Annotated in this window: 52 protein-coding genes (1 of these 52 running past the window's edge); 19 read left to right on the top strand and 33 right to left on the bottom strand. The window is 62.3% G+C overall.

Features of this window, described 5'->3' with window-relative positions:
- Window positions 1–931 carry the 3' portion of an ABC transporter ATP-binding protein gene (locus AC0L2V_RS26015; protein WP_473512486.1) on the top strand. It extends 149 nt beyond the left edge of the window, so only the last 931 of its 1,080 coding nucleotides appear in the window; its start codon lies off the left edge, out of view; its stop codon occupies window positions 929–931.
- A 28-nt stretch (window positions 932–959) separates the two neighbouring features.
- Here AC0L2V_RS26015 and AC0L2V_RS26010 read toward each other — a convergent pair whose 3' ends face one another.
- Together AC0L2V_RS26010 and AC0L2V_RS26005 are read right to left on the bottom strand one after the other, a co-directional pair.
- Window positions 960–1,439: a cupin domain-containing protein gene (locus AC0L2V_RS26010; protein WP_473512484.1), complete on the bottom strand. Its 480-nt coding sequence runs from the start codon at window positions 1,437–1,439 to the stop codon at window positions 960–962.
- The gene (locus AC0L2V_RS26005; RefSeq protein WP_473512482.1) at window positions 1,436–1,618 is read right to left on the bottom strand and encodes a hypothetical protein; all 183 of its coding nucleotides are present in this window, start codon (window positions 1,616–1,618) and stop codon (window positions 1,436–1,438) included. Before AC0L2V_RS26005 ends, AC0L2V_RS26010 begins: the two co-directional genes overlap by 4 nt.
- Window positions 1,619–1,676: 58 nt before the next feature.
- On the opposite strand from AC0L2V_RS26005, the gene AC0L2V_RS26000 reads away from it, so the two are divergent.
- A complete protein-coding gene (locus AC0L2V_RS26000; protein WP_473512480.1) occupies window positions 1,677–2,573 on the top strand; it encodes an arginase family protein in 897 nt (298 codons plus the stop codon).
- Between the two features lie 81 nt (window positions 2,574–2,654).
- On the opposite strand, the gene AC0L2V_RS25995 is transcribed toward AC0L2V_RS26000, so the two are convergent.
- From AC0L2V_RS25995 to AC0L2V_RS25975, 5 genes are all read right to left on the bottom strand, one after another.
- On the bottom strand, window positions 2,655–3,647 hold the full coding sequence (locus AC0L2V_RS25995; RefSeq protein WP_473521567.1) for an ABC transporter ATP-binding protein: 993 nt from the start codon (window positions 3,645–3,647) through the stop codon (window positions 2,655–2,657).
- Window positions 3,644–4,663, bottom strand: coding sequence for an ABC transporter ATP-binding protein (locus AC0L2V_RS25990; protein ID WP_473512476.1), 1,020 nt, complete (start codon window positions 4,661–4,663; stop codon window positions 3,644–3,646). Before AC0L2V_RS25990 ends, AC0L2V_RS25995 begins: the two co-directional genes overlap by 4 nt.
- Window positions 4,653–5,627, bottom strand: coding sequence for an ABC transporter permease (locus tag AC0L2V_RS25985; protein WP_473521566.1), 975 nt, complete (start codon window positions 5,625–5,627; stop codon window positions 4,653–4,655). The genes AC0L2V_RS25990 and AC0L2V_RS25985 overlap by 11 nt, the downstream gene beginning before the upstream one ends.
- Window positions 5,627–6,655: an ABC transporter permease gene (locus AC0L2V_RS25980; protein ID WP_287226308.1), complete on the bottom strand. Its 1,029-nt coding sequence runs from the start codon at window positions 6,653–6,655 to the stop codon at window positions 5,627–5,629. The genes AC0L2V_RS25985 and AC0L2V_RS25980 overlap by 1 nt, the downstream gene beginning before the upstream one ends.
- Before the next feature lie 121 nt (window positions 6,656–6,776).
- Window positions 6,777–8,468: an ABC transporter substrate-binding protein gene (locus AC0L2V_RS25975; RefSeq protein ID WP_473521565.1), complete on the bottom strand. Its 1,692-nt coding sequence runs from the start codon at window positions 8,466–8,468 to the stop codon at window positions 6,777–6,779.
- A 300-nt stretch (window positions 8,469–8,768) separates the two neighbouring features.
- Here AC0L2V_RS25975 and AC0L2V_RS25970 point away from each other — a divergent pair, with 300 nt between their 5' ends.
- Both AC0L2V_RS25970 and AC0L2V_RS25965 read left to right on the top strand, forming a co-directional pair.
- Window positions 8,769–9,494 carry a LuxR family transcriptional regulator gene (locus tag AC0L2V_RS25970; RefSeq protein WP_287171679.1) on the top strand — a complete coding sequence of 242 codons (726 nt, stop codon included), beginning with the start codon at window positions 8,769–8,771 and terminating at the stop codon, window positions 9,492–9,494.
- A gap of 154 nt (window positions 9,495–9,648) precedes the next feature.
- Window positions 9,649–10,548, top strand: coding sequence for a proline iminopeptidase-family hydrolase (locus AC0L2V_RS25965; protein ID WP_473512471.1), 900 nt, complete (start codon window positions 9,649–9,651; stop codon window positions 10,546–10,548).
- Between the two features lie 70 nt (window positions 10,549–10,618).
- On the opposite strand, the gene AC0L2V_RS25960 is transcribed toward AC0L2V_RS25965, so the two are convergent.
- From AC0L2V_RS25960 to AC0L2V_RS25925, 8 genes are read right to left on the bottom strand one after another with little or no spacing between them, the layout of a single operon-like run.
- Window positions 10,619–12,490 carry a CocE/NonD family hydrolase gene (locus AC0L2V_RS25960; RefSeq protein ID WP_473521564.1) on the bottom strand — a complete coding sequence of 624 codons (1,872 nt, stop codon included), beginning with the start codon at window positions 12,488–12,490 and terminating at the stop codon, window positions 10,619–10,621.
- A gap of 20 nt (window positions 12,491–12,510) precedes the next feature.
- Entirely contained in the window at window positions 12,511–13,506 is a 996-nt protein-coding gene (locus tag AC0L2V_RS25955) for an ABC transporter ATP-binding protein (RefSeq protein ID WP_473512571.1), read from the bottom strand.
- 56 nt (window positions 13,507–13,562) lie between these two features.
- The gene (locus tag AC0L2V_RS25950) at window positions 13,563–14,525 is read right to left on the bottom strand and encodes an ABC transporter ATP-binding protein (protein WP_091597382.1); all 963 of its coding nucleotides are present in this window, start codon (window positions 14,523–14,525) and stop codon (window positions 13,563–13,565) included.
- Window positions 14,522–15,445 (bottom strand): ABC transporter permease, encoded by a 924-nt coding sequence (locus AC0L2V_RS25945; protein ID WP_413468470.1) that lies wholly within the window; start codon window positions 15,443–15,445, stop codon window positions 14,522–14,524. The genes AC0L2V_RS25950 and AC0L2V_RS25945 overlap by 4 nt, the downstream gene beginning before the upstream one ends.
- A 1-nt stretch (window position 15,446) precedes the next feature.
- Window positions 15,447–16,424 (bottom strand): ABC transporter permease, encoded by a 978-nt coding sequence (locus tag AC0L2V_RS25940; RefSeq protein WP_091597385.1) that lies wholly within the window; start codon window positions 16,422–16,424, stop codon window positions 15,447–15,449.
- A gap of 58 nt (window positions 16,425–16,482) precedes the next feature.
- Window positions 16,483–18,093 carry a gamma-glutamyltransferase gene (gene ggt, locus AC0L2V_RS25935; protein WP_473521563.1) on the bottom strand — a complete coding sequence of 537 codons (1,611 nt, stop codon included), beginning with the start codon at window positions 18,091–18,093 and terminating at the stop codon, window positions 16,483–16,485.
- The gene (locus tag AC0L2V_RS25930) at window positions 18,090–18,950 is read right to left on the bottom strand and encodes an alpha/beta hydrolase (protein ID WP_128179654.1); all 861 of its coding nucleotides are present in this window, start codon (window positions 18,948–18,950) and stop codon (window positions 18,090–18,092) included. The genes ggt and AC0L2V_RS25930 overlap by 4 nt, the downstream gene beginning before the upstream one ends.
- A gap of 12 nt (window positions 18,951–18,962) precedes the next feature.
- Window positions 18,963–20,564: an ABC transporter substrate-binding protein gene (locus AC0L2V_RS25925; protein WP_473521562.1), complete on the bottom strand. Its 1,602-nt coding sequence runs from the start codon at window positions 20,562–20,564 to the stop codon at window positions 18,963–18,965.
- A gap of 230 nt (window positions 20,565–20,794) precedes the next feature.
- On the opposite strand from AC0L2V_RS25925, the gene AC0L2V_RS25920 reads away from it, so the two are divergent.
- Window positions 20,795–21,589 carry an IclR family transcriptional regulator gene (locus AC0L2V_RS25920; protein ID WP_091597394.1) on the top strand — a complete coding sequence of 265 codons (795 nt, stop codon included), beginning with the start codon at window positions 20,795–20,797 and terminating at the stop codon, window positions 21,587–21,589.
- Window positions 21,590–21,603: 14 nt separating this feature from the next.
- Here the strand turns inward: AC0L2V_RS25920 and AC0L2V_RS25915 are convergent, their stop codons facing one another.
- The 12 genes from AC0L2V_RS25915 to AC0L2V_RS25860 all read right to left on the bottom strand — a co-directional run bounded on the left by AC0L2V_RS25915 (window position 21,604) and on the right by AC0L2V_RS25860 (window position 34,561).
- Window positions 21,604–23,457: a CHASE2 domain-containing protein gene (locus tag AC0L2V_RS25915; RefSeq protein WP_473521561.1), complete on the bottom strand. Its 1,854-nt coding sequence runs from the start codon at window positions 23,455–23,457 to the stop codon at window positions 21,604–21,606.
- Window positions 23,458–23,538: 81 nt separating this feature from the next.
- A complete protein-coding gene (locus AC0L2V_RS25910; RefSeq protein ID WP_027152473.1) occupies window positions 23,539–24,255 on the bottom strand; it encodes a FecR domain-containing protein in 717 nt (238 codons plus the stop codon).
- A 95-nt stretch (window positions 24,256–24,350) separates the two neighbouring features.
- On the bottom strand, window positions 24,351–25,607 hold the full coding sequence (locus AC0L2V_RS25905) for a tetratricopeptide repeat protein (protein ID WP_473512463.1): 1,257 nt from the start codon (window positions 25,605–25,607) through the stop codon (window positions 24,351–24,353).
- 329 nt (window positions 25,608–25,936) lie between these two features.
- Window positions 25,937–26,104, bottom strand: a complete 168-nt coding sequence (locus tag AC0L2V_RS25900; RefSeq protein ID WP_473512461.1) for a hypothetical protein — start codon at window positions 26,102–26,104, stop codon at window positions 25,937–25,939.
- Between the two features lie 15 nt (window positions 26,105–26,119).
- Complete coding sequence (locus tag AC0L2V_RS25895) at window positions 26,120–27,307, bottom strand: magnesium transporter (protein WP_473512460.1); 1,188 nt, start codon at window positions 27,305–27,307, stop codon at window positions 26,120–26,122.
- A 344-nt stretch (window positions 27,308–27,651) separates the two neighbouring features.
- On the bottom strand, window positions 27,652–28,464 hold the full coding sequence (locus tag AC0L2V_RS25890; RefSeq protein WP_473521560.1) for an SDR family NAD(P)-dependent oxidoreductase: 813 nt from the start codon (window positions 28,462–28,464) through the stop codon (window positions 27,652–27,654).
- Window positions 28,461–29,462 carry a sugar phosphate isomerase/epimerase family protein gene (locus AC0L2V_RS25885; protein ID WP_473512458.1) on the bottom strand — a complete coding sequence of 334 codons (1,002 nt, stop codon included), beginning with the start codon at window positions 29,460–29,462 and terminating at the stop codon, window positions 28,461–28,463. The genes AC0L2V_RS25890 and AC0L2V_RS25885 overlap by 4 nt, the downstream gene beginning before the upstream one ends.
- 40 nt (window positions 29,463–29,502) lie before the next feature.
- On the bottom strand, window positions 29,503–30,270 hold the full coding sequence (locus tag AC0L2V_RS25880; RefSeq protein ID WP_473512456.1) for an SDR family NAD(P)-dependent oxidoreductase: 768 nt from the start codon (window positions 30,268–30,270) through the stop codon (window positions 29,503–29,505).
- Between the two features lie 10 nt (window positions 30,271–30,280).
- Window positions 30,281–31,384, bottom strand: coding sequence for an ABC transporter ATP-binding protein (locus AC0L2V_RS25875; RefSeq protein ID WP_473512455.1), 1,104 nt, complete (start codon window positions 31,382–31,384; stop codon window positions 30,281–30,283).
- A gap of 25 nt (window positions 31,385–31,409) precedes the next feature.
- On the bottom strand, window positions 31,410–32,312 hold the full coding sequence (locus AC0L2V_RS25870) for a carbohydrate ABC transporter permease (RefSeq protein ID WP_128179643.1): 903 nt from the start codon (window positions 32,310–32,312) through the stop codon (window positions 31,410–31,412).
- A complete protein-coding gene (locus AC0L2V_RS25865; protein WP_473512454.1) occupies window positions 32,305–33,240 on the bottom strand; it encodes a carbohydrate ABC transporter permease in 936 nt (311 codons plus the stop codon). The genes AC0L2V_RS25870 and AC0L2V_RS25865 overlap by 8 nt, the downstream gene beginning before the upstream one ends.
- A 55-nt stretch (window positions 33,241–33,295) precedes the next feature.
- A complete protein-coding gene (locus AC0L2V_RS25860) occupies window positions 33,296–34,561 on the bottom strand; it encodes an ABC transporter substrate-binding protein (RefSeq protein ID WP_473512453.1) in 1,266 nt (421 codons plus the stop codon).
- Between the two features lie 121 nt (window positions 34,562–34,682).
- On the opposite strand from AC0L2V_RS25860, the gene AC0L2V_RS25855 reads away from it, so the two are divergent.
- Window positions 34,683–35,921: an ROK family transcriptional regulator gene (locus tag AC0L2V_RS25855; RefSeq protein WP_473512451.1), complete on the top strand. Its 1,239-nt coding sequence runs from the start codon at window positions 34,683–34,685 to the stop codon at window positions 35,919–35,921.
- Between the two features lie 325 nt (window positions 35,922–36,246).
- On the opposite strand, the gene AC0L2V_RS25850 is transcribed toward AC0L2V_RS25855, so the two are convergent.
- The 3 genes from AC0L2V_RS25850 to AC0L2V_RS25840 form a co-directional block, all read right to left on the bottom strand.
- Window positions 36,247–37,356, bottom strand: a complete 1,110-nt coding sequence (locus AC0L2V_RS25850; RefSeq protein WP_473521559.1) for an epoxide hydrolase family protein — start codon at window positions 37,354–37,356, stop codon at window positions 36,247–36,249.
- Between the two features lie 140 nt (window positions 37,357–37,496).
- Complete coding sequence (locus tag AC0L2V_RS25845; RefSeq protein ID WP_287218194.1) at window positions 37,497–38,117, bottom strand: NADPH-dependent F420 reductase; 621 nt, start codon at window positions 38,115–38,117, stop codon at window positions 37,497–37,499.
- A 72-nt stretch (window positions 38,118–38,189) separates the two neighbouring features.
- The gene (locus AC0L2V_RS25840; RefSeq protein WP_473512448.1) at window positions 38,190–39,824 is read right to left on the bottom strand and encodes an NAD(P)-binding domain-containing protein; all 1,635 of its coding nucleotides are present in this window, start codon (window positions 39,822–39,824) and stop codon (window positions 38,190–38,192) included.
- Between the two features lie 117 nt (window positions 39,825–39,941).
- On the opposite strand from AC0L2V_RS25840, the gene AC0L2V_RS25835 reads away from it, so the two are divergent.
- Entirely contained in the window at window positions 39,942–40,499 is a 558-nt protein-coding gene (locus tag AC0L2V_RS25835) for a TetR/AcrR family transcriptional regulator (protein ID WP_473512446.1), read from the top strand.
- A gap of 162 nt (window positions 40,500–40,661) precedes the next feature.
- Here the strand turns inward: AC0L2V_RS25835 and AC0L2V_RS25830 are convergent, their stop codons facing one another.
- Together AC0L2V_RS25830 and AC0L2V_RS25825 are read right to left on the bottom strand one after the other, a co-directional pair.
- Complete coding sequence (locus tag AC0L2V_RS25830; RefSeq protein WP_473512444.1) at window positions 40,662–41,261, bottom strand: NADPH-dependent F420 reductase; 600 nt, start codon at window positions 41,259–41,261, stop codon at window positions 40,662–40,664.
- Window positions 41,262–41,334: 73 nt separating this feature from the next.
- Window positions 41,335–42,069 carry an SDR family NAD(P)-dependent oxidoreductase gene (locus AC0L2V_RS25825; RefSeq protein WP_473512443.1) on the bottom strand — a complete coding sequence of 245 codons (735 nt, stop codon included), beginning with the start codon at window positions 42,067–42,069 and terminating at the stop codon, window positions 41,335–41,337.
- Window positions 42,070–42,296: 227 nt separating this feature from the next.
- On the opposite strand from AC0L2V_RS25825, the gene AC0L2V_RS25820 reads away from it, so the two are divergent.
- Window positions 42,297–43,253, top strand: coding sequence for a LysR family transcriptional regulator (locus AC0L2V_RS25820; RefSeq protein WP_473512441.1), 957 nt, complete (start codon window positions 42,297–42,299; stop codon window positions 43,251–43,253).
- A gap of 227 nt (window positions 43,254–43,480) precedes the next feature.
- Here AC0L2V_RS25820 and AC0L2V_RS25815 read toward each other — a convergent pair whose 3' ends face one another.
- Window positions 43,481–44,461 carry a GlxA family transcriptional regulator gene (locus AC0L2V_RS25815; protein ID WP_473512439.1) on the bottom strand — a complete coding sequence of 327 codons (981 nt, stop codon included), beginning with the start codon at window positions 44,459–44,461 and terminating at the stop codon, window positions 43,481–43,483.
- A gap of 202 nt (window positions 44,462–44,663) precedes the next feature.
- Here AC0L2V_RS25815 and AC0L2V_RS25810 point away from each other — a divergent pair, with 202 nt between their 5' ends.
- The 11 genes from AC0L2V_RS25810 to AC0L2V_RS25760 all read left to right on the top strand — a co-directional run.
- Window positions 44,664–45,350, top strand: a complete 687-nt coding sequence (locus AC0L2V_RS25810; protein WP_473512437.1) for a GntR family transcriptional regulator — start codon at window positions 44,664–44,666, stop codon at window positions 45,348–45,350.
- Between the two features lie 467 nt (window positions 45,351–45,817).
- Complete coding sequence (locus AC0L2V_RS25805) at window positions 45,818–46,729, top strand: dihydrodipicolinate synthase family protein (RefSeq protein ID WP_473521558.1); 912 nt, start codon at window positions 45,818–45,820, stop codon at window positions 46,727–46,729.
- A complete protein-coding gene (locus tag AC0L2V_RS25800; protein WP_473512433.1) occupies window positions 46,722–48,239 on the top strand; it encodes an aldehyde dehydrogenase in 1,518 nt (505 codons plus the stop codon). Before AC0L2V_RS25805 ends, AC0L2V_RS25800 begins: the two co-directional genes overlap by 8 nt.
- Window positions 48,236–49,567, top strand: a complete 1,332-nt coding sequence (locus tag AC0L2V_RS25795) for an NAD(P)/FAD-dependent oxidoreductase (RefSeq protein ID WP_473512432.1) — start codon at window positions 48,236–48,238, stop codon at window positions 49,565–49,567. Before AC0L2V_RS25800 ends, AC0L2V_RS25795 begins: the two co-directional genes overlap by 4 nt.
- Before the next feature lie 84 nt (window positions 49,568–49,651).
- On the top strand, window positions 49,652–50,503 hold the full coding sequence (locus AC0L2V_RS25790; RefSeq protein ID WP_473512430.1) for a glycine betaine ABC transporter substrate-binding protein: 852 nt from the start codon (window positions 49,652–49,654) through the stop codon (window positions 50,501–50,503).
- A 92-nt stretch (window positions 50,504–50,595) separates the two neighbouring features.
- Window positions 50,596–51,687 (top strand): quaternary amine ABC transporter ATP-binding protein, encoded by a 1,092-nt coding sequence (locus AC0L2V_RS25785; RefSeq protein WP_473512429.1) that lies wholly within the window; start codon window positions 50,596–50,598, stop codon window positions 51,685–51,687.
- Window positions 51,688–51,701: 14 nt separating this feature from the next.
- Window positions 51,702–52,550, top strand: coding sequence for an ABC transporter permease (locus tag AC0L2V_RS25780; protein ID WP_473512428.1), 849 nt, complete (start codon window positions 51,702–51,704; stop codon window positions 52,548–52,550).
- A complete protein-coding gene (locus AC0L2V_RS25775; RefSeq protein WP_473512427.1) occupies window positions 52,547–53,407 on the top strand; it encodes an ABC transporter permease in 861 nt (286 codons plus the stop codon). Before AC0L2V_RS25780 ends, AC0L2V_RS25775 begins: the two co-directional genes overlap by 4 nt.
- An 18-nt stretch (window positions 53,408–53,425) precedes the next feature.
- Window positions 53,426–54,424 carry a 4-hydroxyproline epimerase gene (locus AC0L2V_RS25770; protein WP_473512425.1) on the top strand — a complete coding sequence of 333 codons (999 nt, stop codon included), beginning with the start codon at window positions 53,426–53,428 and terminating at the stop codon, window positions 54,422–54,424.
- A gap of 2,607 nt (window positions 54,425–57,031) precedes the next feature.
- Window positions 57,032–57,328 (top strand): co-chaperone GroES, encoded by a 297-nt coding sequence (gene groES, locus AC0L2V_RS25765; protein ID WP_473521557.1) that lies wholly within the window; start codon window positions 57,032–57,034, stop codon window positions 57,326–57,328.
- 62 nt (window positions 57,329–57,390) lie between these two features.
- Window positions 57,391–57,671: TCP-1/cpn60 chaperonin family protein (locus AC0L2V_RS25760; protein WP_473521556.1), on the top strand; the 281-nt coding region annotated here is incomplete at its 3' end.

Below are 57,671 nucleotides of genomic sequence, written 5' to 3'. Positions count from 1 at the left end.
AATCGCCGGCTTTCAGCAGCCGACATCCGGCGACGTTCTTCTCAAGGGCAGGTCGCTGCTGTCGGTGCCGTCGCACAAGCGCAACATCGGCATGGTGTTCCAGCGCTACACGCTGTTCCAGCATCTCACCGTCGCCGAGAACATTGCCTTTCCGTTGCGCGTGCGCCGCCGGCCGGACGCCGAGGTGAAACGAAAAGTCGCCGAAATGCTGTCGCTGGTGCGGCTCGAGAGTTTCGGCGGCCGATATCCCGGCGCGCTTTCCGGCGGACAGCAGCAGCGCGTGGCGCTTGCCAGGGCGCTCGCCTACGATCCGCCGATCCTTCTGATGGACGAGCCGCTTTCGGCGCTCGACAAGAAGCTGCGCGAGGAAATCCAGGCCGAGATACGGCGTATCCACCGCGAAACCGGCGTAACGATCCTTTACGTCACCCACGATCAGGACGAGGCGCTGCATCTTTCGGATCGCATCGCGCTGTTTCGGGACGGGCGCATCGAGCAGATCGGCACCGGTGAGGACCTCTATCTGAGACCTGCGAGCGAATTCGTGGCCAGTTTCATCGGAAATTCCAATTTCCTGCCGGCCGAGCATCTTGAAACCGTCAACGGCGCCGCCACGATCCGCCTGGCCGATGGCTCGGTTGTCTCCGGCGTGAGGATCGATCAGGACTTCAGCCAAGGCCAGAAGACCCGGCTGATGGTGCGGCCGGAAGCGTTTCGACTGAGACCCGGCCCTGCCACTGCCGGGCTTGCGGTCGAATTCATCGACACCGCCTTCTTCGGCGAGCGGCGGCGCGTCATCGCGCGCACGGCCGCCGGCCAGGAGATCGACGTCAGGCCGACATCCGACATGGCGCAACCAAAGGACGGCGTCGCCTCGCGCGGACAGCAGATTTTTTTCGATCCCGCCGCCGCATTTCTGTTTCCGGCCTGACAGGCGCGCTGGCGGTCTGGAACGGATCTCAGGCAGCCGGTGCCTCGATGGTGACGCCGTATTTGGCGGCGATGGCCACGACCTTTGCCATCTCTGGCGTGCCGGCGGCGGTCGCGGCGTCCATTTCCGCGAACATCTGATCAAGGCCGCAACTCGGCGCGCAGAAGACGAGCACGCGAGCTGGCTTGTCGGCGTCATTGCGGATGGCGTGGCGCCGGCCGCGTGCGCCGAAGAAGAAACCGCCGGGCGCAACGCGACGGGGCGCGGACTCGCCCTCGAATTCGATGACGAGTTCGCCGCTCAGCACATAGAAGCCTTCATCCTCTCGGGCATGGATGTGCGGTGGCGTTGCCGCGCCCGGCGGAACCATGGACTCCCAGAGCGAGAAGGACCCGGCGGTCTCGGCACCGGTGGCTTTGTAGATATGGGTGATACCCAAAACGTTGAGCGTCGAGCCGGCCGCCGGCTCGCGCACGAACGCTTCGGCCGCTGCAGCTTTTGCATTCATCGTCGATCTCCTTCGTGGTTCGGGTCGCTCACCAGAAGATAGGCCTTGCCGGCAAAATCGGCGAGGTACGAGTGGCCGTGGGCAGCAATTTTCGCAGCAACAATGCGGAGATGCTGCGCGTTGCCGCGCCCGACGGCATCGGCTGGGCGGCGGCTTGAAATTTCCTCGGTCTCGCCCACGTACTGAAGCTACGCTGGCGTTACGCCGGCTTTCACCCGCGATACCTGGGAGCACCTGATGCCGACCCGCCGCTATGCCATCCTTGAAGCGCCGTCCTCGCTGGGTCTGGCGACCGACGGCGTTGAAGCCTTGCCCGGTCGGCTGCTGGAACAGGGCCTCGCCGAACGCATCCATGCGCGCCGCGCCGGGCGGCTGGCCGTCCCGCCGAAAGACCCGAAGCCCGACCCGGCCACCCTGACGCTGAATGCCAAGGCGATCGCGGCGTGGTCACCCAAGCTCGCCGACGCCGTGGAGGAGGTGCTGCACGCCCGCGAATTCCCGGTGGTGCTGGGCGGCGACTGTACGATCCTGCTGGGTCCGATGCTCGCGCTGCGCCGGCGCGGCCGCTACGGCCTGTTCTTCATCGACGGCCACGCCGATTTCTTCCAGCCGGAAGCGGAGCCCAACAGCGAAGGCGCGTCGATGGAGCTGGCCTTCGTCACCGGCTACGGGCCGGCGCTGCTGACCGACCTGGAGGGCCGCCGCCCGTTGGTTCGCTCCGAGGACACTGTCGCCTTCGCGTATCGCGACCACGAGGACCAGGCCGAATACGGCAGCCAGCCTTTGCCAGCAGAGCTCATGGCTTACGATCTGCACGCCATCCGCCGCCTGGGCGTCGAATCCGCCGCCCAAGCGGCGGTTGGCCACCTGACGCGGGCGGAACTCGACGGCTTCTTCATCCATCTCGACGCCGATTGTCTCGACGATGCGATCATGCCGGCGGTCGATTTCCGCGTACCGGGCGGGCTGTCGTGGGACGAGCTGTCGGCGGCGCTCCGCATCATCCTGGCGAGCGGCAAGGCGGTCGGGATCGAGGTCACCATCTACAATCCGCGCCTCGACGAGGACGGCAGCGCCGGCCGTGGCCTCGCCGATGTCGTGGCCGCCGCGCTCGGCACAGCCGCGCCCGATTGAGCGGACGGGAGCACTCTTGACCGTTGGGGCTTCGACTTCGCTGCCACACGCAACCACCTCTCCGAGCGAGAATCCCGCGCCTTATCCGCCCCCTGGATGATGGCAGGCAACCAGGCGACCGTCTCCCGTGCTCTGCAGCAGCGGACGCTCGTTGCGGCACGTGGAAGTGACGGCCGGGCAGCGGGTGTGAAACCGGCAGCCGGAGGGTGGGTTCATCGGGCTCGGCAAGTCACCCTTCAGGACAAGCCGCTCGCGTCGCGCCCGATCGATACTGGGTATCGGCACCGCGGAACGGAGTGCCGTGGTGTAGTGGTGCCTGGGCGCCGCAAAGACCAGATCGGTCGGCCCGCTCTCCACGACCGATCCCAGATACATGACGGCCACGCGCGTCGAAATCTGGCGCACCACGGATAGATCATGGGCGATGAATACATAGGTCAGGTTGAACTCCTCGCGCAGATCGGCCAGCAGATTGACGATCTGGGCCTGGATCGAAACGTCGAGCGCCGAGACCGGCTCGTCGGCCACGATCAGCCTTGGCCGGAGCGCCAGCGCGCGAGCAATGCCGATCCGCTGCCGCTGGCCGCCCGAGAATTCGTGGGGATAGCGCGACGCGTGTTCGGGGGACAATTCGACCCGGCGCAGAAGCTCGGCGACGCGGTCCGTCATTTCCGATGCCGAGAGGCGCTCATGGATGCGGAACGGATCGGCCAGCAGATCGCCGACCCGCCGACGTGGATTGAGCGAGGCGCTCGGATCCTGAAAGACCATCTGCATCTGTCGCCGCAACGGACGGAGCTGACGCTGGGACGCGTCGGTAATGTCGCGGCCCTCGAACTCCAGAGAACCGGAGGTGATATCGGTCAGGCGCACCAGGCAGCGGCCAAGGGTGGATTTGCCGCAACCTGACTCCCCGACAATGCCAAGCGTTTCCCCGGGCCAGATGTCGAGCGATACCGTGTCGACCGCCTGGACCCTCCGGCGCTGCGCCGGCAAGATCGAGCGGCCGACGTGATAATGTTTCGACAGGTCGCTGGTCCGGAGCAGCGGGCGCTCCCGCAGCACGCCGCTCATATTGGCGTCTCGATGCTGGCAACCTCGCGGATATGAAACTTGCGGCTGGTTTCCGGCAATGCGCAAGCAGCACGATGGCCGTTCCCGCCGACAAGCGGGGGCTGGACAATGCAGGCATCGTGGCGGAACGCACAGCGCGGACCGAACGCGCAGCCTTTCGGCAGGTTGGAGAGGGACGGCGGAGCTCCCGGAATCGCGGCGAGCCGTGCCGGACGCTCACCATCCATCGGCGGGATCGAGCCGAACAGGCCCCAGGTGTAAGGATGCAGCGGCGTTCGGAACACGCTGCTCTTGCGGCCCTCCTCGACGAAGCGTCCGCCATACATGACCAAGACCCGATCCGCGACCTGGGCGACGACGCCAAGATCGTGTGTGACCAGGATCACCGCCGAGCCGAACTGATCGCGCAGCCGTCCGATCAGTTCGAGGATCTGCGCCTGCACGGTCACGTCCAGGGCCGTGGTCGGTTCATCCGCGACAAGCAGCGCCGGGTTGCACGAGAGCGCCATCGCAATCACCGCACGCTGGCGCATGCCACCGGAGAGCTGGTGCGGATAGCCGTCGACGACCCGATCAGGATTGGCAATGCCGACCGCATCCAGCAACTGCACCGCCCTCGCCCGCGCCGCCCGCGCCGACACTTTCTCATGCGCACGCACCTGCTCGCCGATCTGGTTGCCGATCGTATGCACCGGGGTGAGCGCCGACATCGGATCCTGGAAGATCATCGCGATCTGGCGGCCGCGAATGGCATCGAGCGCACGCCGGTTGAGCCCGACGAGCTCCTGCCCCATGAAGCGGATTGAACCGGAGACGACGGCATTGGGGCTGTCGATCAGCCCCATGATGGCCAGCAAGGTCTGGCTTTTGCCGGAACCGGACTCACCGACGACACCGACGATCTCCCGCTGCTCGACGGCAAACGAGACGCCTGCCACAGCCCGCACCAGCCCCGCGTCGCTGCGGAAGGATACGGTGAGACCCTCGACGACGAGAAGGGGAGCGTTAACGGACATCGCGAGCCCTCGGGTCGATAAAGACGAAGACGACATCGACGACGAAGTTTGCCATCACCACGAAAAACGAGGCGTAGATCACCGTGGCAAGGATCATCGGCAGGTCGAGGGTCTGCAGTGCCTCATAGGTCAATTTCCCGACGCCCTGCAGCCCGAAGACCACTTCGGTCAACAGCGCGCCGCCGCCGACCAAGGCACCGAAATCGAGACCGAACATGGTGACGAATGCCACCAGTGACGTCCTGAGGCCGTGATGCAGCAAAACCCGCCGCTCGCCGATCCCCTTGGCCCGCGCGGTGCGGATAAAATCCTCCTGCATCATCTCGATCAGACTTGCCCTCAGCACCCGTCCGTAAAGGCCGACATAAAGCGTCGCCAGCGTGAACCACGGAATGACGAGCGCCTTGAACCAGCCCCAGGGGTCCTGTGTCAGGGGGATGTAGCCGAGCGGAGGAACCCAAGAAAACAGCCAGGTGTCATGCCAGCGGCTCTGTGTCAGCAGATTGGCGACCTCGCCGAGCCAGAAGACCGGAACGGACACTCCAATCAGGCTCAGGATCATCAGCGCCCGGTCGATGAATGTGCCGCGCGTCGCGCCGGCGATCACCCCGACGATCAGTCCGCCGAGCACCCACAGCACCGCCGCGCCGCCGACCAGCGACAGCGTAACCGGAATGGCCCCTGTCACCGCAGGAATCACGCGCTGCCCGCGATTGACGAAGGAGGTGAGGTCGCGGCTGACGAAAAGCCGATTCATCATCAGCCCGTATTGCACCGGCAATGGCCGATCGAGACCGAAATCGTGGCGGACCTGGACCAATGTCTCCTGGGAGGCGTTGCGGCCGGCAATGCGCGCCGAGGGATCGGCACCGGGCGTGGCGAAGAAGATCAGGAAAGCGACGATGCTGATGCCGAACATGACCAGCACCATCTGGCCGAGCCGAAAACTCATGGCGGCAAGCACTAGATGCCCCTCGGCGAGGATTTCGGATCGAGCGCATCGCGCACGCCGTCGCCGAGAATGTTGAGAGCCAGCACAGTGATGACAATGGCAAGCCCGGGCGCCAGCGCCACGATCGGCCTGGAATAGAGCAGGCCCTGACCGTCCTGGATGATCGTGCCCCAGCTGGCGTCCGGCGGTTGCACGCCGATCGACAGAAACGACAGCGAGGATTCGGTCATCATGTTGAGTGCCAGGATCAACGGCACGAAAACGATGATGCGCGTCACCACATTTGGCATGATGTCGCGCAGCAGGATGCGCCAGGGCGACGCGCCAAGCCCGATCGCCGCGGTGACGAATTCGGCCTGCATCAAGGTCAGGACATGGCCACGGATCGGCCGTGCCACATAGGGCACATAGACGATGCCGATGATGAAGATCGGCAGCCACAGGCTGCCGGAGCGGATTTCGAACGGACCGATCTGGATGCTCTGCGCGATCAGCACGATCGACAGCGAAATCGCCAGCAGGAAAACCGGGAACGCCCAGAGCACGTCGAGAATACGCGACAGGCCGACGTCGACAATGCCGCCGAAGAACCCGGAAACAACCCCCAGAAAGGTCGCCAGGACGAGGCACAGCACAGCCGCAGCGCCAGAGATCAACAGCGAATCCCGCCCGCCATAAAGCAGCCGCGCCGCGACGTCTCGGCCCTGATTGTCGGCGCCGAGCAGATACGGGCCGATCCGCCAGGTCGGCCCAATCGGCGTCATGCCGAGGCCAAGGCCTTCGGTGGAAGCCTGCAGTACCGGCTGGGTCACCCCATCGATGACGATCTCGCCGTTGAGATTGGTTACGAAAGGATCCGTGTGGGCGATGTATTGCGCATAAAGCGGCGCCGCCAGCGAAGCGATGACGATGACGACGAGCACACCGAACGCCGCTATTGCCGAACGATCGGCTTTAAGCTTGCGCCATGCCGTGCGCCATGGGCCAGCGGCGGCCTGGCGGACCGGGGCGGCAGGCTGGTCCGCAATGACATTGACCATGAACGGGGGACCATAAACGGGATTGCCTGGCAAAAATCTCGACCTGGAAGATGCGCTGATCCGGCGGAAAAGGAAATGCGACGGAGCGCCGGTGGCACTCCGTCGCATTGGCTCGAGGGGATCATTCGACCCAGGACTGGCTGACGATCCAGTAGAATTGCGGGCTGAAGGTGAAGTTCTTCAGCCTGGAAGAGACGACATCGACCCGCTTGGGTGTGAACAAAACAGCGACCGGGGCCTTGTCCGTCACCGCCTTGTCGATGGCCGTCCACAGCGTTGCGCCCTTGGCTGGGTCGGCGATGGTGGCTGTCTCTGCTTCGGCCATCGACGCGTCGATCGATGTGTCGCAGAACCCGGAAATGTTGACCGAGGCGTCCGAGCCCGGCGTGAATGAGGCACAGCTGAACAGCACTTCCAGAAAATTGGATGGCGCCGGGTAATCCTGGAACCATTGCGAGACCGAGATCTGCACCTTGTTGTTGGTGTTCTGGATGTAGGTGAACTGGATGTTCTGCGAGATCGGCTTGACCGATGTCTTGTAGCCGAGCTGGTTGAGCACGTCCTGCAGATAGACCCCGATCGACTTCGAGACGCTGCTGTCCTCGGTGATGATCGTCACCTCCTGACCAGCGGTTCCCGATTCAGCAACCAGTTGTTTGGCCTTGTCCATATCCGGCGCCGACCACTTTTCGCCCGGATTGGCGGTGAATGGGCAATAAGGCGCGAATGACGGGAAGCCCGGCGGCAGGATCTGGCAAGCCGGCTGCGCCAGATTGCTGCCGCCAAAGAGCTTGATGATCGCGGCGCGGTCGATGGCGAAGTTCACCGCCTGGCGAACACGGATGTCGTTGAACGGCGCCAGATTGTTGTTCAACGGCGCATACCACATCGCCATCAGCGGATGCACCGTGACCTGCTTGGCATATTTGGTGCCGAGTTCGCCGAGACGGTCCGCCGGCGGCGGATCGAACATCCAGTCCGCCTGCCCGTTCTCGACCGCCGTCACCGCCGCTTCGTCGGTGAGGCCGAATTCATAGTCGATCTCGTCGGGATACCCTGCCGGCTGGGCTTCCTTGCTCCATTCCTTGAAGTGAGGATTGCGCACCATTTTCATCAGCTTGTTCGGGTCATAGCTCGCGATCATGTAGGGCCCAGTGCCCGGGATCGGATCAGTGCCGGCATCCTTGAGCGGCGCGCCCGCCGGCAGGATCGCCGCGTGCGGAATGGCGATCTTCTGCAGGAACTCGGCATCCGGCTGGACCAGGTTGAAGGTGATCGTTCCGGCTGCGTCGTCAACCGACAGGCCGCCATCGAGGGTGCATGTCGCCGGGGTTTTCAAACACGCATCGGCGCCGACGATGCCGTTGTAGAAGGTCCCGGCCGTCGGCCCGCTGATCTTGAAGATGCGCTGGAACGAAGCCACCACATCCTTGCTGGTGACGTCCGAGCCGTCGGCGAACTTGATGCCTTTGCGCAGCTTGAAGACGTAGGTCTTGCCGCTGTTTTCGACCTTCGGCAGGGTTTCGGCGAGATCTGCGACCACCTCGAAGCCGGTCTTGTCGCCGGCCTTTTTGTAGGTCACCAGACCATCGTAGAGAATATAGTTCATCTGGAAAAACTGCAGCGTGTAATTGATATGCGGATCGGCGGTGCCGGCAGCGGCGTTGGCCAGCAAGCGGAGCGTGCCGCCAAGCTTGCCTTCCGCGGCCAAGGCAGTGCTCGGCGGCGACACGATCGTCATGCCGAGCAGAGCCAGGCCGGGTATCAACGCTGCCAGTGCCTTTTGGACTGCAAGTGCCTTCTGGGGTCGCATGGCTGTGTTTCCTCGTGGAAAGCGTGTCGACTGGCCACGCTATACGCAATCGACGACCGCGGCGTGGCTGGAAATGATCTGGGTCGCGGGTGGGTCTGCGCACCTTCGCCCAATCGGAAAAGACTACGACCAGCGAAGCCGAGCAGGATAGCTATTAAGATAGATAGGTCGGAGAGGCCAGCCTTAAGCCTATTTATTGGGCACGCGGGTGACATGGCTATTTGACAAGCAATGGCCAGCGGGTAAGCTTGTCGCATGCAGGGCTTTTCAGGCGATCTAGAGAGCCGGTTCCGAACGGGAATGAGCATCGACGCCGCCATGGCGGTGGCGACCGATGTGCTGGAGCCCGTCGGTTTCACCTCATTCATCTATGACTATACGCCCGTGCCGGTCAGCCATGAGGGCGACCTGATCACCCCGTCGCTGATGGCTCTGCACAACGTGCCGCGCGACATGCAGGATCTCTGGTGCAAAGGCGGCTATTATCAGCTTGACCCGGTGCAGGAAGCCGCGCTCGCCGTATCGAGGCCGTTCCTCTGGTCGCACAAGGGCGTTCAGAGCACCGTCATGCAGCATGTGCTTCGGTCCAGGCATGATCCGGTGATCAGCTATCTGCTCGATACCAGGATGACCTGCGGCGTCACCGTGCCCATCCGTCTTGCCGGTGGGGATCTGGCCACCTTCACCGCGATCCGCGCCGACCCAGAGCCAGGGTTCGAGGCCGAAGCAAGGCAGTTAATCGCCGAAATCGGCGATCTGGGCCATCTCTTGCACGACTCCGTCTACGCCGGTTTCGATGCCGGCATCCGCACCTGCCCATACGTCCACCTGACGTCGCGCGAGCGCCAGTGCCTGCGCCTCGCCGCCGCCGGACTGACGGCCAAGCAGGTCGCGCGCGAGATTGGCCGCGCGGTGCCGACAGCAACGCTGCATCTCAACGCGGCGACACGCAAGCTTGGCGCGCGCAACCGCTTCCACGCCATCGCGCTGGCTGCCCACTACCGGCTGCTCGAGCCGGAGCATTGAGGCGCTCCGCCTGAGGGCTCCTCCCGCCACGGCAAACCTATAAATAGTGCTAGCTGTAAATGCGCCGGGCCGCTTAGTACCGTCGGCCGCAAACAAGGCTTGGGAGGGTCCGTCACTTTGGTTCCTGCCGCGCCATGACCCGGAGCTTGGAACTGTGACGGCACATGCGACCACCGAAGGATTCAGCGACTACCGGGGCTACCGCACCTGGTATCGCGTGATCGGAGATCTCAACTCGGGCAAGCTGCCATTGGTCATCGCTCACGGCGGGCCGGGCTGCACCCACGACTATGTCGATTCGTTCAAGGAGCTTGCCGATACCGGGCGGGCGGTCATCCACTACGATCAGATCGGCAACGGCAAATCGACCCATCTGCCCGACAAGGGCGGCGACTTCTGGACCGTCGATTTCTTTTTGGGCGAACTCGATGCGCTGCTCGCCCACATTGGCATTGCCGAGCGTTACGCCCTGCTCGGCCAGTCCTGGGGCGGCATACTCTCGGCCGAACATGCCGTGCGACGCCCTGCCGGGCTCAAGGCATTGATCCTGGCCAATTCGCTGGCCTCGATGGCGCTATGGGTGGAAGGCGCGCTGCAATTGCGGGCCGGGCTGCCGGCCGATGTGCAACTCGCGCTTGACCGGCACGAGGCAGCCGGGACCACCGATCACCCGGATTATGTTGCGGCAACCAAAGCCTTCTATGACCGCCACGTCTGCCGTGTCCGTCCAACGCCGCGGGAGGTCGCCCGGACATTCGCGGCAATCGACGCGGATCCGACGGTTTATCACACCATGAACGGACCCAATGAATTCCACGTCATCGGCACGATGCGGAACTGGACCATCGTCGAGCGCCTGCATCTGATCGAGGCGCCGACGCTGGCGTTCCGCGGATTTTACGACGAAGCGACCGAAGCCTGCGTCCAGCCCTTTCTCGATCATATTCCCGACGTCGAAGGCATGGTCTTCCCAAATTCCAGCCATATGCCGCATGTCGAGGAGAAGGACGACTGCCTCGCCGCCGTCGGACGCTTTGTCGCCAAATACGATTGAGGCCCATGCCCCACAGCGGCCTGTCTTTGCGCAAGCTGATTGTGCTGGGCTTAGAGCCCGCCCGATTTGCTCATAATCTCTCCACGATCAGCCGCGATGGCCTCGTTGCATCGAGGAAAACCGTGTTGCGCGCCACTTGCCGGCTACGGCCGAGCCCCGCCGGCGCACCGGTGTTCGGATTGACGTCGAACTTCGGAAAATTGCTCGAAGAGATGTCCAGCCGCAGCCGATGGCCGGCACGGAACAGATTGGCGGTCGCAAACAGCTCGATGTGAAGCCGCATGATCTCGCCAGGTTTCACGAGCTCGGCTCTTTCGAATGAATGCCGGAAACGACAGCGGAAAATCCCGTCTGACAGGTTCAAGGCAAAGCCCGTCGGATAGTCGGCGCTCGGTGGATGGACGTCGATCAGTTTCGCGGTGAAGTCGGTGTCTGGCGCATCGGTCGTCGCCCAGAGATCCACCGCCACCCTTCCGAGCACGGTCAAATCGTCGGCAAGCGGCTCGGTCTCGAAGGAGAGGACATCGAGACGGGCGGAAAGCGGCAGTCCGAAATTGCGGCAGCCGAAGAACCTCTCGTCCTCTCTCTGGTCGAAGCCGCCCCCTGTGAAGATCGGCTGACCGCTGGTCAGCGCGCCGCCAATGGTCGGGACCGGGTCGGCGGGATCGAAATCATAGCTTAGCGCGGCGGCGTCGGGCGCGGGAAAGGCCTCCGAAAGCCTGCCGTTGGGGTGCAGGTAATAGGTTTGCTCGGTCATGTCCGGCAGCGGCCACCGCTTGGCTTTGATCCAGCGCCCGCCGTGATCGAGACGGCCCGTTTCAGTTTTCGTGCCCTTTCCCCCGCCCATGACAAAAAGGCGGATCGGCTCCTCGTCGAGATTGTCCTCCGGCCCGCTCCTCAGCCAGCGATCGAACCAGCGGCGACGAAACTCCAGCCAGCTCGCCGCCACATTGCCGCCGAGCGGAGCGTTCGGTCCGAAATCGACGTCGCCGGCAAAGGTCAGATTGCGATCGCCGTGCAGACCCGGACCCATGATCAAGGCGAGCGGCCGTTTGCCATTGCGTGCAAGGCCGGCGAAATTCTCGAACGTCGTCGGGACATAGACGTCGAACCAGCTCGAGATCAGGGCGATCGGAATGTGGGGAATCGCGTCGTAGAAGCCCGCTGCATGAATGCCGACCTGCTTCCAGAAGCCGTCGAAGGTCTCGTGCCGCCACTGCTCCAGCAGGTAAGCCTCGTAGTCCGGAGCCCAGCGGAGCGGGGAACGGCCCTCCGACCAGGGCATTTTGCCGAACCAGCGATGCAGGTTTTCCGCTTCGAGCGCCTTTCGGGCCAACTCGTCGCCGGCGGCGACGGCGCTCTCGCGGGCTTCCCGGTAGGCCCAGGTCGCCTGTTTCAGCTCGAACGCGCCGCCTTGGCGGATGCCGCAGGTGAAGGCGTTAGAGAATCCGCCGGAATCGAGGATCATGGTCGCAAGAGCCGGCGGCGCAAGGCACGCCGCCGCCATTTGGGTATGCGCAGCATAGGAAAGGCCCATGGTGCCGATCCGGCCATTGCACCAGGGCTGGGCTGCGATCCATGCAAGCGTGTCGTAGCCGTCCGGACCTTCGGAGCGATATTTGACGAACTCGCCTTCCGAGCCGTAGCGGCCGCGGCAGTCCTGGTAGACGACGATATAGCCATGGCGCACGAAATGCTCGGCGACCGTCGCGCGATCCATCGGTTCGGTCATGCTGACCTCGACTTCGGCGCGCGATGCCATCGCCTTGCCATAAGGCGTCCGCTCAACGATGACGGGAGCTGGCCGGTCCAGCGCGCGGCCTCCCCTTGCCAGTCGGTAGACGTCGGTCGCCAGTCTTACCCCATCGCGCATCGTCACCATGATATCGCGGCAGAGGACCATGTCATCGGTCACGGACTGGAACGCCTGGAGGTCGGTCATCTCAAAAAATTCCAAGGCGTTCAGGCGACGGCGTCATTGAGGTGGCATGCGCTCTTGTGTCCGGCAGCAACCACCTTCAGTCGGGGCGCTTCGGTGCGGCAACGAGGCATCGCGTGCGGGCAGCGCGGGTGGAAATGACATCCGCTCGGCGGCGAGAGCGGACTCGGCAATTCACCCTTGATCGCGGCAAAGCCGCGTTTGGTGGTTTCGATCCGCGGCACCTCGGCGAGAAGCGCCTGCGTGTAGGGATGGTTGGCCCGTGCAAAGATCTCCTCGGCCGGAGCCTCTTCGACAATGCGGCCGAGATACATGATCGCCACCCGATCGGAGATGTGCTCGACCACTCCGAGATCGTGGCTGATGAACAAGTAAGTGAGGTTCAGCCTCTCGCGCAGGTCCATGAAGAGATTGAGGATTTGCGCCTGGATCGAGACGTCCAAAGCGGCAACGGCCTCATCGCAGACGAGAAATTCCGGCTGCACGGCGAGCGCGCGCGCAATGCCGATCCGCTGGCGCTGGCCGCCGCTGAACTGATGCGGAAAGCGGTGTTTTAGCGCCGGATCGAGACCCGCACGCCGGAACTGTTGATCGACAAAGGTACCGAGATCGCCCTCAACCAGCCCGTGTACGCGCGGCGCCTCGCTGACGATATCGGCCGCTTTGCGGCGCGGATTGAGCGAGGCGTAGGGATTCTGGAATATCATCTGCACGCGCAGCTTGGCCTCACGCCGTTCGAGCGGCGGAAGCGCCTTCAAGTCCTTGCCGCGCCATGATACCGATCCCTTGCTGGGCGCCACGATGCCGGCGACGATCCGCCCCAGTGTGGACTTGCCGCATCCCGACTCGCCAACGAGGCCCAGAACCTCGCCCCTGCGAACGGCGAGGCTGACACCGTCGATCGCCTGCACGCTTGCCGTCGGTTTGGCGAGTTTGAACGAGATCGCCAAACGGGCCGCGAGATCCGGCCGCGTGCCGAAGCTGTGAGAAATCTCGTTCAGCTCGATCAGCGGTGCCATCCCGCTAGAACCCGCTGAGGAGCTTTGAATGTCTGCCGCAACCGGAGTGGAGGGGATCATACGCGGAACTCCGGCAAGGGATGAACGCAGCGGTGCTCGCGCGGGCCAGCAGTGAGCAGAGGCACCGCCTGGGCACACGCCGCGTCGGCGCGCGCGCAGCGCGGGGCGAAAGCGCATCCGGCCGGCAGCCGCGCAACACTGGGCGCCATTCCAGGGATCTGCCGAAGCCGCTCGCCACGCCGGTTGCGGCTGGGAACGGAGTCGATCAGACCGGCGGTATAAGGGTGCAACGGACGGGCGAGAACGTCCGACACTGGGCCGGATTCGACGATGCGGCCCGCATACATCACGGCGATCCGGTCGGCGAGCCGCGAGACGACGGCGAGATCATGCGTGATCCAGATCAGCGACGTGTTGTTCTGCGCCACGAGCTTTTGCATCTCGGCGAGAATCTGTGCCTGGATCGTCACATCAAGCGCGGTGGTCGGCTCGTCGGCGATGATGAAGTCCGGCCGGTGCAGCAGCGCAATAGCGATAACGACGCGCTGGCGCATGCCGCCGGAAAACTGATGTGGATAGGCCTGCAGCCGCTCATCCGGACTCGGGATCCCGACCATGCCGAGCGCGTCGCGCGCCCGCGCCCTGGCGTCCATGCGCGAGACGTTTTCATGCGCCTGCACCGCCTCGATCATCTGCGTGTCGATGCGCAGGACCGGGTTCAGCGTCATCATCGGATCCTGGAAGATCATCGCCATGCGGCGCCCGCGCAGCGCTCGCATCTCCTCGCGGCTGGAGCGGGTGATGTCGCGGCCGTCGAAGACGATCTGGCCGCCGACGATCGTGCCTGGCGGATCGACAAGGCCGATGATGGAAAAGCCGGTGACCGATTTGCCGGACCCGCTTTCACCGACGAGACCCAGAACCTCGCCGCGCGCGACGCTGAACGAGACGCCGTCGACGGCTTTTGCTTGTCCGAAATGGGTCCTGAGATCGCGGACTTCGAGCACGGTCGCATTCATTCGCGCCCCCGCGGGTTGAGCACGTCGCGGAGCCGATCACCGACGAGGTTGATCGCAACCACGGTAATCAGCAGCGCCACGCCGGGATAGAAACTGATCCACGTCATGCCCGAGAGCATGTACTGATAGCCGTTGGCGACCAGCAGGCCGAGACTGGGCTCGGTGATCGGCACACCGAGGCCAAGGAAGGACAAGGTCGCCTCCAGCGAGATGGCGCGCGCCACCTGCACCGTCGCGATCACGATCAGCGGCGGCAGGCAGTTGGGCAGAAGATGGACGAACAGGATGCGCCATCGCGGAATGGCGAGCGACTCTGCCGCCTCCATGTATTCCTTGCGCCGCTCCACCAGCGCCGTGCCGCGCGCGGCACGTGCATAGGTCGCCCATTCGACGATCACCAGAGCGAGTACGACGTTGAGGATTCCCTTGCCGAGAAAGGCGAGGATCATCAGTGCAACGAGAATGGAGGGGAAGGAGAGTTGCAGATCGACGATGCGCATGATCGCCGTCTCGGTCCGACCGCCGACATAGGCGGCGAGCAGGCCTAAAGAGGCGCCGAACAGCGCGGCGAAAAGCGCCGAGCTGACGCCGACGCCGAGCGATATGCGCAGGCCGTAGATGATGCCGGAAAGCATGTCACGACCCTGGTCGTCGGTGCCGAGCCAGAAAATCATGCCCGTCATCGATTGCGAGCCGGGCGGCAGGCGGCTGTCCATGATGTCGAGCTGGTTGAGGTCGTAGGGATTTTGCGGCGCTATAAGCGGCGCGAGCAGCGCCAGCCCGATGATCGCGGTCAGCAGCACGAAACCGGCAATGGCGGCAGGCGAGCGGAAGAATGCCCGCACGAGCACTCGAAACGGCGCCTCTTCACCCTTCTCGGCCTCGGTAGGCATCGGTGGCGGCAAGGTGTCGACGCTCATGTCACGGTCCCTCGCCCTGGAGCCGCACCCGCGGGTCGAGTGCCGTATAGGTCAGGTCGACGACGAGATTGATGATGACGAAGAAGGCGACGATCGCCATCAAGTATGCGGTGATGATCGGACGGTCGAGCACGTTGATGCTGTCGATGATCAACTTGCCCATGCCAGGCCAGCTGAACACGCTTTCGGTGACGACCGAGAAGGCGACGATAGAGCCGAATTCCAGGCCGATGATGGTCACCACCGGGATCATGATGTTCTTCGAGACGTGGACGCCGATCACGCGCGTTTCCCTGAGGCCCTTGGCCCGCGCGAACTTGACGAAATCGAGCGGCAGGACTTCGGCGACGCCGGCGCGCGTCAGGCGCAGAATGAGGCAGGCGTCGAACAAGGCGAGGTTCACCGCCGGCAGGATCAGGTGGGCAAGGCCGTCTTTGGTCAGGAACGCCCATTGGACACCGAACAGTTCGGCGGTCTGGCCGCGCCCGCCGCTCGGCAACCAGCCGAGCTGCACGCCGAAAAACATGATCAGCACCAGCCCGACCCAGAAGGTCGGCAACGAGAAGCCGAGGATGCTGACGGTCATGATGACGCGGCTCAAGATGCCATCCGGCCGCAGTCCGGCATAAAGCCCGAGCGGCACGCCGACGACGATGGCAATGAGGATGGCAGAGACGGCCAGTTCGAGTGTTGCCGGCAGTCGCTGCAGGATCACCCTGATCGCCGGCTCGTTGTAGACGTAGCTCTCGCCAAGGTCGCCATGCAGCGCTGCCCAGAGGAAGCGGAGGTACTGCTGCCAAAGCGGCAGGTCGAGCCCGAGTGCCTGGACGACGCGCGCGCGCTCGATCTGATCGGCGTCGGGCGAGATCAAAATGTCGACGGGATCGCCGATGACGTTGATCGCGATGAAGACGATAACTGTCATGGCGAACATGACCATCACGGCCTGGAGCAGCCGGCGCGCGACGGCTGCGGTCATAGCATCGCTCCGCAGCCTGATTGCCGGAAAGGGTCGCCGGTCGTCTGTGCGCGGCAGATCACGCCGGCACCGCCATCGCCATGCCGTCGCGCTGCGGATCGGCGCCGCCGCGGCAAATTCCGTCTTCGATCTGGATGCCGTGGAGGGCGGCAAAAGCATAACTTTGCCAGGAGCGCTTCACCTCGTAGCCCCGGCCCTCGATTTCTTCAGTGACATAGCGCGGAATGCGATTGGAGACGTCGATTGTGTTCGACACCGCCACGATCCTCGGGGCGGCCACCGCTTCCGACATGCTCATATCGAAATCAATGAGATTCATCAGCCCCTGCGCCATGGACGGCGCGATATAGCTGCCGCCGGGCGCTCCCATGACGATCACCGGCCGGTCGTCCTTGAATACGATTGTGGGCGCCGCAGAGCTGGCCCGCCGCTTGCCGGGAGCCAGCGATCCGGCCCGGCCCGGCCTTGGGTCGAAGCGGCTCATCGTTCCGTTGTACATGAATCCCAGGCCATCGGTGATCGCCCCCGAGGGACTGCCCAGCGTATGGGTCAAGGCGACGGCATTGCCCTCACGGTCGACCACCGAAATATGGGTCGTGTCGCGCGGCGACCGGTCATCGACGCGCTCGATCCTGGCGCGCAGCCCGGCCTTGATCTCGGCGGCGAGCCCGCTGCAATAGTCGCGGGACAGCAGCCGCGCGACCGGCACGTCGACATAGGCAGGATCGCCGAGATGGCGGTCCTTGTCGATGGTCATGCGCTTCATCGCCTCCGCCAGCAGGACGATGTGCTCGGCACCGTCATGCTCCATGGCTCCGACATCAAAATGCTCGAGGATGTGGAGCAATTGCAGCATGGATATGCCGCTGGCGGGCGGCGGGCTGGTCGCGATATCGTAGCCACGATACTCGCCCCAGAGCGGTTGCGCGGTGGATAGCTCATAGCGCGCCAGATCATCCTTCCCGATAAGGCCGCCGTTGGCGGCCATGTCGGCGGCGATTTCTTCGGCGATCTCGCCCTTGTAGAAAATGTCCGGACCGGCGGCCGCGATGCGCTCGAGCGTTTGGGCGAGGTCGGTGTTGACGACGACGTCGCCTGGCAGCTTGACCGCGCCGTCCGGGCGAAAATAGATGGCGCGCCCCGTGTTGCTGAAGCGCAGCTTGTCAAGGGTCCGCACTTCGCCGGTATCTACGCCGTCCTGGGCCCAGTACCAATGGACATGCGGGCGGACCATAAAGCCGCGCCTCGCCTGCTTGGCGGCGGGTGCGACGACGTCGGCCCATTCAAAAGTGCCGTATCTCGCCACCGCCTCGGCATAGCCCTTGACACTGCCCGGCGTGCAGACGGCGAGATAGCCGATCTCGCTGATGCCGCCTTCCAGCAGAAATGCGAAGCCGTCGCGCGACTGGCCGACCAGAAGGTCGCTCCACATTTCAGGCGACGCTTTGAGCGGCGCCCTGGCGTAGAATTCTAGCACCTCGTGCACGCCGCGTCGCGGCATATAGACCTGCATCGAGCCAAAGCCCCCGATGCCCGCCATTTGAGGGTCGACGACGCCTTGCATGAAAGCGCAGGCGATCGCCGCATCGACGGCGTTGCCGCCGCGTTTGAGCACCAGCGCGCCCGCCTCGACCGCCTCCGGCTGCGGCGCAACGATCATTGCATTCATCTTGATGCGTTCCGTCGTTCCTTGAGCGCCTGGGCCAGGAAATCCTTGACCGGATCGAGAACCGCGTCGCGTTCGTGGGCTACCCCGGGCAGCAAATCGAAGCGTACGCGCACACCCGCTTCCTCGAACGATCGACACAACGTCCTGAGGCGCTCCGGCCTCGTTTGTCCTGCATCGTTGGCGCCCGGCATCCAATGGGTGCTGCCCTGGGCGTGCGTGATTTCCCAGGTCTCCAGGTCGGCATCGCCGACGATCATCTGGACAGGCACTTTTGCCAGCGCGGCGGCGTCGAAGGTGATGCCGAACTTCTCCGGCAGGTCGCGAATGCCCACCCACCAGTCCCGCGTGGGATCGAGCAGGGTCACCGATCCCGGTGCGCCGATCGACGCCGCCCATAGCCTGTCGGGATGAAGGATGGCGAAGCGATGGGTGAAATGCCCGCCGCCGGAAAATCCGAACATAGCGAAGCGGGTCCAGTCCTGACGGTATTTCGCGACGACTTCCTCGACTATCGCGAGCAGCACCTGATCGTAGCGGATGTCGCCCTCGATCATGTATTTGTATCCGCTGCGGGCATCGTCGCCGAGAACGCCCATTGGAAACACCGGGCACAAAATGGCGCAGTCGTTCCAGCGTCCGAACTCGGCGAACGCATCACGGAAACCCAGGAACGAGGTGCGGCCGGTACCATGGACGGCCACCAGCAGGTCGACTTGGGCGCCTTCCCCAACCGCGGGCGGTACATACAGGCAATAGTGGAAGCGTGGGTCCGATTTGGAAGCAAAGATGGCGGTCGCGCCAAGATCGTATGTAGCGCGACCGCGATCCGCAACAGATCCCGTGGCGATGCTCGTCAAGTCTACACCTCCTCAGACAATCTTGGCGTTCATGGCCAGCGTATACTGGTCGGCCCGCGTCGTGAACTGAAGGTCCTTTCGGGCAGCCACGACGAGAACCTCATGGTGCAGCGGAATCAGGGCGACGTCGTTGAAGACGATGTCGCTGAGCTCCGAGAGCATCATTTCGCGTTTGGTGTCGTCCAGCGTCCGCTTCGCCACAGCCAGTTTGGCATCGAGATCGGGATTGGAGTAGCGGCCCGAATTGGCGATGCCCATACCGGCGTCCGGATTCTGCGTCGCGACCAGAGCTGTCATCGGGTTCGAGGATTCGCCTGTGTTGACGCCCCAGGAGTCCAGATTGACGCTGAACTCATGGGCATCCGCCTTGTCGGCATAGACCGACCAGGGCATGACCTCGACGCTGACTTCCAGGCCGATGCGAGAGAACATCTGGGCCACGGCCTGCACGATCTTCGAATCGTTGACGATACGATCATTGGGCCCGTGGATCGTCAGGCGGAAGCCATCGGGGTAGCCGGCCTCGGCAAGCAGGGCCGTGGCTTTTGCAGCGTCGAATGGAACGGGTTTGATAGCAGCCGAGGTGCCCGGTGCGCCGGCGGGCAGAAACTGTGAAGCGACAATGGCATTGCCCTGCATCAAGCGCTCGACAATGGCGCTGCGGTCGACCGCCATGGACAGCGCCTGCCGCACACGCAGATCCTTCAGCGGATTGCGGTCGAGCGGCTTGCCATCCTTGCCGCTGATGAAGGGCGTCACGTCCCTGAACGTGTCCAGCGAGAAGAAGACCACCCGGCTCGATACGCCGCGGATGATGTGAAAGCGCTCGTCTTGTTCGACGCGGGCAACACCCTCGTAGGGCACCTGTTCGACGAGATCGAGATCGCCGGCGAGCAGGTTGGCAAGCCGCGCGCCGGCATCGGTGACGATGCGGAGCTCGACGTCCGGCAAAGCAGGCCTCGGTCCCCAGTAGTTGGGATTGGCGGAAAGCGCGACACGGTTGCCGGAAACATATTCCTTCAGCACATAGGGGCCAGTTCCGATCGCCGCGGTGCCGTTGTTGAACTGATCGCTCGGGGTATCCTTGAACTTGGCGCGGATGATGCGAATGCGACTGAGCGAATTGGGCAGAAGCGGCTCCGGCTGCTTGGTTTCGATGAGAAGCTTGCCGGTTTGGGGCGAGGTGATCGACTTGATGTTGCGCGTGTAGGTCCGGAACGACGCCGTGCTGTCGATGGTGTTGGCCCGGTCGAATGAGACGACGATGTCGTCTACAGTGAGCGGCTCACCGTCGCTGAAGCGCACGTCCGGCCGCAGGTCGAACTCCCAATGGGTGTCGTCGACCACGCGCCAGGCCGTCGCCAGCCCCGGTCTGGAGATCGATTTTTCGTCGTTGATGACAAGCGTGTCGTAGATGTGGGTGGCAAGCGCGTTGTTCGGCGCATTGCTCTTCAGATGCGGGTCTAGCGTCGTCGGCGGAGCAGCCATGCCGATCCGCAGCTGGCCATTTGCCGCGGCGTGGGCAAGCCCCGTCCAGCCAATGCCTTGCAAGACGGCGGCACCGCCGAGCGCCCATTGCATCAGCGCACGGCGCGATATTGTCCGGTTCATCATTGGTTTTCTCCGTGTCCACTCTGGATAGTTCCATCGGAGGAGTTCTTCCGCTGCCGCTTGCCATGATCGAGCCCAGCTTGGGATCCGCTGATGGTGCCGGCCTCCTTCCTGACAGCGAGTGAAACGAAAGCTTCACTATTTGTCAACACAGATAAACCATCGTTTCGCTAGACGATACAAATTTTTTCGTTTAACCTCCTGCACGAGACGCTTTGGCGAGGAAGTGAGAAATGACCGATCAAGCAGATACCCGGTACACGGTCGATTCCGTCGATCGCGCGATCAGTTTGTTGCAGACTGTGGCCGGCGAGGCAGATCTTGGCGTTTCCGAAATCGCGCGGCGTTCCGGCGACAGCAAGGCGCGCGCTTTCCGGCTTTTGCAGACGCTGGTGCGGCGCGGCTTGCTGGCGCGATCATCGGATGGAAAAGGCTATCGCCTCGGCCTCGCTGCATTGATGCTGGGCCACGCCGCCAGCGAACAGATGGACCTGATCCGCATAGCAAACCCTGTTCTGGAAGAACTCGGTCAGAAGATCGGCGAAACCACCCAGTTGCGGATCCGCGATGACCAGGAAAGCCTTTGCGTCGCCAAATGGGAGCCGAAGCGGGACCTTCGAGTCAATGCGATTGTCGGCCGGCGGCGTCCGCTACATGCCGGTTCGAGCAAGGCGTTCCTGGCCCATATGGGTGATGAGGAGCGCGAGGCCATTCTTTCCGGCCCGTTGAAGCGCTTCACCAAGAAAACGGTGACCGATCCTCGGCTTCTTAGGGGCGGGCTCGAGCAAATCCGCAAGGCGAAGTTTTTCGTCAGTCGCGGCGAGATCAACGACGATCTGATTTCGATCACCGCACCGGTGTTCGTGGCGCCGGGTAAGATAATCGCGGCGCTGAACATCGCTGCCCCGGAAAACCGGGTGCCGGAAGAGCGTATAAGCGAACTGGGCGACATGGTGGCCCGGGCCGCCCATCGTATTTCCGCCGCCCTTGGCTTCCGCTCGCCGGCTGCCAATGACATAGCGAGTTGAACTGGTGCCAAGCATCACACTGCCTCGGCAGATCGCGACGAGGGGTGTATCTCCGGAACGGTGAAAACCGGCACCTCACCCTTGAAGCCTTGGAGTTCGAAGGCACCCGCCTGGACAACCGGCATCGACGCTCCCTCCGCAAATCCGGGACCAAGCACCAGGGGGATGCTCAGCTTTTTGGTCGTTGACTCGAGCCGTGCCGTGCGGTTCACCGGCGAGCCGATCGCGGTGTAATCGAAGCGCCGTTCGGAGCCGAAATTCCCGACGGAGCAGATGCCAGTCTCGATGGCGACGCCGATTTCGATAGGGGGGTGCCCGCGCGCGGTGAGCGCGGCGTTTTCCCGCTTGACCCGTTCGATCAGGGCGAGCCCGGCTTCGAGCGCGCGCTCGCGATGATCTGGCTGATCAAGCGGCGCGTTCCAGAAAGCTAGCACGGCATCGCCCATGAACTTATCGATGGTCCCGTCGCGCTTGAGTATCTCATCGGTCGCAAGGCCGAGGAAGTGATTGACCACCTTTCCGATTTCCTGGGCATCGAGTTGTTCGCTCATCGCCGTGAAGCCGCGTATGTCACTCAGCAGGATTGTGATCTCGCGCTTCTCGCCGGACAGGATCGCTTCGGTGTCCGAATTTGCGAGGCGCTGCACCACGGAGGGCGACAGATATTGGGAAAACTGCCGTGCCAGGGTGGACCGGCGCTGCTCGCTGCGCGTGTAGAGGGCATAGCCTTCGAAGCCAGCTACGAGGATCGTCGCAAGCGCCGGCTGCAGTGGGTCATAGAGCTTACCCTGCAGGCTGTATTCGAGAGCGCCGAACGCGAAGGGCGTGGCAGCCAGGAGCGCCAGAGCGAGGGCGCCAAGCATGACACGCTGGGCGAGCACTCCGGAAAGCCCGATGAAAACGATGCCACTGAGGACCAACCACAGCCGCTCCAGCGTACGCGCTTGCGTTGGCTCTACAAGATAGCGCCCGGCAAGGATCTGGCCGATTGCATCAGCGTGGATGTCCACGCCTGGTCGCGCCGGACGCGCCGGGGTGGGCAGATACTGCGTCAATCCCACGGCTGACAGATCAACAATGGCGATGGCGTTCCGTAGCAGCGGATCGCCGCGACCCGAAAGGATATTAGTGGCAGATATGCGCGGCGTGTTGGTGTCGGTTTCCCAAAGGCGGATGCTGCCCTGCGGCTCAAGTGGCACAATGGTCCCGGCCATCCTGAGCGCGTCAAACCCGGCGACATTCATCCGGGCTACGTAGCCGCTCTCTCCGGCGTAGAGGCGCAGGAGTTCGAGCGCGAACGACGGCCAGAGCTGCACGCCTTGAGCCGTATTTCGGAGCCAGAGCAGCGGCACATGGCGTAGTACGCCGTCGGGATCGGGCAAAGTGCGAATTACGCCGAGGCCTGCAGCGGCGCTCGAGAAATCAGGAAGGGAGCCTGTCAGACCGGTGAAGCCAGGAAGCGTCTCGGGTACCTGCCCGACGATCGACCAGCCGGCTTTGGGCTCTGCGTCTGAAACCGTCACCTCGTTGCCCAGGCTGACGGCGAGCGCCGTTCGATTTTTCGCCAGTGCGCTGGCGAGGCGCTTGTCTCCGGCGATGCCATCAGGAGAGATATCAGGCTCGGGCAGCACCAGCGCAAGCCCGATCACCGCGGCACCGGACTCGGCGACACCATCGACCAGATCGGCCAAAAGGCCACGGTTCCAAGGCCATCGCCCATATGCCTTAAGGCTCGCGTCGTCTATCGAGACAATGACAACAGGATTGCTCGTCGCCTGGCGCGGGGCGAGGGACTGGTAGAGGTCGTACGTGCGCTCGCGCAGGCGCGACAGCGGCCCGTCGAAAGCAAAATGGCAAGCGAGCAGCAAGAGTACGACCGCAAGACCAGGTATTTTCCGCCTGGCAGCCCGCCGCCAATCAAGCGAGGGGCTCATGCCGCTCGGCCAGCCTTACCGGCAGTCGGGAAAGCAGTCATCATCCTCATCATCCACCCCACTGCCTACAGGGGGCGTTGGGCTGTCAGGGAACTCCATGGCCACGCCGGGCAATGCGCCGTCGGTGGATTTGCAGGCTTTGAGCGAATTGCCGAGTGCTGACGCACAAATCGCGCTTACGTTCAGCCCCGGACCCGGTTCGCCTGGCAGGCCGGTGCCGGCTATTCGATCGATGCTGTCCAAAATCGGGAACGCGTCGATACCGCCGTAGCCGGTCAGCAGTTTGTCGTTGTCCGACGTGCAGGCGTGGCCCGGGTTTGTGATCACGAGCTTGCGACCATTCATCATGCAGGTCATGCGGCCGGCGCGCAGTATGCCGACGGTCTGACCAGCAATCACAAGCACCTCAATGATGCCACCTCTGGCTCCGAGCACCATGTGTGGCGTCGCAACTTGCATGTCGCCGCCTTTCGAAACCTGGCCCCCGTAGAAACGGGCCAGGCCGCTGTTCATCCTGATGTCGATCTTTCCTGATCGGGACCCCGGATTGTAGACGAATTCATCGATCGTCAGGCTGGTGTTCGGACCAATCTTGGCGCTCGACTCGTCCCGGAACACGAGCATTCCGAGACCGGTGATATTGCTGCGCAGCTGGTCGCCGAGTTCGACGCCAGCGCCGACGTTCATCGCCTCGCCGTGATTGCGGATAATGTTGGTCTGGTAGGCCGTCATGGACCCAACCGTTTCAGCGCCAGATGGTGCCGCAAAGGCAAGGCAGGCGATACAAGTGGCTATCTGACGATACAGGGTCCTCATCGCGGCCTCTTTCAGTTGAGCGTCAACGTGTAGCTCACGAGCAATTCGAATGAATTTCGGTCGCCGCTGGCGATCTCGAAGTCGGTTTCGCGATAGGCGAGGTCGACACTGACCTTCTGCCATTCAGTGAGCTGAAAATCGCTTTCCGAGGCAATGCGCCAGAAGTCGCTCTCTATGTTCGTGCCGATGCCGACGGACAAGTCGGGAGTGTCGCTGTGGCCGGCCGAGACGGCGACCTGGTGAGACCATGCGAACAGGTCCGGTACTTCCATCAGCACGCCGCCGTAGCGGACCTCTCCCATGTAGCTGCGGCCGATTTCGTCAGCTCCGGAGGCGAAGTCAGTCGAGCCGACTAGGCGCAGTCCGAGCGCCTGGCCATTGCGGAAGCGGTAGCTGCCGCCTGCCTCATAGAAGACCCTGCTATCGGCGAAGATGCCTTTCGAGCTGCTTAGATCGATGTAGCCGGCACCTGCAAAAAGCGTCGTCTCGACGGTGGGGCGCACGAGGAAGCGCCCACTTAGACCGACGCCGGTCTCGTGAACGTCGCTGTCGAAGCGATCTGTGACGGCGAACGCGGAAAGTAGCAGCCGTAGCGAATCGATCCCGCTGTTGGGCAGTCCCTTGTCCAAGGTAATGGCGGCGTTCCCGTGGATAAAAGTCTCCTCGGCACCGGGAACCGACAGGTCTTTGGTGAAAAAGCGCTCTGTCGCTGCCAGCGAGCCCGAGAGGACAAGTGCATCAGCACTTGGCGTCCCGAGATCCCATCGGATAAAGCCTTCCGCCCGCCCATAGGGCGAGACCAAGGTGCGGTCGTCTTCGGCCCCGCCCGGCTCAAAATCGGTGGATGCGCTGAACATGCCGCCAGTCAGAGCGATTTCCCAAGTGACGCCACGTAACGCGCGCTCGATGCGGGCGAGCAGGCGAACGGCTTCCTGCTGCTCATCCGCGGACAGGTCCCCGACCTCGAGGCCGTACTGCGCCTGCCGCCGGGCCAATTCATAGGAGCCGACATGATAATACAACCGGCTGGCCGAGAGCCGGGCGCGCGCATCGCGAGGATGTTTGATGAGATACTGCTCGATCGACGAGATCGCCTGATCGTACTGCCCTGCGTTGACGGCAACTGTGACGAATTGAGCTAGCGCTCCGTTGTCGGTCGGATTGGCAATGCGGGCCGAAAACGCATCGTCATAGGCCGGATAGAGACCTTGTGCGCCGGCCGGCAATATGCCGGTACAAAGCAGCGCCGCGGCGAAGCCGAGGATCATTGAAAACGAGGAATGCATGCCGAGAACCCACCCCAACCCGACTAGTGCAGCGGATCTAGCACGCCTGCACGAAAAAAAGCGACAGAACTGTCAGGAAACCTCCGAGTCTTCAGCAGCTGTTGCAGCTGCGCAACAAACTATCGCGTTCATTCGCATTTCGCCTACGCTGGTTGGTCAAACATCTTCTCAGCGTTGCTTGGCTTCCAGCAAGTATTCGCTACAAACGGCAACTAATCAAAATCATAATCAGCGGTGGATTGCGCAGCCGACAAGATCAATATTGTTTGCGCGATTCTCCACGTATCTGGTCGCCGCACGACGCATCAGGGTCACATGGAGCTCATCCGAAGGTCTTCCGCCGCGGTGCGCAAGCGCTCGGAGAGCTGGCGAGCGATGCTTCTCAGGACGGCCTGCGCGATGTGCGGCTTAGCCTTTGTTATCTTGTTGAACGCCGACGAGGTCACTTCATAGGCAACAACGTCCTCGTCCGCGATCACGTCCGTCGAGCGTGCCTACAGCACAAGCATGGTGGCCAGTCCCAGCATCAAGCCCATGCCTACAATATCGGTCACCGTCGTGAGGAAGATCGCGGAAGCCACGGCCGGATCGGCGCCGACCCGCCGCAGGCCCAACGGGATCAGCACGCCGGAGATCCCGGACATGAGGCACGATCCGGACATGGCGAGCAGGATGACAAGCGCCAGCATGGGCGCCTGGGATGCCGACTCCGGCTGCCGTGAAGCGTAGAACCACATGGCCGCAGCCGCCACCAGACCGACGAGCAAGCCGTTGGCGATCCCGAGCGCTCCCTCCCTCAGCACCAAGTGCAGCTTCGGTCGTTTGTCCACATCCCCTAAGGCGAGGCCACGCAGCGTAATAGCCAGCGCCTGACAGCCGGTGTTTCCGCTCTGTCCGGCCAACACCGGGAGGAACGCCGCCAACGCGACGATCTTCTCGATCGTGCCTGTGAACGAGCCGACCACGAAAGCGGCTATGAAGGCCGTCAGCAGGTTGAGCTGCAGCCACGGATGACGTTTCAAGAAGGCTGAAAATAGCGGAGTGAAAGAACGCTCCTCCTTCTGGACACCCACCATCTGGCCAGGCTGGGCAGAAATCTCGATGATTTGCTGCTCGAACAGCCGCCAGCCGCGAACCTGCCCGAGCAGCCGGTTCTCCGCGTCCACCACGGGATAGACCGGGTAGTGACGGCGTACCGCCGCCTTGCAGGCTTCGCTCAAAGGCATATCGACGTGAAGGACGAACGGACTCGCCAGCATAATCTGATCCACCGTCGCGTCGGCCTCACTCAGCATCAGATCGCGCAAGACCACTAGGCCAACCAGTCTATCGCCCTCGTCCGTGATGTAGAGGTAAGTCAACTCGCTCGGCACCTGCGCGCGCCTGACGGCTTCGACAGCGGCGGCTACCGTCGTCCCGACAGCAACGCTGGCGGGGATCGGATCCATCAGCTCGACGATGGCCTCGGGGATCGCGAGATCCTTGCCGTCGGTATGATATTTGATGGGCCTCCTTTGCGATGGCAAATACTCCGCCACCTTATGGGCGTGCCTATCCGGTAACAACATTAGTGCGTCGCGGATGAACTCGGGAGACTCTCGGGCTAGCAATTCAGCCGCGTCGTCAGGGGCTCGAGCACGCAGCGTGCGCACCAACTTCTGAATGTCGTTCTCTTCCCTCATCTGTTCCCCCAACCTCTAATGTTGCGCCTCTGAGCTTATAGACCGGACCGTTTCGCTCTGCCCAGGCGCACGGTGGCCCGAGCGCCTCGATCCGGAATCTTCGCCTTCTCAGGGCGCCGAGTAGACCGACCCAGACAAATCTGAGCCATTGCGTGGGTGCATACAGGCGGGCTGTAACGTCAGCGTGTCGCCAGGAGAATCGACGTGTTGCCGAACTTCACCGTCGATTCCCGAGCTCTGCGAGCACGTCGCAACTCATCAACGAAGTAAGGTCGGCAAATGGGCCGTCGCGGCCCTGCTCATTGGGGTGCGCTCAGCCCGACAGTTCGCGTGCCGGCCGCGATTCAACCTGGGAAGATGGTGAAGCCGCCATCGACGCGAATGACCTGCCCGTTGATGAAACGCGCGCGCGGACCGGCGAGGAAGGCCACCGCTTCGGCGATCTCTTCAGGCTCGGCATAGCGGTTCAGCGATTTCTTGCTCGAATCCATGCGCTCCGGATCGACGACGCGGCTCGCCTGGAACCGTGCCGTCTTGGTGGCGCCGGGGCTCACCGCATTGATGCGCACGCCATCGTCGATCAGTTCCTTGGCGAGGCAACGCGTATAATGCACGACGGCCGCCTTGAGCGTGGAGTAGACCACCTCCGGCGAGCATCCGATATGCGCTGCCGCTGAGGCAATGTTGATCACCGAGCCTGAGCCGCGTTTGACCATGGGCGGAATGAACGCCTGGCAGACCAGCATCGTGCCGATGAGATTGTTCTCGGTCAGCACCTTGATGTCTTCATAGTCGATGTCGAGCGCGTTGTTGGGACTGGGCTTTACCCCCTTGGCGCCGATGTCGCCGCCGGCGCAGTTGACCAGAACGTGCACATCGCCGAGCTCCGCTTCGATCTTCCTCTTCATTTCGGCAACGGCTTGCCTGTCACCGATGTTGCCCGTAACCGCGGTTACCCGTATCCCATGCTTTTCCAGACCCCTGGCGGATTCGCCGAGGTCTGCGAATTCGCCATATTGCGACGGCCGGGTCCAGTCGAGATCGTGGATGGCGACGTTTGCGCCGAGTTCGGCCAGGCGGGCGGCCATGACGCGGCCGAGGCCGCGTCCCGAGCCGGTCACGAAGGCAGTCAGGCCGCTGAGTTCTCGGGCAGTCATGCTGATTTCTCCATTGCAATGAAATCGAACTTCTTCATGTTGGCGGCGCTGCGCCGGATCATGTCGAGCTCATACGAAACCAGCGCGCCGTCATCGTCGCGCTCCCACGGCGTCCGGTAGTCGGCGTCGTCAGCAAGGCGGTTTACGCGCGCAGCACTCAGGCAGGCGGCGAACTCGCGCGCAGTCTTCGGCGCATACCCGTTCCACCAGTCGTCGCTGAGACAGCGAACGTGGCGGGCTTCCAGCGCGCCCGGCTCGAGCACGGCGGTCAGCGTGTCGTGATGCTCGGCGAGGATGGCTGCCAGTCCGGCGAAGGGCACGGCGCCGTCGCCGATCGCGCAGCGGACCAGACGATAGCCCTCATCGGTGAACTGCACGCGATAGTCCTTGAGGTGGACATGGCGGACGTGCGGTGCGATGCGCCGCGTGAAGGCAAGCGGCGCCTCGCCGACAGGGAAGGTGTTGCCGGTGTCGTAGGTGATGCCGACGCCCGGCCCACCGAGTTCGCAGAACGCGACCAGTTCGTCGCTGCCGAAGTCCTGATGGTTTTCGATGCCGAGCACCCGGCCCTCAGCCGCCGCACGCGGCCCCCATTCCGTCAAGGCAGCGCGGATCGTCGCGTTGAACTCGCTCCATTTCGGGCCCCACAGGTTGCGGTCGCCGCACAGGACGGGGGTCAGTGCGATACGGATCGTTGTCGCCTCGAGCAGGCGCGCCGCCCGAAACGCGCTGTCCAACGGACCGGCCATCAGAAGTCCGCCACTGACCACCGGGACGATGTCGAGCGCGGCCAGACGCCTGCGCAGCTCGACGATTTCGGCGTCCGGCAAGTCGGTCAGCCATGGTTCATAGATCTCGAGCGTGCGTGCGCCCAGTTCCTGCGCAAGCGCCATGAAGCCTTCCAGCCCCGTCCCGTCCGGATTGTGCCGCGGCGTATCGCGCCCCTGCAGGCCGAGAGTGTAGGTCAGTCCGTATGGGTTGAGGCCGAAACGAAGCATCAGCTTGGCAGTCCCGTTGAAAGATGTAGAATCGATCGCATCAACGCAGACCGGCATCGACGGCGATGGACTGCTTGGTGATCATGCGGCTGTCATCGGCGGCAAGGAAGAGCACGGTCCGCGCAATCTCTTCGCCCAGCAGGACGCGGCGGATCAATTGCCGTTGCACCGTCTGGTCGATTGCGTCCTGGGTCCTGAACCACAGCTGGCGCTGCCGCTCGGTGATGACGGCGCCGGGTTCGACTGCATTGACGCGGATGTTGTCGGATCCGAACGACCGCGCTAATGCGCGCGTCAGCGCCACCACAGCCCCCTTGGCGGTGGCATAGGCCACCATCTGGTCCGCGCCGAAACGCCAGGCGATGGAAGAGAAGTTTATGATCGAGCCGAAGCCGATTTCCTTCATATGCGGATGCACCGCCTGCGCAGCGAAGAAGTGATGCCGGAGATTGACGTCGAAGCTGCGGTCCCAATATTCTGACGTCACCGCGTCAACGGGTTGGCGCTGATCATCGGCAGCGTTGTTTACCAGAACGGCGACCGGACCGAGCCTAGCGCGCACGTCTTCTACCGAAGCCTGCAGCGCATCAACGTCCGTCACATCGCAATGGAGGTACAGGGGGGCCTGTTTGGCGACGCCACCGAGCTCGCGCACCAGCGCCTCCGCGGGTCCATCCTGCACATCGAGGAAGCATACGCGGGCGCCATTCGCCACGAAAGCGCGAACCATATCGGCGCCGATCCCGGAGGCGCCGCCGGAGATCAGCACGACGCGATCGGTCAAGCTCGGGTAAGTCGCGAATTGCATGGACATCAGATCACAGAAGCGCCCTGGTTGCTGGATCGAACAGACAGGCGCGCGACATGTCGATGCCGAGCGTTATCGTCTCGCCCATGACGGGAGCGTCATCCGGCTCGAATCGGCCGGTGATCTCCAGGTCGCCTAGCCTGAGGACGGCAAGCGTCTCGGCGCCGGTCGGCTCGACCAGTTCGACCGGCGCCTGCATGGACTCGACAGCAGGTTTGCGCGACTTCAGGTCCGCCGTGAAACGGTAGATGTGTTCGGGCCGAACACCGAGCACCACATCCTTTGGCGCACCGACAGGCAGTGGCGCGGCAAGGGCAAGAGCAAGAGTGGCGTCGCCGCCGTCAGCGGCGCGCACTGCGATGCTGGTTGAGCCGGTAAGCCGGGCGGGAATGAAATTCATCGCCGGCGATCCCATGAAACCGGCCACGAACATGTTGGTCGGCCGGTCATAGATCCGCTTCGGCGTGTCGAACTGCTGCACCGAGCCCTGGTTCATCACCGCAATGCGGGACGCGAGCGTCATCGCCTCGACCTGATCGTGAGTGACGTACACCGTCGTCTTGCCGACGCGATGGTGAAGCTTCTTGATTTCCGTGCGCATGTCGACGCGCAGCTTGGCGTCGAGATTGGACAGCGGCTCGTCGAACAAAAACAATTTTGGGTCGCGTACCAGGGCGCGCCCCATCGCAACGCGCTGCCGCTGGCCACCCGACAATTGCCCGGGCTTGCGGTTGAGCAACTGCTCGATCTGCAGCAGTACGGCAACCCGCTTTACGGCTTCCGCCTGCTCCGCTTTGGGCACGCCTCGGCTCTCCATGCCGAAGGTGATGTTCTGGCGCACCGTCATGGTCGGATAGAGGGCATAGGACTGGAACACCATCGCTATGTCGCGGTCCTTGGGCTGCACGGAGTTCACCAGCCGGTCGCCGATCCAGATCTCGCCCGAGGTGACGGTTTCCAGGCCGGCGATCATGGCGAGCAGGGTTGACTTGCCGCATCCCGACGGGCCGACGAGGGCGACGAACTCCCCGGTTCGCGCCTCGAGATTGATGCCGGCCAGAATCTCGAGCCCGCCATAGCTCTTGTGAAGGTCGCGGATCATCAGCGCGGACATGGGCGATGCCTCATTTGATGGCGCCTCACTTGATGGCGCCTTGTGTCAGGCCGCGCACGAAGTATTTTCCACCGAACAGGTAGATCAGCAGCGGCGGCAGCGCGCCGATCAGCACGGCTGCGCTCATCACATCGTAAGCACGGGCGGTCGTGCCGCCGGCAGTAAGAGCGACCAAAGCCGCCGTAATCGGCTGCTGCTGGCCCGAGGTGAAGACGACGCCGAACAGATACTCGTTCCAGATGCCGGTGAATTGCCAGATGACGGTGACGATCAAAATCGGCGGCGACAGCGGCAGGATGATTTTGCGGAAAATCCGCCAGAAGCCGGCGCCGTCGATGCGTGCCGCCTTGATAAGGTCATCCGGTATGCTGACGTAGAAGTTGCGGCAGAACAGGGTGGTGAACGAGACGCCCTGGACGACGTGAATCAACACCAGACCATACGTCGAATTGGTCAGGCCGAGCTTGCCGAGCAGGAACGCCCACGGCATCAGCGAGATCTGGCCGGGCATGAAGACGCCGAGCAGCATCAGGTTGAACAGAATTTCCGAGCCCTTGAAACGCCATTTCGACAGCACATAGCCGTTCATGGCGCCGAGGAGCGTGGAGATGAGCGTTGCTGGGATCGTCATCCAGAGCGAATTGAAGAAATTGCGCTTCATGCCTTCGCAGGTGCCGCTGACACAATAGGTGCCCCAAGCCTGCGCCCACGCGTCGAGGCGGAAGCTGCGCGGCAGCGAGATGAGGCCGTTACGGGCAATGTCGGACTGCTCCCGCAACGAGTTGAAGACGACGACCAGCAGCGGTGCAAGGTAGATGACGGCGAAAAGCGTCAGCACCGCATAGACAAGGAAGCGACCCCAGAAATATCGCCGCGTAGCCGCGGCCGCTTCGGGATCATGCCGGGCGTTGGTGACAATTTCAGCCATTGCGGCCCTCCGCCCGCCTGCGCCAAACGATCCACAAGGAATAGGGCACCAGCACAACCGCGAGGGCAGCGAGCATCATCATCGCCGCGGCGGCACCCTCGCCGATCTGCCCACGCTGGAACATCAGGTCGTAGACATAGATCGCCGGGAAGGTAGTCGACACACCTGGCCCACCCCGCGTCAACGCCGCCACCAGGTCGAAGGTCTTGATGGCGAACTGGATCTGGATGACGGCCACCGCCAGAAAAATCGGGGCGATCGTCGGCAGGATGACCTTCCGATAGGTTCGGGAAACCGACGCACCGTCGATCTGCGCTGCTTTGATGAGATCCGGATCGACCGATCGCAGGCCAGCCAGGAAAAGCGCCATTGCGAAGCCGGACGACTGCCAGATACCGGTTATGACCACCGCATAGATTGCGGTGTTGCGGTTGGCCGTCAGGGCGAAGCTGAAGTCGGTCCAACCGAGCCCCCGCACGAAGGCCTGGATGCCGTCGACGGGATTATAGAGCCAACTCCACACCGTGCCGGTGACGATGAAGGAGACTGCCAGCGGATAGAGGAAGATGGTGCGCCAGACCGCCTCGCCGCGAACGCGCTGGTCGATCAGGATCGCCAGAAGCAGTCCGATGGCCATCGAGCCGACGATATAGAAGCCGCTGAACAGAAAAAGGTTGGTGTAGGCGATGTTCCAGCGCCGGTTCGCCCAGAGCGAAGCGTAATTGTCCAGACCGACGAACCCATAGGTCGGCATCAGCGACGAACTGGAGAGCGAGAGATAGAGCGTCCAGAGCGTGAAGACGAAGACGTAGATGAAACTCGCCGCAAGCGACGGCGCCAGCACCAGAATGGGCACCATCGTGCCCAGGCGCTGTCGCCACGGGGTTGCGGTAGCCGCAACCGGTACGGTCAGGTCACGCGTTGACATCTTCTGCTCCGGCGAAGTCGGGGCCGGGCGACGCGCGACATCATCGGCAGCGTCTTCACATCTGCGCTTCGGCCGCATCGGCCATCGCGCTGGCTGCGTCCTGCGCGGTCATGTCCGGCGTCGCCACGAATTCGGTGACCGTATCCATGATCGCGCCGCGCACCTTCTGCGGGATCGTCATGTTATGCGCCATCGACCGGACAAGCGTGCCGCCATCGATCGACGCCTGCAGATCCTTCTGGGAGAGCTGCTGGCAGGGATTGAAGCCGTTCGAAAGATCGACGTCGAGACGGGCCGGGATCGAGCCCTTGGTCTGATTGAAAACCGTCTGGAACTCGGGCGACAGGATGGTGCTGGCGAGCAGTTTCTGCCCCTCGACGTAGTCCGGATCCTTCTGCTGGAAGAACACGACCGAGTCGGAATTCAGGATGAAGCCCGGCTTGCCCCAATCAGTCGGCGCCTGGGCGCAGATGTAGTCGGTGCCCTCCTTGAAGCCGCCGGCCGTGAGCAGGCCGAGCGTCCAGTCGCCCATGATGTGGAAGGCGGCCTCGCCGCGGCCGACCAGATGCGACATGCTATCCCAGTCGCGCCCGTTCATGCCGGGGTCCATATATTTCGTCGTCATGGTGCGGAACTGTTCGAAGGCCTTGACCATGCCGTCGCTGCGCATCGCCTCGACGTCACCCTCGACGAAGGCCTTCTTGAAGAGATCGAGATCCATTCCGTAGACGACGACCTCGAACACCGTCGAATCGGTCCAGTCCGCGGTCGAGTGCGAGATGCAGATCTTGCCCGATGCCACGACCTTGTCGCAGGCGGCGTTGAAGTCTGCCCATGTCTTCGGCACCTCGGCGACGCCTGCTTCCTGCATTACCTTCGGCGATGCCCACAGCCAGTTGATGCGATGGATATTCATCGGCGCCGCCACCCAGCTGCCGGTCGGCTTCATCACCGGCAGCAATTCGGGAGCGACGACCTTTTCCCAGTTTTCCGCCGTCGCCAGTTCGTCGAGATTGGCGGTCATGCCGGTCTCGTTCCATTCGGCGATCTCGGGTCCCTTGAGCTGTACCGCGGGGGGTGCATTGCCGGCGATCACGTCGGCGCGCAGTTTCGCCAGCGTGTTGGCCGTGTGGCCGGCGATGGAGGTCTGCTGCCAGGCGCCACCCTTGGCGGTAAACATCTCACCGAGCTTGGCAATAGCCTGGGCGTCCGATCCGGACGCCCATTGATGCAACAGGTTGGTCTTGGGCTCAGCGAACGCGGCTCCCGCAACAAGGGTGTACGCCGTAGCGGCCGCAACGGCCGTCCTCAGATATTCCATCGTTTCACTCCCATAGGTGATGCACGGTTCGTATCGACCGCTTGTGGACGCAGTTTTGAGCTCGTCGCAGACAATTTGAGGTCGTCGCCGACGGGGATGCAGTATCTCCGTTCTTTCCAAGATGACATATTTGAGCTATCAGTCAACGTCCTTTGTGCTCATCATGAACAAACCTTCGCTTAGAAACTGGCTGATCGACAGGCCCTCCGCATCACCGGAGAGCCTGATCGTGCGCTGCCTGCGTGAGCGCGGCGTGCTTTCTGCCTCGCAAATCGCGCATATCACCGGCTTGGCGCGATCGACGGTCTCAACGGCGCTCAACGGCTTGAAAAAATCCGGAATGGTGATCGAATCCTCGGCCCATCACGACGGGGCCAGGGGCATTGGCAGGCCTGCCGCGACCTTGACGCTCAATCCTGTTGCGGGCACCTGCGTCGGGATCCATCTGGGCCTCGACGAGATGCGGTGCATCGTTGCCGACGTCTCGCATTCTGTCATTGCCGAACAAACTCTTCCCATGGGTCTGGACTACCAGCCACAACAGGCGGCCGAGTTCGCCAAATCAGCAATTGCCCAATGCTACGAAGAGAACGGTCTGCCGATGGCGGGGCTCCTGGGGGTTGGGGTTTCCGTCTCGGGCCCTGTCAGCCGCGAAGGCGTGGTGCAGCGTGCGAGTATTGTTCCGACCTGGGCCGGGGTCAACATCCGCGATGTGTTCGGGCCGGTTCTCGAACAGCCGATTTTCGCCGACAACGAGAGCAACTGCTCGGCCATTGCCGAGCTGATGTGGGGCGCGGCCGTCGGCCAAGACGATTTCGTCCTGTTCAAGATCGATCTCGGCGTCGGCGGGGCCATAGTCCAGCATGGCAGGCTGGTGACCGGAACCGCCGGCGGCGCCGGCGAATTCGGGCATATCAGCATCGATCCCGGCGGCGATCTTTGCCGGTGCGGCAATCGCGGATGCCTGGAGCTCTATGCGAGTTTTGCCCGGCCGCTGGAGCAGATTTCGCGCATCGTGCGGCGGCCGGTGACGATGGACGAGGTGATCATGATGGCTGAACAGGGCGACGTCGGGGCGCTACGGATGATCGAGGACACCGCGGACTTCGCCGGCCGCGGTCTTGGTCTGATCGGCTCGGTGATCAATCCGCCGCTCATCATCATCGGTGGCCGCATGGCGTTGGCAGGCGACATTCTCCTGGCACCGCTGATCACGTCATATGAACGCCACACGCTCATCAAGTCCCGCGATATCGCGCCCGCCCTGCGCACGCGGATAATCATTGGCAAGCACACGCAGAACGATGCCTTGCTCGGCGCGGTCGGCCTGGTGCTGCGCCACAACAGCCGGCTGCAATGATTTGACTGCGGCAGCGCCGCTCGGTACGACGATTTCGCCTTGTTGCCTCGCAAATACCTGGACTGCCTGCTCGACCGAAGGAGCCCTCGTGCCGTACCGCCCGGTGATAGAGCGAACAGACGCTTCCTCGGAGATGGAGTCAGGGGGAAGCGTCATCAGAAACGTCCGTAGTCGATCACGCTGCTCTGCCTGCGCCAGCTTGCGATCGAAATATTCCACCCGCTGTTCTTCGAGCTTGGCCAGCCGCGCCTGCTCGGCACGCCGCTGGCGGGCAATCTCCACAAGCCGTGCCCGCCAGCGGGTGAAGCGGAACACGCTTGTTCGTTCAGATCGCGGCGAGCGCGATCTTTCGCAAATCGTCGGCGTAGAGTTCCGGCGTTTCCCAGGCCGGAAAATGCCCGCCACGCGGAAAGACGGTGTAACTCTGCACATTGTAGAGCCGCTCGGCCCGCTCGCGCGGCGCGAGCGCCAGATCATGTGGCCACATCGCGACGGCGGTGGGGACATGCACGAAGTCATCCGCCCGCAGCGGCGGCCGCAGCCGGGCGGCATCGTAATAGTAGCGGACAGACGACCCGATCTTGTTGGTCATCCAGTAGATCGTCAGAGCGTCAGCCAGGTCTTCGAGTGGCCAGACAGAGAAGACGTCGCCATCGCAGTCCATCCAGGCCCGGAACTTCTCGACAATCCACGAGGCCAGGCCAACAGGACTGTCGGCAAGCCCAAAGGCGAGAGTTTGTGGCCTCGAGCTCTGGATCGCCTGATAGCCCCCTTCCTCCCGGCTCCACAGTTGGAGGCGCTCGTCATAGTCGATCTCGGACTTCGACAGGGGCGACGCATCTTCTGGAATCGGCTTCGGCGCGACCGTCGAGACATGGAGAGCCAGCAAACGCGCCGGATGCCGAAGCGCTATCCGGGTGGCAAGGCCGGAGCCGATGTCAGTCCCAGCCACGACGAACCGCCCATAGCCCAGCATCGTCATTAACTTCGGATAAAGGTCACTGGGCTCCGCCTCGTAGGGCCGGGTTGGCCTGTCCGAGTAGCCGAAGCCGGGCATGGTGGGGATCACGACATCGAACGCCGGCTTTCCCCGGGTAAGCAGCGGCGCTATACGCTGAAACTCCACGAAGCTGGACGGCCAACCGTTCATCAGCAGTAGCGGGATCGATCCACTTTGTGCGCTGCGAAAATGCAGAAAGTGTATGCCGTGGCCATCGACCGTCGTCCGAAAATGAGGCAGCTGGTTGAGCCGATCTCGCCGCTGTGCCCAGTCATAGCTGTCACGCCAGAAATCGATGAACTGGTTGAGGACGCCGCGCTCGGTTCCCATGGTCCAGTCGTCAGTTACCGCGTCGGCCCAACGCGTCCGTGCGAGGCGGCCACGAAGGTCAGCGGCCTGGTCCGGATCATAGGGAATCTGGAAGGGAGTGATCATGATTGATTCCTTGGCTGTAGTGCAGCAGAAGACCGGCCGACCGGTCCAATACGAATTGACCTCCGATGTCCGCTCCAAACGTGAGATGACTTGCTTCCAGTGGTATTGCGGATCTGCCGGTGAGGGCTGATGTCGGTGATTCAGCCGATATCGACGTTCATGGCGAAGTCCCAGGTGCCGGCGCCGTTTTTGGCGAGGCCAATCATCATCAAACCGAGCGCCTCCAGCGTCTGGGCCATGTGCAAGCCGCCCACGTCGAGCGGACGCAGCCCGAGACTCTCGAGGAACGTCGAGACGCGCGCTTTCGCCTCCGCATCGTCGGCTGCGATGAACGCGTCGAGGCGTCCACCCTTCGCAAGCACGTGACCAAAGATCGTGTTGAACGCCTTCACAACATGCGCGCCGGCGGGGAGGCCCTTTGCGGTCTCCTGCGCGCCAGAACTGCCGTGGGGCGTGACGAGGCCGGAGAGGTCGGGGGTAACCGGGTTGGCGATGTCGACGATTACCTTGCCATCGAGCGCTTTCCCAAAGTCGGCTACCGCCGCCGCTGCACCGCTGTACGGCACGGCGAGGATGACGATGTCGCCCGCGGGGGCGGCTCCGTATATCCCAGTGGTCGCTCCAGCTCCAAGTTGGTCGGCGAGCGCCCGCGCCTTGGCGGGGTCGCGGCTGACAACCTCGACAGTGTGTCCGGCCTTGGCGGTACGGACCGCGATAGCGGCGGCCATCGTTCCTGAGCCGATGATGCTGATAGTGCTCATGTGTAGTCTCCTATTGAGTGGGGGTATTGCTGGTGGTCGCTAGACGGGGGATCCGTTTATTGGTTTGACGAATTACGGGATCGCGATACGACCCGCCGGAAAGTAATGGCCGTTGTCGAGGTCCTCGATCAGGCCCGGCTGACCTGGATACCAGCCGAGAGTCTGGCGGGTGATGGCGTTGGACGCCGGAAGGTCCAGCGCGACCAAATTCGCGAGAAAGCCGAAGAAGCCAGGCAGCATCAGTACGTCCGCAGGGATGGGCACAGCGGGCATGCCCATACGGCTGCCAATGGCCTCGGCGATCTCGCGGAACCGGATGCCGTCGCCCTCAATCCCGTGCCAATATTTGCCAGCCGGCCCCTTCTCCAGCGCCAGGCGGAAAAGGGAGGCCAGGTCGCGGGCATGCACAGCCGGCCAGAGGTTCGCGCCGTCACCGGGGTAACCGATAACGCCCTTCTCCTTCGCGAGACCGATCAGCAGCTGGAGGAAGCCGGCATCGGTCGTGCTGTGCGCGATGGGAGGAATTCGGACGACCGAAGACCGCACGCCCCGCTCCGCGAGGCCGATCACGGCGAGTTCCACGGCGTTACGAACCCGCAGGGTGCCCTTGTATGCTTCGCCGCCGGGAAGAGCCGGATCTTTCTCGGTGGCTGGCCGGCCCAGGCCTTCCCACCCCGCCGAGCCGATGCTCCCCGAGACGACGAGCGGCTTTCCGGTCCCCGCCAGCGCCTCGCCGTAGGCGAGCATGATCTGGAGCTCCGCAGCGGCCACGGCGTCGATCCCGCCGGACGGAAGCAGATCCTGCCTGTGCGCGACGTGGATGACGCCGTCAGACTCCGCCGCCGCCGCCTTGAGCCCGTCGAGGTCGGTGATATCCCCGCGACGTACCTTGGCGCCGAGCGCCGACACCGCCGTCGCGGACGTGTCCGACCGGACCAGGCCAATGACCTCATGTCCGGCCGCGATGAGCTCGGGAATGATGTGCGAACCGATATGACCGGTCCCGCCAGTAACTAAAACGCGCATGCTGCTGCTCCTTGGGTAATGTGATGCGAGACGTGGTGCCGCGGGCTCAGCCGAGAGGCTGACGCGGATTGAGAAGTTGGTATGTTTGATGGAGCGGGTCATGAGGCCCAGCCACAGCATGCAGGCGTGCTCCAGCGTCCGCGCCATAATCAGCCGCCCGGTATCCATCGGACGTAGCCCGAGGCTGTCGATGAACGCCGAGACGCGCGCCTTCGCCTGAGAGTCGTCCCCGGCGATGAACACGTCCAATGGATGGCCCCCGATAGGACCGGCAGCCAAGACCTGGGCGTTCTGGGTGTTGAACGCCTTGACGATAGTGGCATTGGCAGGAGCAACCTTGGCGATCTCCTGCGCGCCGAAACTGTCTTCAGGAGTCAAGAAACCCGTGAAGTCGGATTTGATGGGGTTGGTGATGTCGACGATGAGCTTGCCTGCCAGTTTTTCGCCGTACTGCTTCACCACGTCGAGAACGGCCGAATAAGGAACCGCCAGGATGACAATGTCCCCGACCGGGGCGGCGCCAAACGTTCCGGTCGTCGCGCCGGCTCCGACCTGCTCGGCCAGCGCCCGCGACTTGGTGGCGTCGCGGCTCATCACCTCGACGGTGTGTCCGGCCTTGGCGGCAAGATCGCCGATCGCTGCGGCCATACCGCCTGAGCCGATGATGCTGATAGTGCTCATGTTCGTGTTCCCATGACTTCGCTTTTCGGGTTGCCGGAAAGCGCCTCCGGCTCCATATACACTTGTGGACCACTGATCCGTATATCTGGATCACTGATCCGATTATCAAGGTGACCTATGCGAGCCGACGCCAAAAAAAATTACAGCCACATCCTTGCGGTCGCGCGTGAGGTCGTCACCCAGCACGGCGCCGACGCATCGATGCGCGATATCGCCCGTCGAGCCGAGGTCGGGTTAGCCACGCTGCTTCGTCATTTCCCGACGCGAGAAGCCCTGTTCGACGCGCTGCTGTGTACGAATCTGGACGCACTGACTCAGAAGGCAGATGAACTCGAAACGTCGAACTCACCCGACGAGGCGCTCATCTCCTGGTTCCAGGAATGGTTGGTGTTCGCCCAAAGCTATAGGGGCGTCGTCGCCATGATGGCCGCCGCCCACACGAACCCGGACTCCGCTCTTTATGCTTCATGCGCTGCGGTGCACTCGGCGAGCGCGCGACTGCTGCTCCGTGCACAGGCCGAAGGCGCGGCGCGGCCCGACATGAATGGGGATGACCTGTTCGCCCTGATGACGGCTCTCGGATGGGCGGTCGACCAACCCTCATTCGCGCCGCGGGCCGATCATCTCTTTCGCATCATTACGGGCTCCATCCTGGCGAACCCGTCGACCGGATAGGCTTCTGCTGCGCTCGACCGTCAAAACTAAGTATTCATCATACTGCTGACGAGAGGCGGAGCACTTCATCCTTTGCTTCCAGGCGTCACCTCGGCCGCACGCATCGGATCATGCTCGATCCGATGCGTGCATCGTGTCCCTGCCGGTGGGACGTCATGTTCATCAGTCGAACTTGACCAGGTCCTTGAAGATCAGCCGGCCCCAGCTGTTCCCGCGCGCCTGCACGAGCAGTCCGCCTTCCGAAAGCCCGCCTAGCTTGATCGGCGCGAAGCCGAGATTTTCCGCGAGCGTACCAATCTGCGCTGCAGCGTCTTCATCGTCGCTCGCCAGGAACACGACTCTCTTGCCACCATGTACGGCGGGATCTTGGTCAAGGGTGGCAGTGATCAGATGGTTGAAGCCCTTGACCAGTCTTGCACCAGAGAAAGCCTGCGCTATGAACTTGGAAGACGGCTGTCCCCCCAGTTCCTCAGGGGGTACGCCATAGGCATTGGTCGCATCGACGATGGTCTTCCCCTGCCAGGTGGGCAGCGCGTTCGCGACATCCGGGTGCGCCTCGAAACGAACTGCCAAAAAGATGATGTCCGCTTTGACTGCCTCCGCCAGCGTCTTGGGGATGATCGTAGGCCCGATCGCGGCCGCATCGGCTGCAAAGCTTTCCGGGTCGCGCGTGGTTGCCACGGATACGTCGATGCCCTTGCGGGCAAACGCCTTGGCCAAGCCCTGGCCGGTATTGCCGAAGCCGATAATTGCGTAGCTCATGTTTATTTTCCTTTGTTTTACCACGCCCGGTCGGGCGCTGAATATCGAATGGAACCCGTCCAGGCGAAGCGGGTCAGAGTTGGGCTAGGCCGCCGTCGACGGCTACCTCGCTGGCGGTCATGAAGCTGCTGTCCGACGAGGCGAGGAAGGCCGCCGCCGCCCCGAGCTCTGCCGGATCGCCCATGCGCTGAAACGCAGTCATTGAGCCGTAAGCCTTCAAGCCGCCCTCTCCGAGCGCTTCGGTCGCGAGTTCGGTCGCGATGGCCCCGGGCGACAGGACGTTTACCCGGATGCCGGTGCCCTTGAGATCCTCTGCCCAGGTTCGTGCGAGGTTGCGCACAGCCGCCTTGCTTGCGCTGTAGGCGGTGAACGCCGGGGCGCCCGTGGTGCCGGCGCTCGATCCGGTCAGGATGATCGAGCCGCCTTCGCCCATCAGCGGCAGCGCCTTCTGGACCGTGAAGATCGTACCCTTCACATTGACGTCGAAGGTTTCGTCGATGTGCTCGGCGGTGATCTCGCCGAGCTTAAGCTGGCTTCCTACCCCAGCGTTCGCAAAGACGATGTCGAGGGTTCCGCGCTCGGTCTTCACCGCCGCGTAAAGCTTGTCGAGATCGGCCTCATCGGAGACCGAGCCCTGCACCGCGCGGGCATTGGACCCGAGCTCGACGAGGGCGGCGTCGAGCGCATCCTGCCGACGGCCGAAGATGAAGACGAAAGCGCCCTCCTCGATGAAGCGCTTTGCAGCGGCGAGGCCGATGCCGGTGGCGCCACCCGTGATCACGGCGGTCTTTCCATTCAATCTGGGCATATCGTGTATCCTTCGTTTCGCTATTTCGGGTCTTTGACCGTACGGGACGTCTTCCCGAGAAGCTCAACATGGCCCTGCCGAAGTCAGCCAGACAGTGAGCAATAGCGCACATCGGTGGTGCGAAAACGATCCATACCGATAATCAAACGCCACGATGTTCGCGCAAACTCCGGCTCCGTATGTTAGAATGAGCATCGGAAGCCGACTGCGCGGCGCGGAAATGCACCATGATCGACTGGGATGACGTTCGCTACTTTCTTGCCGCCGCGCAAGGAGGCTCAGTGCGGGCCGCCGCCAAACGTCTCGGAGTGAACCACGCGACCGTGCTGCGACGCATCGCCCAGCTCGAGGACCGCCTCGGGGCGCAGATGTTCGAAAAGCTGCCTTCGGGCTACCGCTTAACAGCTGCGGGCGAGGAGGTCCTCGAGTTCGCGGACCAGATGCAAGCGTCGTCGCACCAACTGGAAACGCGCGTCTTGGGGCGCGATCAAAGCGTGCGCGGGCTTCTGCGGGTGACGCTGCCGGCGCCCCTCGCAGCACACCTGCTCATGCCGGACTTCGCGGATTTCGTACGCCTGCATCCGGGCATCGAGATGGAAATCTTGTCGTCCGGCGAGCTGGCAAACCTGACCAACCGAGAGGCCGACGTGGCGATCCGCGTCGTCTACGACCGCGAAGCCCTGCCGCTCAATCTTCACGGCCTGAAGGGGCCGGAGCTGTTCGGCGGCTTCTACATGTCCGGCGATCGACTAGCCGAGTGGCAGGCGGGCGGGCCGGATCCCAGGTGGATCGCCATAAGCGGTCATGGAGTACCGGACTGGACCCGCGAGGGAGAACTTCGCACGACTGGGACTCCGTTCCGGACTATGGATTTCGAAGCGCAGATCGCGGCGGTCCGGCAAGGTATAGGCATCACGACGCTCCCGTGTTTCGTCGGAGATACCGATCCCTTGTTGGAGAGGGTGCCAGGTACCAACCTACACCTGTATGGACCGATCTGGGTTCTCACTCAGGGGGAGACACGCAAGACGAAGCGCGTGCGGCTCCTCACCGAGTTCGTATCCCGCAAACTCGCCGCCTACGCCCCACTTTTAGCGGGGCTGTCCATATCGCGCGACCGACGCGCAGGAGATCGCCGGCGACGCTTGCCGGGTCGTGCTTGTTTAGGGGAAGAATTGGGGTAAATGCGGGAACGTCGGCTTCTGTCGCAAACTGACGTACAACGGTGCAAGCGGGAATGGCTGCAAAGTCCATGGGCTGTCCAGCCTTCTGCCTCGCGCAGAAATGGAAGAGACGACGCACGTTCTCCGGGTATGATGGATACCAAGGCGCGCCCGGTTTCTCGCCGAAGTCGAACGTTCAATCGCCAACGCAAAGCTGTCATCATGGCCGTCACCGGCAGGGTGATAAATCATTCTTTTGCGGGAATGCGGACCGAGCGGGTCGGATGCCTAAGGTGGGTAGGCGTCATACCGGTGTGCTGACGGAATACCCGGCTGAAATGACCAGCATTCTCGAAACCGCATCGGTACGCGATTTCCCCTATCTGCAAGTCGCTGTCTTCCAGCAAAGACTTCGCATAATGCACGCGTAGCGCGAGATACGCCGCCATCGGGCTGACACCCAATTCAGTTCCAAAAACACGTTCCAGCTGACGCCTGGAACAATTCAACTGGGCTGCGATCTCGGTGATCGAGACTTTCGCCTGGAGATTGCTTTCCATCAACAGCAGGGCCCGCTTGACCGCACGGCTCGACGCTTCGGGAAAAAGATCCCCGACGGGTTGCACGTCTCTGATGTTTCGAATGCGATCAAGGACGAGTATCTTGGCGGCTTTTTCCGCCGCTTTCTGACCGATGAATTGCGACACGAAAAAGCCGGCAAGGTCAGCCGCGCCCGTGCCTCCGGCACATGTTGAGCGGCCACGGTCGACGGAAAACAGACTATCGGCATGCGCGTTCACGTCGGGGAACTCAGCCCGAAAATCCTTGATGTGGAACCAGCTGACGGCGGCGCTATAGCCATCTAGCAAGCCGTAACGGGCAAGCACGAAACTTCCCGTGCAAAGCGCGGTAAGAGGCACTCGTTTCTCGGCGGCCCGCAAGAGGAATGCCTCTTTCTCTGAACTGAGGGCACGGTTGGTGTCGAGCAGGCCGCCGACCACGACGACGTTGTCAAAGTCCTCCGGATTGCCGATCTCCTTCGTCGGAAGCAATTCGACGCCGCAACTCGCCCTGATCGGCAGGCCGCGTTCGCCGACGATCTGCCAGTCGAATTCGATCTTGCGGCTCCGGTCGCCCTCATCGCCAGCCAAGCGCAGCGTGTCGATGAAGAGCGAGAGCGGCGAGAGGGTAAAGTCGCGAACCAGGAGAAACGCGAACTTCTTGGGCATTCCTTTTTCCTGGGCTATCGTTGGGCCTTGCTCGATCGCAGTGGGACGGATTCGGCTGTCTCCCTTCTGGCGGGTGAGCCATCGATGACGGGTTATATATTGTGTACCAAGAAAATACAATCCGTTGACTCGCTGACCACCGCATGCGATTCTTCCTGTCGCAATAGATGTTTGACTATCAGAACCATTCCGAAGGTGCGCAATGAAGGGCAGCAAGGGCAATCTCTACGATGATCTGAAGCGTCGCATCCTGACGATGGAACTTGATCCTGACGAGGATCTCGATGAGATGGCGCTAAGCGAGCGCTACGGCCTTTCGCGGACCCCGGTCAGGGAAATCTTCCGCAGATTGGAGGGCGAAGGATACATCGAAATTCGGGCGAACAGGGGAGCCCGGGTTGTTCCGATGAACCATTCGACACTTCGGCATTTTTTCCTGGTCGCGCCCATGATCTACGCAGCGATCGGCCGATTGGCCGTCCAGAATTTCAAACCATCACAGCTTTCGGATCTGAAGGACACACAGGAGCGTTTCCGCAAGGCAAGTATGTCCAGCGACGCGCTTTCCATGGTGCTCGAGAACAACCGATTTCACGAGATCATTGGCGAGATGTCCGGCAATGTCTACCTTCAGCCAAGTCTCGGCAGGCTTTTGATAGACCACGCTCGTATCGGTCACACCTTCTTCCGACCACGCAACGCTGACATGCGCAAGCGACTCCAGATAGCGGTCGAGCATCACGACGGCTTCATCTCCGCTATCGGCGCTCACGAAGAGGACGCCGTTGTCGATCTCGTGTTCGAGCACTGGGAACTGTCGCGCGAAAACATGGAGATGTTTATCGCGCCCCAAGGATTGAAGGCGGATGCACTCGTTGGCGATTCTTGAACGCAACGCCATTAGCGACCCGGCGAAATTCGAGGACCTCAACTTTCAGCACTAGCGCCTAACCCTCCGGTTAGAATCACACCCTTTTGCTGAAATCACCTTAAACGGCTCGAGATGCGCCGCTCGTTACTTCTGGTCTTGTGGGCTTGCCCCCTCTACCGCGACCCCGCTCTGGTCACGCGCTTAGGCAGTTTGCCGGCAGTGAAAGGCACAGGCACATTCAGCCGAACCCAGCCCGTCCCAGGCTCGCTCTTGCGAGCAGGTCGTGTGTTATCAAAATATAAATAATGTGTACATAGATAATACAATGCATTGACTCCCTCGCGGTCGTGTGCAATTTTCCAAGACATCAAGTGCGATCGACCGGTTCTGAGCGCTGAGAATTCTCGCATGAGAATTCGCAGACGGTCTCATGCGCCCCAAGGACGCATTGGTCGAAATGGCCACTCCACTGATGGAGAACTGTCTTGAAGTTCGAAGGTATCTACACCCCGGCCATCACACCTCTCGACCCGGACGGGGAGATAGACCGCGGCGCCTTCGCGGCGGTGCTCGAGTCGCTCATCGAAGCGGGCGTCCACGGCATCATCGTTGGTGGATCGACGGGTGAATACTACGCCCAGAGCACCCAGGAGCGCTTCGATCTCGCCGCCTATGCCAAGCAGGTGATTGGCACCCGGCTTCCGCTCATCATTGGAACGGGCTCTACCAAGACCGAAGACTCGGTCGAATATGCCAAGGCGGCAAAGGAGATCGGTGCTGACGCCATCCTCGTGTCGTCGCCTCCATACGCTCTGCCGACCGAGCGTGAGAATGCGGTTCACGCCCTCACTGTCGACCGCGCGGCGAACCTCCCGATCATGCTCTACAACTATCCGGCCCGCATGGGCGTGACGATGCGGGAGGACTATTTCTCCCGCGTCGGCAGGTCCAGGAACGTCGTCGCCATCAAAGAGAGCTCCGGCGAGATGGGCAACGTCCATTTGCTGGCGCGGAAGTTCCCCAATATCGCGCTCTCTTGCGGCTGGGACGACCAGGCTCTCGAATTCTTTGCATGGGGTGCCAGGAGTTGGGTCTGCGCCGGCTCCAATTTTCTGCCGCGCGAGCATGTCGCGCTCTACGAGGCCTGCGTGCTCGAAAGGAATTTCGACAAGGGCCGCGCCATCATGACGGCGATGCTGCCGCTCATGGATTTCCTCGAATGCGGAAAGTTCGTTCAGTCGATCAAGCACGGCTGTGAGCTGATCGGCCTCAAAGCCGGCCCCGTGCGGGCGCCGCTGCGTCCCCTCAATTCGGAAGAAAAGCGAACTCTCCAAACTGTCGTCGCCACCTTGAAGCGCACGGTCGCCCAGATCACGTCGGGAGCAAACCATGCATGAACCTTTGACCGCTGCCGAATACAAGGCGATCGCCGCGGACCTTCAGTTTCCGACCAATGCCTTCATTGACGGGGCGTTCCGTCCTGCAAACTCCGGCAAGACATTCAAGACGACCAATCCGGCGACGGGCGACACGCTTGCCGAGGTCGCGGCATGCGACGCTAGCGATGTCGATTTCGCCGTCGCCAAGGCCAGGCAAGCCTTCGACGACGGCCGCTGGCATCTGCGCTCGCCTGGCGAGCGCAAGGCCGTGATGCTCAAATTTGCGAAGCTCATGGAACGCAACCGCCACGAACTTGCGGTCATGGAGAGCCTCGACAGCGGCAAGCCGGTCCGCGAATGCCAGACCGTCGACATTCCAGACACGATCCACACCATCCGCTGGCATGCCGAACTGATCGACAAGCTCTATGACAACACGGCTCCCGTGGGCTCGAACGCACTGACCATGGTTGTGCGCGAACCGGTTGGCGTCGTCGGTTGCGTCCTGCCGTGGAATTTTCCGTTGCTGATGCTGGCCTGGAAAATCGGTCCGGCGCTTGCCGCCGGATGCTCGGTGATCGTGAAACCGGCTCAGGAGACGACGCTGACTACGCTTCGTGTCGCCGAGCTGGCGCATGAGGCGGGTATCCCAGCGGGCGTCTTCAATGTTGTCACAGGCGGCGGCAAGGATGTAGGCGAACCGATCGGCATGCATATGGGCGTCGACATGGTGGCGTTCACCGGATCGACACCGACGGGTCGGCGCTTCCTGCGCTATGCGGCGGACTCCAATCTCAAACGCGTCGTCCTCGAATGCGGCGGCAAGAACCCGGCTGTGGTTCTCGAGGATGCCGAAGACCTCGACCTCGTCGCCGAACAGGTGGTCAACGGCGCGTTCTGGAACATGGGCGAGAACTGCTCGGCCACGTCACGGCTCATCGTTCACGCCAGCATCAAGGACGAGTTGCTGCAGCGGATCGGCGCCTACATGCGCGAGTGGAAGACGGGCGATCCGCTCGATCCGGAAAATCGCATCGGCGCGCTGGTCAGCAAGAGCCATTTCGAGAAGGTGAAATCCTTCCTCGCTGACGTGAAGACCGAAAAGCTCGCCATCGCCCATGGCGGCGCCACGCACAAGGGCATCTACATCGAACCGACCGTCGTCGATGGTGTTACACCTGTGAGCCGCCTGTTTCAGGAGGAGATTTTCGGACCGATCCTTTCGGTCACCACGTTCAATTCGCTTGCCGAAGCCGTGGCGCTCGCCAACGACACGAACTACGGGCTGACTGCGTCCGTCTACACCGCAAGCCTGCGCAAGGCGATCAAGCTTTCGCGCGAAATCCGGGCGGGCGTCGTGACCGTCAACTGCTTCGGCGAAGGCGACGCGACAACGCCGTTCGGCGGCTACAAGGAATCCGGTTTCGGCGGACGCGACAAGTCGGTCTTCGCGCATGACAATTACTGTGAATTGAAGACGGTCTGGATCGACGTCTCGGATCGTTCGGTGGACGAGACCATCCGGTGAACAACATCGTCGTCAAGCGTCTTCCGGCGGAATCCGGAACCTCGGGATGGGAGGCGCTCAGCAGACGCAGCTTCCCCGTCCGGACGCTCGATGGCGACGTGTCGGCCGACTGGCTGATCATCGGGGCGGGCTTCGCGGGCCTTTCCGCGGCGCGGCGGCTGCGTCAACTGCGGCCTCGCGACAAGATCGTCCTGCTGGAGGCGGGAGAGATCGCCAAAGGGACCTCGGGCCGAAACTCCGGCTACATGATCGACGTCCCGCACAATCTGTCGTCGGGCGAATATTCCGTCGCCAGCGAAACCGCGACGAAGGTGGAGATCGCCCAGAATCGTTTTGCGATTTCCTTCGCCGCCGACGCCGCGGCGGAATACGGCATGTCCGTGCTCACCTTCGATCCGTCGGGCAAGATCAATGCCGCGGCGACAGAGCGTGGAATAAAGCTCAATGCGAACTATGGCCGCTCGCTCTCGAACATCGGCGAGGAGCACCGCTTCCTGGATGCGGACGAGATGCGGGAGATCACCGGATCGTCCTACTATCTGGGAGGTCTCTACACGCCGGGCGCCGTGATGATCCAGCCCGCCGACTATATCCGCGGCTTCGCCGCGGGGCTGGCATCGAAGGCCGATATATTCGAGCACTCGCCGGTGCTTGGACTCGAGCGCCAGGGCGGGATGTGGAGGGCCGTATCGCGTCGCGGAAGCGTGACCGCGCCGAAAGTCATCCTGGGCGTCAACGGCCATATCGAGGATTTCGGTCACTTCCGTGGTCGTTTGATGCACATCTTCACCTATGCATCGATGACTACCCTTTTCACCTTGCGGTCCACGGGCAAGGACAGGTGGGCGTTGCTTCCGGCCGATCCAATGGGGGCGACCGTCAGGAAGATCACAATCGATGGGTCCTCGCGCATCGTGATTCGGACGCGGTTCACCTACGACTGGGGCGTCGAGGTGGGCGAAAGGCGCTTGGCCGGGATCGCCGCCGAGCAGCGGACTTCCCTGGACGCCAGGTTTCCCGACCTCAAGGACGTGCCGTTCGAGCATGTCTGGGCCGGACGGCTTTGCCTCAGCCGGAACCATGTGCCCGCCTTCGGCGAAATCGAACAGGGCCTCTACTCCGCGTGCTGTGAGAACGGTCTCGGGACCGTGAAAAGCACGCTCGCGGGCGTCATGGCCGCCGATCTGGCGACCGGTACCCGCTCGGACATGCTCGACAAATTCTCGGATCAGCCGGAACCCGCGAGGCTCCCACCGGAGCCGCTCGCATGGCTCGGCGTCAACACCGTGATCCGATTGCAGGAATTGCGTGCAGGCCGCGAGGGATGAGCCCCCGCCGCGCAATATGAAGACTGAGCCGACCGCAAAGTCTTCAAATGAGAATGGGAACGATAAACAAAAGGAGTGAGTAGAATGAAGACGTTGTGGAAAGCGCTCTGCGCTGCCGCGATGGTCGGTATGACGATGTTGTCCGCCCACACCGAAGAAAAGACCATTACCGTGGGCACGATGTCCTGGGAGGACCTCACCCCCATCACCGGCATCACCAAAAAGGTGCTCGAAGATTCCGGCTACACCGTGAAGGTGGTGGACTTCTCCGAATGGGGCATCGCCTACGCCGCGCTGAGCAAGGGCGACATCCAGATCCTCGCCTCGCAGACCGATTACGTCGCCCAGGACTATTGGGACAAGAACAAGAAAAAGCTCGAGAAGATCTCTCCGGTTTCGCATGGCCTGTTCCAGGGCGTGGCGGTGCCGAAATACGTGACGATCGACTCCATGGACCAGCTGAATGACAACGCCGACAAGTTCGGCGGCAAGATCGTCGGCATCGAGCCGGGATCCGGCCTGATGCGCGACACCGCGAACTCGGTGAAGGCATACGACCTGAAACTGCAACTCGTGGAAGGCAGCACCGCTGCCATGACCGCGGCGCTCAAGTCGGCTGTCGACCGCAAGGAATGGATCGCCGTCACGATCTGGGAGCCCTCCTGGATGATGCAGAAGTATGACGTGAAGTTCCTCAAGGACCCAAAGGCGGTCTTCCCACCGCCGCAGAGCTACTATTGGATCGGCAAGAAGGGCTTCTCCGCCGACAATCCGCATGCACGCGAAGTGATCGCCAGCGTCTACGTGCCGCTTGCCGACATCACCGCGATCAACTCCGCCGTCAACGAAGGCAAGACCATGGACGAGGCCATCAAGGCCTGGACCGACAGCCATGCCGACCTCCTGAAGCGCTGGGAGAACATCAAGGCCGAATAATTGTCGAAACGGCGGGCCGCCGACATCGGCGGCCCGTCCCGGAGCTATGAAAACATGAAGGGCCGCCGCCAAGCCGGCCCGTGGGGAAAGCGATGAACACTGCGATGAATGCCACCAGCGAAGTTCTGGTCGACTGCCAGTCCGTATGGAAGATTTTCGGTGGTCGTGCCCAGACCGCCGTCAAGGCCATAACCGAACGTGGGCTATCCAAGAAGCAGGTGCTGCAGGAATTCGACTGCGTGGTGGGTGTCTCCGACGCCAGCCTGCAGGTCCGCCGCGGCGAGATCTTCTGCATCATGGGGCTCTCGGGGAGTGGCAAGTCGACGCTGATCCGGCTCCTCAATCGTCTGATTGAACCCAGCCTCGGCAAGATCACGGTGAAGGGAAAGGAGATCGCCAAGCTGAGTGCGGCCGACCTTCGCGATATGCGCGCCCGCAACATCGGCATGGTGTTTCAGAGCGTGGCGCTTCTCCCTCACCGGACGGTTCTCGAGAATGCCGCCTTCGGTCTTGAGGTACGTGGCGTTGCGAAAGACGAGCGCAACAGGATCGCTCGTGCAACGCTCGAAAAGGTGAGGCTTGCCGACTGGACGTCGCGGTATCCCGCCGAACTGTCCGGCGGCATGCAGCAGCGCGTCGGCCTCGCTCGGGCGCTGGCGGCAGACCCCGAAATCATCCTCATGGACGAACCGTTCAGTGCTCTCGACCCTCTGATCCGTCGCCAACTGCAAGACGAATTTCGCAACCTCACCAAGTCGCTCGGCAAGTCGGCCGTCTTCATTACCCACGACCTCGAGGAAGCCATCCGCATCGGCGACCGCATTGCCATCATGAAGGACGGTGTCATCGTCCAGGTCGGAACGGCTGAGGAGATCGTAACCAAACCCGCCGATGACTACGTCTCCGATTTCGTGGCGGGCATATCCAGGATTCACCTGGTCAAGGCGCACTCCGTGATGCGACCCGTAGCCGAGTTCAAGAGTTCGCACCCGCATTGCGACGTCAACGCGCTGCTTCGGACTTCGCCGGAGGCCGACATCGGCGAACTCATCGACCTCACCATGAAGTCCGACCGCGATGCGGTCGCGGTCATCGAGAACGGCACCGTCGTTGGTGTCGTCACCATCCGTGGCTTGCTGCGCGGTGTTGCCGGGGCGCCCGCGGGAGAACTCGCCGCGGCATAAATCGGGAGATCGAAATGGACACTGCATTCATTACGGACACTTTCGATGCCTGGACGGACACCGCGCTCGGTTGGATCAGCGACAACGGCGAATGGTTGTTCGACTTTTTCAGGACCGTGCTTGAAGGGACTTACGACGGCGTCCTTTGGCTCCTGCAGCTCGCACCGTTTTACGTGATCGCGATCATCGCGGCACTGCTCGGCTGGCGATTGATCAACGCCCTGTCCGGCGTCCTCGCGGGACTTGCCCTGATCTTCTGCGCGGTCATGGGGCTCTGGACCGAAACCATGAGCACATTGGCCCTAGTGACCACCGCCACCATCCTCGCCCTTGTCGTCGGTATTCCCACCGGGCTCGTGGCCGGTTTCGTCAGGTCGTTCGACCGATTTCTCGAGCCCGTGCTCGACCTGATCCAGACCTTGCCGCCTTACATCTACCTCCTCCCTGCGATCGCGCTGCTCGGCTATGGGCCGGCGACCGCGCTCGTTGCTACCGTCATCGTCGCGATGCCGCCCGCCATCCGGCTCACGTCCCTGGGCATCCGGATGACGCCGCACGAATTCATCGAGCTCGGCCAGGCAACCGGCCTGACACCTTGGCAGATGTTCATCAAGATCAGGCTGCCTTTCGCCATCCCAAGCGTGATGGCCGGGATCAACCAGAGCCTGATGATGGCGTTCGGGATGGTCGTCATCGCCGGCATCGTCGGTTCGGGAGGTCTCGGAGAGACGATCTACACAGCCGTGCGTACGCTCGACATCGCCACGTCGATCAATGCCGCGATCGCGATCGTCATCCTGACCATGGTGCTCGACAGGTTCACGCAGAGCGCGGCGCATCGCGCCGAGGGAGGCGCAAGATGAACCCTGATCTGTTCCGGTTTTCGCCGGGGGCTTACCTGGCCCCCGTTGTGGATTGGCTGAACAAGAACTTCCATCCGTTCTTCGACACGGTGACCAAGCTGATCGAGGCGGTGCTGGGCGGCATCGAAACCGCGCTGCTCTATCCGCCGCCTTACGCGACGATCGCAGTGGCTGTCCTTCTCGCCGCATTCTTCGTCAGCGTCCGGGTCGCGGTGGTGACCGCGATCGCGCTTACGTTCTGCTTGCTGGCGGGCTTTTGGACCGCTTCGATGCAGACGCTGGCGCTGGTGACGGTTGCGGTGATCATTTCCGTGTCGATCGCCTTCCCGCTTGGCATCCTGGCATCGCGCTACAGGAAGTTCGAGGCCGCGATCCGACCGGTGCTGGACATCATGCAGACCGTGCCGCCGTGGGTCTATCTCATCCCTGCCGTGATGATCTTCAGCCTCGGCCGCGTTCCGGCGATCATCGCCACCATTGTCTACGGCATACCTCCAATGCTGCGCCTGACCACCCTGGCCTTCAACCAGGTGCCGAAAGACCTCCTGGAACTCGGGCAAGCCACCGGCGCCTCGCCGCGGTCGATTCTGTTCAAGATCGAAATTCCCTCGGCTACCCCGACACTGCTGGTCGGTCTCAACCAGTGCATCCTGTTGTCGCTGGCCATGGTCGTCCTGGCCGGCCTCGTCGGAGCAGGCGGTCTCGGAGCCGAGGTGACGCGGGGATTGACGCGGATGGAAATGGGCCTCGGCCTCAGGGCTGGGCTGTCGATCGTCGCCGTCGCCATCCTCCTCGACAGGGTCTCCAGGGGAGTGCTGCAGCGCAGCCAGGCGCCTGGTGCGGCGAAGGCCGCCTGAACCGAAAAGGGAATTCCCGTGCGCCGCAGTTTCTTCTGTATCGATTGCCACACCTGCGGCAATCCGGTGCGCCTGGTCGCCGGAGGTGGTCCCCTGCTGCCTCATATTCCCATCGCCGAGCGGCGTGACCTGTTCGTACGCGATCATGACTGGATCCGGCGGGCACTGATGTTCGAGCCGCGGGGGCACGACATCATGTCGGGTGCGATCATCTATCCGGCGTACCGCGAGGACTGTGATTTCGCCGTCATATTCATCGAGGTCAGCGGCTGCCTGCCGATGTGCGGCGCCGGCACGATCGGTCTCGTGACGGCAGCAATCGAAGAAGGCCTGGTAACGCCCAGTGTGCCGGGTAAGCTCTCGATCGAGACTCCGGCCGGCAGGGTTGATATCCAGTACGAGAAGCCTGGTGAGTTCGTGGACTCCGTCCGGATGTTCAACGTTGCCAGCTATCTGCATGCCGCTGATATCGCCGTCGAAGTCCCTGGTCTCGGTCGGCTCATCGTCGACATCGCCTATGGCGGCAACTACTATGCTGTCGTCGAGCCGCAGAAATCATGGCAGGGCCTGGACGGCATGTCGGCGAGCGATATCGTGGACCTCAGCCGCAGTCTTCGCGATGCGCTCGAGCCGATCTGCGATCCAGTCCATCCCGAAGACGAGAAAATACGCGGCGTGCACCACGCCATCTGGTGCGATGCGCCCTCGAGCAGCAACGCCGACGGCCGCGGCGCGGTGTTCTACGGCGACAAGGCGATCGACCGTTCGCCAGGCGGGACTGGAACTTCGGCGCGCATGGCGCAACTCCATGGCAAGGGACGACTGAAGGTCGGCGACACCTTCCGCCAGGAAAGCCTGATCGGCACTGTGTTCGAAGGCCGCGTCGAGGCGGAGGCAGACATAGGTCCCTTCAAGGGCATCAAGCCCAGTGTCGGCGGCTGGGCGCGGATTATCGGCCACAACACGATTTTCGTCGACGATCGCGATCCGTTGGCCCACGGATTCCAGATCCGGTGACGACATGCTCGCCTCTTCTTCGCGCCCCGCAGCAGAGCGTCCCAATACCTTCCGCGACCATTGTCGCTGGTCCAAACCCGCCTATTTGCGCGCCGCTGTACGCCAAGGCTCTACGCGGTTCTGAGGACGCTTTACATTCGCGCTTAGCCGCGTTTCAGTGTTGCCAGGTTGCTACGGAAGGGCGATCGAAGCGGTAAAGGATAATTGGTGCAGGGACACTGGCAGAGACGCTGACGTGCTAGGCCCTCGTTGTTGCCGCCGTTTCCCCTATTCCCACTCAATGATCAATTATGTCTATAACTGCTTGTTTCGATTGAGAAAATCTTATCATCTTCCAAGGAATACCGTCAAGAATACCGTCAGATTGTTAGGCTGTTGAAAAGACTAAAACAATGTGGTCGCCGTCGCGGTATGCACACTTTTGACTGCATTATTTACGACAGCCATTCGGCGAGGTCAAAGCCGGAGTTCACAGACCATAAGGCAAGGACGGTCTTGCTCATGCTCGACAGCCCTAGGTCGAGTCATCTCCTGCCAGCCCATTCCCGTCTAGGGTGTCGTGTCGAATCCTGTCGATCCTCGATCGACCAAAGCTTCGCATTCTCATCTGCTGTGACATTGTGTGGGCACACCTTTTTGAGGTTGTTCATTGGCAAGTCTTTGATGCTTGAAATTCTTCGGTGCTAGCAACATCACGTAATACGCTGGCAGGTTGACGACAAATCTCCTGTTCGATGGAGCTTGTCGTGCATTTTTTTGGATGAATCACCGTGCTAGCGTGGACACATAGGCCCAATGATCCTCTGTCCTTCAACGTTTCCGCTTCGGAAGACGACCCAAGAAAGGCTTTCTCGGCAGTACTTTCGCGTACTGAAGTACGGAAAAATTAGAATGCCTCTCCATCTGGTCGGGGAAACGATCGAGAAGACACGCAGAGACGGGCAAACTGGTGAAGCTGATGCGCGGCATCTACGTCGATGCCGATGATGCATCGACACGGTGCTCCTCCGACACGCTGTTCGCATGTCCCAATATCCGGGCGGCGGCGGCAGGCCCAGGGTACCCAGAAGGCCAAGCAGGAAGGGCGCTACCGGGAGCGGCCTGAGGACCAGGAGCGCAATGCGGCCATAGTGAAGATGCTCGAGGCGGGCCAGTCCTGGAACAACATCGTGGCCGCAACCGGGGCCTCCAGGAGCACCTTGGCTAGGCTGGCGAAGCGGAGCCATTTAGCGCTCCCCTCGCCACGTCATACATAAGCAGGTGGTCCGTACCGTCTGCCCTACGCACTCCAACCGCTGGACAAGGATAGCCCCGCCAGCGCGTGCTCATGTCGGTCTGAGGTACCGCCACCGGGCAGCCTCTCGGCGTCTGGCGGTCGTCTCGCCCGGGCCTGTGTCGTGAAACCGAAGGGGCACGGGGGATGGGTCGTAAGAAAATTTGGCCCGGATATTCACCCCTCCTTTTGACCCCGTTGAACCCGCTCACCCGAATTGTCTATCCGAGCTAGCCCAAGCGGCCGATTTGGGGGCGATCTTTATCGGCTACTAATGACCTGTCGCTTGACGCTGGGGTCTATTGGGTGGGCACTCGTCATTGGGTGGGCACGCGCGTCAGGCCGGAGTGTAGGCTGGGGTACGGAAGTCGCAATCTTTGAAGGCCCGTCCCCGGCCGCACTCTTGAGACACCCGCCCGGGTGGCCTTGGGGGCGGCACTAGCCGGTGTAAGACTGACAGGGTGCCCAAGGCTCCGCTGTCTGGGTCCTGTCATTGCTCAGTCACTATTTAGTTGTGCTGCCACTGCACCCTGCAAAGGCAGCTCAAAGCAGCGGGGACTAACCCCAAGCCCCCCGCCCGGTCCCCGCTGCTCATTTACCGTCGCAATGACGTCAGGGCCCGCGTGACCACCTACAACATCGCAGCACACGCCAGTACCCGGCATGATCGTCAAGGCTTTCCGGTGCCGTTGCGGCTCAACGCGCTGCGTTCACGGCGGAATTCGTGAAGGGAGAGATTCGCGCGGTGGGCGCACTGGACGGGCGCGCCATCTTGTCTATCTAATCGCCGACGCAAACCTCACCACGGAACAATCCACCTCGATCACGAAATCCCAAACACCGTCCTCAAAACGAGCATTCCTCTCGACCTGCTGATCGGAACCTACCGAACAAGCAAATTGCGAGCACCTTGCTTTAGGATTGCCAGGCGCTTCGGCGGGCATTTGCAGACCATCGATTGCGATAAGCGCTCCTTTTGGCGATGCCACTTAGGTTATGATGAATTGCAAAGAGCTCAAGACTGTGTGGCTGGCCATCGATTCCGGCCGACTGCTCGGCCATTAATTTCACATAATTTCACATTCCAAACAGAGACGAAAGTTGGCCCAGAGCTTACGGCCGAAACGCTCGCTTACGCAGTTGGATGCACCGTAACGGGGGCGAGGCTTCCGCGCCTATTCCAAATCCTTTGCTCTTCGGCCGACCCCTCGTCCGTCTTGACTAGTACGAGCCCACAGCCTATTTCAGCGCCACGTTAGCACTCTCCACTGGCGAGTGCTAACCACGCTCCGGCAACGGAGAACCTTTCAACCTCCGCACCAGGGATATCCAAAATGGCAAAGTCGAATTTCCGGCCGCTGCATGACCGCGTGGTCGTTCGTCGGGTCGAATCCGAATCCAAGACCTCAGGCGGGATCATCATCCCCGATACGGCGAAGGAAAAGCCGCAGGAAGGCGAGATCATCGCCGTTGGTTCCGGCGCCCGTGACGAAGCCGGCAAGCTCGTCCCGCTGGACGTCAAGGCCGGCGATCGCATCCTGTTCGGCAAGTGGTCGGGCACCGAAGTCAAGCTCAATGGCGAAGACCTTCTGATCATGAAGGAATCCGACATCATGGGCATCGTCGGCTGAATCTCGGCCTCACCATCACTTAAACCCCAGGGCTCAATTCAAGCCCCTGCCAGGAGCTAAAAATGGCTGCCAAAGACGTAAAATTTTCCCGCGATGCCCGTGAGCGCATGCTGCGCGGCGTCAACATCCTCGCCGACGCAGTGAAGGTCACGCTTGGCCCCAAGGGCCGCAACGTGGTCATCGACAAGTCGTTCGGCGCACCGCGCATCACCAAGGACGGCGTCACCGTCGCCAAGGAAATCGAGCTTGAAGACAAGTTCGAGAATATGGGCGCGCAGATGGTCCGCGAAGTTGCTTCGAAGACCAACGACATCGCCGGCGACGGCACCACGACCGCGACCGT

The sequence above is a fragment of the Mesorhizobium sp. WSM4814 genome (assembly GCF_055811595.1).
This window is presented reverse-complemented; position numbering and strand designations above follow the sequence as displayed.

Coding starts and splice junctions, on each gene's coding strand:
- AC0L2V_RS25910 (WP_027152473.1), bottom strand. CDS start 24,255: ATGACGGCCTACCAGACCAACATTATCCGCAATCACGGCGAGGCGATG.
- AC0L2V_RS25880 (WP_473512456.1), bottom strand. CDS start 30,270: ATGCAATTCGCGACTTACCCGAGCTTGACCGATCGCGTCGTGCTGATC.
- AC0L2V_RS25785 (WP_473512429.1), top strand. CDS start 50,596: ATGAACACTGCGATGAATGCCACCAGCGAAGTTCTGGTCGACTGCCAG.
- AC0L2V_RS25790 (WP_473512430.1), top strand. CDS start 49,652: ATGAAGACGTTGTGGAAAGCGCTCTGCGCTGCCGCGATGGTCGGTATG.
- AC0L2V_RS25975 (WP_473521565.1), bottom strand. CDS start 8,468: ATGCGACCCCAGAAGGCACTTGCAGTCCAAAAGGCACTGGCAGCGTTG.
- AC0L2V_RS25835 (WP_473512446.1), top strand. CDS start 39,942: ATGCGAGCCGACGCCAAAAAAAATTACAGCCACATCCTTGCGGTCGCG.
- AC0L2V_RS25980 (WP_287226308.1), bottom strand. CDS start 6,655: ATGGTCAATGTCATTGCGGACCAGCCTGCCGCCCCGGTCCGCCAGGCC.
- AC0L2V_RS25875 (WP_473512455.1), bottom strand. CDS start 31,384: ATGTCCGCGCTGATGATCCGCGACCTTCACAAGAGCTATGGCGGGCTC.
- AC0L2V_RS25870 (WP_128179643.1), bottom strand. CDS start 32,312: ATGGCTGAAATTGTCACCAACGCCCGGCATGATCCCGAAGCGGCCGCG.
- AC0L2V_RS25825 (WP_473512443.1), bottom strand. CDS start 42,069: ATGCCCAGATTGAATGGAAAGACCGCCGTGATCACGGGTGGCGCCACC.
- AC0L2V_RS25855 (WP_473512451.1), top strand. CDS start 34,683: ATGACATATTTGAGCTATCAGTCAACGTCCTTTGTGCTCATCATGAAC.
- AC0L2V_RS26000 (WP_473512480.1), top strand. CDS start 1,677: ATGCCGACCCGCCGCTATGCCATCCTTGAAGCGCCGTCCTCGCTGGGT.
- groES (WP_473521557.1), top strand. CDS start 57,032: ATGGCAAAGTCGAATTTCCGGCCGCTGCATGACCGCGTGGTCGTTCGT.
- AC0L2V_RS25830 (WP_473512444.1), bottom strand. CDS start 41,261: ATGAGCTACGCAATTATCGGCTTCGGCAATACCGGCCAGGGCTTGGCC.
- AC0L2V_RS25780 (WP_473512428.1), top strand. CDS start 51,702: ATGGACACTGCATTCATTACGGACACTTTCGATGCCTGGACGGACACC.
- AC0L2V_RS25775 (WP_473512427.1), top strand. CDS start 52,547: ATGAACCCTGATCTGTTCCGGTTTTCGCCGGGGGCTTACCTGGCCCCC.
- AC0L2V_RS25970 (WP_287171679.1), top strand. CDS start 8,769: ATGAGCATCGACGCCGCCATGGCGGTGGCGACCGATGTGCTGGAGCCC.
- AC0L2V_RS25940 (WP_091597385.1), bottom strand. CDS start 16,424: ATGACCGCAGCCGTCGCGCGCCGGCTGCTCCAGGCCGTGATGGTCATG.
- AC0L2V_RS25945 (WP_413468470.1), bottom strand. CDS start 15,445: ATGAGCGTCGACACCTTGCCGCCACCGATGCCTACCGAGGCCGAGAAG.
- AC0L2V_RS25865 (WP_473512454.1), bottom strand. CDS start 33,240: ATGTCAACGCGTGACCTGACCGTACCGGTTGCGGCTACCGCAACCCCG.
- AC0L2V_RS25890 (WP_473521560.1), bottom strand. CDS start 28,464: ATGACTGCCCGAGAACTCAGCGGCCTGACTGCCTTCGTGACCGGCTCG.
- AC0L2V_RS25800 (WP_473512433.1), top strand. CDS start 46,722: ATGCATGAACCTTTGACCGCTGCCGAATACAAGGCGATCGCCGCGGAC.
- AC0L2V_RS26010 (WP_473512484.1), bottom strand. CDS start 1,439: ATGAATGCAAAAGCTGCAGCGGCCGAAGCGTTCGTGCGCGAGCCGGCG.
- AC0L2V_RS25960 (WP_473521564.1), bottom strand. CDS start 12,490: ATGACCGACCTCCAGGCGTTCCAGTCCGTGACCGATGACATGGTCCTC.
- AC0L2V_RS25850 (WP_473521559.1), bottom strand. CDS start 37,356: ATGATCACTCCCTTCCAGATTCCCTATGATCCGGACCAGGCCGCTGAC.
- AC0L2V_RS25820 (WP_473512441.1), top strand. CDS start 42,297: ATGATCGACTGGGATGACGTTCGCTACTTTCTTGCCGCCGCGCAAGGA.
- AC0L2V_RS25810 (WP_473512437.1), top strand. CDS start 44,664: ATGAAGGGCAGCAAGGGCAATCTCTACGATGATCTGAAGCGTCGCATC.
- AC0L2V_RS25860 (WP_473512453.1), bottom strand. CDS start 34,561: ATGGAATATCTGAGGACGGCCGTTGCGGCCGCTACGGCGTACACCCTT.
- AC0L2V_RS25845 (WP_287218194.1), bottom strand. CDS start 38,117: ATGAGCACTATCAGCATCATCGGCTCAGGAACGATGGCCGCCGCTATC.
- AC0L2V_RS25995 (WP_473521567.1), bottom strand. CDS start 3,647: ATGAGCGGCGTGCTGCGGGAGCGCCCGCTGCTCCGGACCAGCGACCTG.
- AC0L2V_RS25920 (WP_091597394.1), top strand. CDS start 20,795: ATGACCGATCAAGCAGATACCCGGTACACGGTCGATTCCGTCGATCGC.
- AC0L2V_RS25950 (WP_091597382.1), bottom strand. CDS start 14,525: ATGAATGCGACCGTGCTCGAAGTCCGCGATCTCAGGACCCATTTCGGA.
- AC0L2V_RS25895 (WP_473512460.1), bottom strand. CDS start 27,307: ATGAGGGAAGAGAACGACATTCAGAAGTTGGTGCGCACGCTGCGTGCT.
- ggt (WP_473521563.1), bottom strand. CDS start 18,093: ATGAATGCAATGATCGTTGCGCCGCAGCCGGAGGCGGTCGAGGCGGGC.
- AC0L2V_RS25885 (WP_473512458.1), bottom strand. CDS start 29,462: ATGCTTCGTTTCGGCCTCAACCCATACGGACTGACCTACACTCTCGGC.
- AC0L2V_RS25955 (WP_473512571.1), bottom strand. CDS start 13,506: ATGGCACCGCTGATCGAGCTGAACGAGATTTCTCACAGCTTCGGCACG.
- AC0L2V_RS25905 (WP_473512463.1), bottom strand. CDS start 25,607: ATGATCCTCGGCTTCGCCGCGGCGCTGCTTTGTACCGGCATATTGCCG.
- AC0L2V_RS25925 (WP_473521562.1), bottom strand. CDS start 20,564: ATGATGAACCGGACAATATCGCGCCGTGCGCTGATGCAATGGGCGCTC.
- AC0L2V_RS25840 (WP_473512448.1), bottom strand. CDS start 39,824: ATGAGCACTATCAGCATCATCGGCTCAGGCGGTATGGCCGCAGCGATC.
- AC0L2V_RS25990 (WP_473512476.1), bottom strand. CDS start 4,663: ATGTCCGTTAACGCTCCCCTTCTCGTCGTCGAGGGTCTCACCGTATCC.
- AC0L2V_RS25815 (WP_473512439.1), bottom strand. CDS start 44,461: ATGCCCAAGAAGTTCGCGTTTCTCCTGGTTCGCGACTTTACCCTCTCG.